The organism is Dictyobacter vulcani (assembly GCF_008974265.1).
In the GTDB taxonomy this organism is placed as follows: domain Bacteria; phylum Chloroflexota; class Ktedonobacteria; order Ktedonobacterales; family Ktedonobacteraceae; genus Dictyobacter; species Dictyobacter vulcani.
On record NZ_BKZW01000001.1, the window covers coordinates 2,941,251 to 2,998,921 of the forward strand.

Annotated in this window: 45 protein-coding genes and 2 rRNA genes (3 of these 47 running past the window's edge); 27 read left to right on the forward strand and 20 right to left on the reverse strand. The window is 49.1% G+C overall.

Going from position 1 to position 57,671, the window contains the following annotated elements; translation table 11 throughout:
- Positions 1-8, forward strand: partial view of a hypothetical protein gene (locus KDW_RS12360; protein ID WP_151756238.1) — the end only. The gene continues 1,114 nt to the left of window position 1, outside the view; the window shows 8 of its 1,122 coding nt (coding positions 1,115-1,122); the start codon falls outside the window, past its left edge; it ends in the stop codon at positions 6-8.
- Positions 1-121, forward strand: partial view of a hypothetical protein gene (locus KDW_RS34915; protein WP_269822442.1) — the 3' portion only. 11 nt of this gene lie to the left of the window's left edge; 121 of the gene's 132 nt are visible here — the last part of the coding sequence; the start codon falls outside the window, past its left edge; its stop codon occupies positions 119-121. The genes KDW_RS12360 and KDW_RS34915 overlap by 19 nt, the downstream gene beginning before the upstream one ends.
- 669 nt (positions 122-790) lie before the next feature.
- Positions 791-2,267 (forward strand): 16S ribosomal RNA (locus KDW_RS12365).
- 305 nt (positions 2,268-2,572) lie between these two features.
- Positions 2,573-5,533 (forward strand): 23S ribosomal RNA (locus KDW_RS12370).
- The 16S and 23S rRNA genes sit together here, the layout of an rRNA operon.
- 171 nt (positions 5,534-5,704) lie before the next feature.
- Entirely contained in the window at positions 5,705-6,580 is an 876-nt protein-coding gene (locus KDW_RS12375; protein ID WP_151756239.1) for an amidohydrolase family protein, read from the forward strand.
- 43 nt (positions 6,581-6,623) lie between these two features.
- Positions 6,624-7,586 (forward strand): MBL fold metallo-hydrolase, encoded by a 963-nt coding sequence (locus tag KDW_RS12380; RefSeq protein ID WP_151756240.1) that lies wholly within the window; start codon positions 6,624-6,626, stop codon positions 7,584-7,586.
- 13 nt (positions 7,587-7,599) lie between these two features.
- Here KDW_RS12380 and KDW_RS12385 read toward each other — a convergent pair whose 3' ends face one another.
- On the reverse strand, positions 7,600-11,658 hold the full coding sequence (locus KDW_RS12385; RefSeq protein ID WP_151756241.1) for an adenylate/guanylate cyclase domain-containing protein: 4,059 nt from the start codon (positions 11,656-11,658) through the stop codon (positions 7,600-7,602).
- A gap of 320 nt (positions 11,659-11,978) precedes the next feature.
- On the opposite strand from KDW_RS12385, the gene KDW_RS12390 reads away from it, so the two are divergent.
- From KDW_RS12390 to KDW_RS12415, 6 genes are all read left to right on the forward strand, one after another.
- Positions 11,979-12,536: a ribonuclease FAU-1 family protein gene (locus tag KDW_RS12390; protein ID WP_162005170.1), complete on the forward strand. Its 558-nt coding sequence runs from the start codon at positions 11,979-11,981 to the stop codon at positions 12,534-12,536.
- A gap of 113 nt (positions 12,537-12,649) precedes the next feature.
- Positions 12,650-13,060, forward strand: a complete 411-nt coding sequence (mce, locus tag KDW_RS12395) for a methylmalonyl-CoA epimerase (protein ID WP_151756243.1) — start codon at positions 12,650-12,652, stop codon at positions 13,058-13,060.
- Between the two features lie 204 nt (positions 13,061-13,264).
- Entirely contained in the window at positions 13,265-14,002 is a 738-nt protein-coding gene (locus tag KDW_RS12400) for a YggS family pyridoxal phosphate-dependent enzyme (protein ID WP_198925253.1), read from the forward strand.
- 80 nt (positions 14,003-14,082) lie between these two features.
- Positions 14,083-14,577, forward strand: coding sequence for a DUF6391 domain-containing protein (locus KDW_RS12405; RefSeq protein WP_151756244.1), 495 nt, complete (start codon positions 14,083-14,085; stop codon positions 14,575-14,577).
- 2 nt (positions 14,578-14,579) lie between these two features.
- Positions 14,580-14,867 carry a YggT family protein gene (locus tag KDW_RS12410; protein WP_151756245.1) on the forward strand — a complete coding sequence of 96 codons (288 nt, stop codon included), beginning with the start codon at positions 14,580-14,582 and terminating at the stop codon, positions 14,865-14,867.
- A 3-nt stretch (positions 14,868-14,870) separates the two neighbouring features.
- Positions 14,871-15,131 carry a DUF167 domain-containing protein gene (locus tag KDW_RS12415; RefSeq protein WP_151756246.1) on the forward strand — a complete coding sequence of 87 codons (261 nt, stop codon included), beginning with the start codon at positions 14,871-14,873 and terminating at the stop codon, positions 15,129-15,131.
- A 372-nt stretch (positions 15,132-15,503) separates the two neighbouring features.
- Here the strand turns inward: KDW_RS12415 and KDW_RS12420 are convergent, their stop codons facing one another.
- From KDW_RS12420 to KDW_RS12440, 5 genes are all read right to left on the reverse strand, one after another.
- A complete protein-coding gene (locus KDW_RS12420) occupies positions 15,504-16,379 on the reverse strand; it encodes a hypothetical protein (RefSeq protein WP_162005171.1) in 876 nt (291 codons plus the stop codon).
- Between the two features lie 38 nt (positions 16,380-16,417).
- The gene (locus tag KDW_RS12425; protein ID WP_151756248.1) at positions 16,418-16,906 is read right to left on the reverse strand and encodes a hypothetical protein; all 489 of its coding nucleotides are present in this window, start codon (positions 16,904-16,906) and stop codon (positions 16,418-16,420) included.
- A 115-nt stretch (positions 16,907-17,021) separates the two neighbouring features.
- On the reverse strand, positions 17,022-19,886 hold the full coding sequence (locus KDW_RS12430) for a protein kinase domain-containing protein (protein WP_151756249.1): 2,865 nt from the start codon (positions 19,884-19,886) through the stop codon (positions 17,022-17,024).
- A 98-nt stretch (positions 19,887-19,984) separates the two neighbouring features.
- Complete coding sequence (locus KDW_RS12435; protein WP_151756250.1) at positions 19,985-22,810, reverse strand: protein kinase domain-containing protein; 2,826 nt, start codon at positions 22,808-22,810, stop codon at positions 19,985-19,987.
- A 524-nt stretch (positions 22,811-23,334) separates the two neighbouring features.
- Positions 23,335-24,177: a sulfurtransferase gene (locus KDW_RS12440; protein ID WP_151756251.1), complete on the reverse strand. Its 843-nt coding sequence runs from the start codon at positions 24,175-24,177 to the stop codon at positions 23,335-23,337.
- A gap of 349 nt (positions 24,178-24,526) precedes the next feature.
- Between KDW_RS12440 and KDW_RS12445 the strand changes: the two genes are divergently transcribed.
- Positions 24,527-26,383 carry an ABC transporter ATP-binding protein gene (locus tag KDW_RS12445; protein ID WP_151756252.1) on the forward strand — a complete coding sequence of 619 codons (1,857 nt, stop codon included), beginning with the start codon at positions 24,527-24,529 and terminating at the stop codon, positions 26,381-26,383.
- A gap of 44 nt (positions 26,384-26,427) precedes the next feature.
- Here KDW_RS12445 and KDW_RS12450 read toward each other — a convergent pair whose 3' ends face one another.
- From KDW_RS12450 to KDW_RS12460, 3 genes are read right to left on the reverse strand one after another with little or no spacing between them, the layout of a single operon-like run.
- Positions 26,428-27,501, reverse strand: coding sequence for a dipeptide epimerase (locus KDW_RS12450; protein WP_151756253.1), 1,074 nt, complete (start codon positions 27,499-27,501; stop codon positions 26,428-26,430).
- 21 nt (positions 27,502-27,522) lie between these two features.
- Positions 27,523-28,644 carry a D-alanine--D-alanine ligase gene (locus tag KDW_RS12455; protein ID WP_151756254.1) on the reverse strand — a complete coding sequence of 374 codons (1,122 nt, stop codon included), beginning with the start codon at positions 28,642-28,644 and terminating at the stop codon, positions 27,523-27,525.
- A gap of 28 nt (positions 28,645-28,672) precedes the next feature.
- Positions 28,673-30,100 carry a UDP-N-acetylmuramoyl-tripeptide--D-alanyl-D-alanine ligase gene (locus KDW_RS12460; RefSeq protein ID WP_151756255.1) on the reverse strand — a complete coding sequence of 476 codons (1,428 nt, stop codon included), beginning with the start codon at positions 30,098-30,100 and terminating at the stop codon, positions 28,673-28,675.
- Positions 30,101-30,398: 298 nt separating this feature from the next.
- On the opposite strand from KDW_RS12460, the gene KDW_RS12465 reads away from it, so the two are divergent.
- The 4 genes from KDW_RS12465 to KDW_RS12480 all read left to right on the forward strand — a co-directional run bounded on the left by KDW_RS12465 (position 30,399) and on the right by KDW_RS12480 (position 32,862).
- Positions 30,399-30,749, forward strand: coding sequence for a zinc-ribbon domain containing protein (locus tag KDW_RS12465; protein ID WP_151756256.1), 351 nt, complete (start codon positions 30,399-30,401; stop codon positions 30,747-30,749).
- A gap of 3 nt (positions 30,750-30,752) precedes the next feature.
- Positions 30,753-30,938, forward strand: coding sequence for a 30S ribosomal protein S21 (gene rpsU, locus KDW_RS12470; protein WP_126551285.1), 186 nt, complete (start codon positions 30,753-30,755; stop codon positions 30,936-30,938).
- A 216-nt stretch (positions 30,939-31,154) separates the two neighbouring features.
- A complete protein-coding gene (locus KDW_RS12475; protein WP_162005173.1) occupies positions 31,155-31,679 on the forward strand; it encodes a YceI family protein in 525 nt (174 codons plus the stop codon).
- A 202-nt stretch (positions 31,680-31,881) separates the two neighbouring features.
- A complete protein-coding gene (locus KDW_RS12480) occupies positions 31,882-32,862 on the forward strand; it encodes an NAD(P)H-quinone oxidoreductase (protein WP_151756258.1) in 981 nt (326 codons plus the stop codon).
- Positions 32,863-32,978: 116 nt separating this feature from the next.
- Here the strand turns inward: KDW_RS12480 and KDW_RS12485 are convergent, their stop codons facing one another.
- The 6 genes from KDW_RS12485 to KDW_RS12510 form a co-directional block, all read right to left on the reverse strand.
- Entirely contained in the window at positions 32,979-33,515 is a 537-nt protein-coding gene (locus KDW_RS12485; protein WP_151756259.1) for a hypothetical protein, read from the reverse strand.
- Between the two features lie 69 nt (positions 33,516-33,584).
- Positions 33,585-34,310, reverse strand: a complete 726-nt coding sequence (locus tag KDW_RS12490; RefSeq protein ID WP_151756260.1) for a hypothetical protein — start codon at positions 34,308-34,310, stop codon at positions 33,585-33,587.
- 349 nt (positions 34,311-34,659) lie between these two features.
- Entirely contained in the window at positions 34,660-35,472 is an 813-nt protein-coding gene (locus tag KDW_RS12495) for a hypothetical protein (RefSeq protein WP_151756261.1), read from the reverse strand.
- Positions 35,473-35,608: 136 nt separating this feature from the next.
- Entirely contained in the window at positions 35,609-36,379 is a 771-nt protein-coding gene (locus KDW_RS12500; protein WP_151756262.1) for a 2-phosphosulfolactate phosphatase, read from the reverse strand.
- Between the two features lie 72 nt (positions 36,380-36,451).
- A complete protein-coding gene (locus KDW_RS12505) occupies positions 36,452-37,579 on the reverse strand; it encodes an FtsK/SpoIIIE domain-containing protein (protein ID WP_151756263.1) in 1,128 nt (375 codons plus the stop codon).
- A gap of 6 nt (positions 37,580-37,585) precedes the next feature.
- Positions 37,586-40,018 (reverse strand): FtsK/SpoIIIE domain-containing protein, encoded by a 2,433-nt coding sequence (locus KDW_RS12510; RefSeq protein WP_151756264.1) that lies wholly within the window; start codon positions 40,016-40,018, stop codon positions 37,586-37,588.
- 524 nt (positions 40,019-40,542) lie between these two features.
- Between KDW_RS12510 and KDW_RS12515 the strand changes: the two genes are divergently transcribed.
- Positions 40,543-41,517, forward strand: a complete 975-nt coding sequence (locus tag KDW_RS12515) for a lysylphosphatidylglycerol synthase transmembrane domain-containing protein (protein WP_162005174.1) — start codon at positions 40,543-40,545, stop codon at positions 41,515-41,517.
- Positions 41,518-41,556: 39 nt separating this feature from the next.
- Here the strand turns inward: KDW_RS12515 and KDW_RS12520 are convergent, their stop codons facing one another.
- Together KDW_RS12520 and KDW_RS12525 are read right to left on the reverse strand one after the other, a co-directional pair.
- Positions 41,557-42,951, reverse strand: coding sequence for a hemolysin family protein (locus KDW_RS12520; protein WP_162005175.1), 1,395 nt, complete (start codon positions 42,949-42,951; stop codon positions 41,557-41,559).
- A gap of 265 nt (positions 42,952-43,216) precedes the next feature.
- Positions 43,217-43,906, reverse strand: a complete 690-nt coding sequence (locus KDW_RS12525; protein ID WP_151756267.1) for a hypothetical protein — start codon at positions 43,904-43,906, stop codon at positions 43,217-43,219.
- A gap of 260 nt (positions 43,907-44,166) precedes the next feature.
- Here KDW_RS12525 and KDW_RS12530 point away from each other — a divergent pair, with 260 nt between their 5' ends.
- The 7 genes from KDW_RS12530 (at position 44,167) to KDW_RS12560 (ending at position 51,346) form a co-directional block, all read left to right on the forward strand.
- Positions 44,167-44,913: a response regulator transcription factor gene (locus tag KDW_RS12530; protein WP_151756268.1), complete on the forward strand. Its 747-nt coding sequence runs from the start codon at positions 44,167-44,169 to the stop codon at positions 44,911-44,913.
- 10 nt (positions 44,914-44,923) lie between these two features.
- On the forward strand, positions 44,924-46,576 hold the full coding sequence (locus KDW_RS12535) for a sensor histidine kinase (protein ID WP_151756269.1): 1,653 nt from the start codon (positions 44,924-44,926) through the stop codon (positions 46,574-46,576).
- 227 nt (positions 46,577-46,803) lie between these two features.
- Positions 46,804-48,279, forward strand: coding sequence for a GAF domain-containing sensor histidine kinase (locus KDW_RS12540; protein ID WP_151756270.1), 1,476 nt, complete (start codon positions 46,804-46,806; stop codon positions 48,277-48,279).
- Complete coding sequence (locus KDW_RS35865) at positions 48,200-48,439, forward strand: ATP-binding protein (RefSeq protein ID WP_162005176.1); 240 nt, start codon at positions 48,200-48,202, stop codon at positions 48,437-48,439. Before KDW_RS12540 ends, KDW_RS35865 begins: the two co-directional genes overlap by 80 nt.
- A 210-nt stretch (positions 48,440-48,649) precedes the next feature.
- On the forward strand, positions 48,650-48,889 hold the full coding sequence (locus KDW_RS12550; protein ID WP_233097786.1) for a hypothetical protein: 240 nt from the start codon (positions 48,650-48,652) through the stop codon (positions 48,887-48,889).
- 15 nt (positions 48,890-48,904) lie between these two features.
- The gene (locus KDW_RS12555; RefSeq protein WP_151756273.1) at positions 48,905-49,357 is read left to right on the forward strand and encodes a hypothetical protein; all 453 of its coding nucleotides are present in this window, start codon (positions 48,905-48,907) and stop codon (positions 49,355-49,357) included.
- A 396-nt stretch (positions 49,358-49,753) separates the two neighbouring features.
- The gene (locus tag KDW_RS12560; RefSeq protein ID WP_151756274.1) at positions 49,754-51,346 is read left to right on the forward strand and encodes an acyl-CoA carboxylase subunit beta; all 1,593 of its coding nucleotides are present in this window, start codon (positions 49,754-49,756) and stop codon (positions 51,344-51,346) included.
- Between the two features lie 213 nt (positions 51,347-51,559).
- Here the strand turns inward: KDW_RS12560 and pgeF are convergent, their stop codons facing one another.
- A complete protein-coding gene (gene pgeF / locus KDW_RS12565) occupies positions 51,560-52,474 on the reverse strand; it encodes a peptidoglycan editing factor PgeF (RefSeq protein WP_162005177.1) in 915 nt (304 codons plus the stop codon).
- 96 nt (positions 52,475-52,570) lie between these two features.
- A complete protein-coding gene (locus tag KDW_RS12570) occupies positions 52,571-53,812 on the reverse strand; it encodes an LCP family protein (protein WP_151756276.1) in 1,242 nt (413 codons plus the stop codon).
- A 179-nt stretch (positions 53,813-53,991) separates the two neighbouring features.
- On the opposite strand from KDW_RS12570, the gene KDW_RS12575 reads away from it, so the two are divergent.
- Both KDW_RS12575 and KDW_RS12580 read left to right on the forward strand, forming a co-directional pair.
- On the forward strand, positions 53,992-55,179 hold the full coding sequence (locus tag KDW_RS12575; protein WP_162005178.1) for a M24 family metallopeptidase: 1,188 nt from the start codon (positions 53,992-53,994) through the stop codon (positions 55,177-55,179).
- A gap of 189 nt (positions 55,180-55,368) precedes the next feature.
- Positions 55,369-56,913, forward strand: coding sequence for a DnaJ-like cysteine-rich domain-containing protein (locus KDW_RS12580; protein WP_151756278.1), 1,545 nt, complete (start codon positions 55,369-55,371; stop codon positions 56,911-56,913).
- An 83-nt stretch (positions 56,914-56,996) separates the two neighbouring features.
- On the opposite strand, the gene hisS is transcribed toward KDW_RS12580, so the two are convergent.
- A protein-coding gene (hisS, locus tag KDW_RS12585; protein WP_151756279.1) for a histidine--tRNA ligase crosses the window boundary here: on the reverse strand, positions 56,997-57,671 show its 3' portion. The gene runs 630 nt beyond the window's last position; only the last 675 of its 1,305 coding nucleotides appear in the window; its start codon lies off the right edge, out of view — the gene reads right to left on this strand; the stop codon is at positions 56,997-56,999.

Consider the following 57,671-nt stretch of genomic DNA (forward strand, 5'->3'; position numbering starts at 1 on the left):
TACATTAACACTTACCTGTGGTAATAAAGCTGTCAATGTCGCCGATCAGCTACAATTGTTATCCAGACTCTATAGTGGCTGCGCATTACCGGCTGATTATGTCAATACATTAAGCAGTTAGCTACAGACAAAAACGAAAATGGTCCGACACAGCACATTTGTTCCGTGTCGGACCATTTTTTATGGTTAAAAATCTGGTAGTGAGTTCAGTTGGATCGAGAAAAGAACGACCTCGGCTGAATGTAGAGGCGCAATAAATTTGGGAAACAAAAAAAACTCGCTAAAAAGCCTTGACAAAGCTATTTTGAAATGTTATAGTAATTGAGCTGTCGCAAAACAACATCTTGTAGTTACGCCACGCTAAAGTGGCTTCCTCAGGGATTCAAAATTCCCCGTAGTGAGAATGTTCAATTTATAAAGTTTTTATGACTTTGTGGTTGAATGCTTGAATCGTCTCTCATAAGAGAAAAAATGAGGCAAGAAAATCTCGTTGAGAAAGTACTTGACAAACAACTACAAGTATGCGATACTAACGAAGCTGAAGCGAGATCCACAGTGAGATCGCAAAGTACCTTGACAACTGAAGAGTGGAAAGCAGAACAGCAACTGGAACAACATAAATCGTTTCTAGTTTCCTGTCAATTCGATCCTAATGTATGCAAGTATATTAGTGATCAACAATAATCTGCGAACAATTACAGCCAATGTTGTAAAACTTTGGCCATGGTCGCAACTTCACATGCAATTGACATACCTCCGCGTGAGTGTATGTTTGTATAAACGCAACAATTGGATGGCGAGTTTGATCCTGGCTCAGGATAAACGCTGGCGGCGTGCCTAACACATGCAAGTCGAACGCTCTGCGCAAGCAGGGAGTGGCGGACGGGTGAGTAACACGTGGGCAATCTACCATCAGGTGAGGAATACCGGCGAGAAATCGCCGACAATACCGCATAGGCTCGCAAGAGCAAAGCTCGTAAGGGCGCCTGAGGATGAGCCTGCGCTCGATTAGTTAGTTGGTGAGGTAATGGCTTACCAAGACTGCGATCGATAGCTGGTCTGAGAGGACGATCAGCCACACTGGGATTGAGAACGGCCCAGACTCCTACGGGGGGCAGCAGTGAGGAATTTTCGTCAATGGGGGCAACCCTGAACGAGCAACGCCGCGTGCAGGATGAAGGTTTTCGGATCGTAAACTGCTTTTCTCTGGGACGAGAACGGACGGTACCAGAGGAATCAGCCCCGGCTAACTACGTGCCAGCAGCCGCGGTAATACGTAGGGGGCAAGCGTTGTCCGGATTTATTGGGCGTAAAGCGCACGCAGGCGGTCAGATTAGTCTGGAGTGACAGTCGTCAGCTCAACTGACGAAGTACTTCGGATACTGTCTGACTTGAGGGCTTCAGAGGGACACGGAATTCCGGGTGGAGTGGTGAAATGCGTAGATATCCGGAGGAACACCGATGGCGAAGGCAGTGTCCTGGGAAGCATCTGACGCTCAGGTGCGAAAGCTAGGGGAGCGAACAGGATTAGATACCCTGGTAGTCCTAGCCGTAAACGATGACCACTAGACGTTGGGGTATCGACCCCCTCAGTGTCGCAGTTAACACAAGAAGTGGTCCGCCTGGGGAGTACGGTCGCAAGATTAAAACTCAAAGGAATTGACGGGGACCCGCACAAGCAGCGGAGCGTGTGGTTTAATTCGATGCAACGCGAAGAACCTTACCAAGGCTTGACATGGATTTGCACCAACCGTAACTGGTTGTCCCTTCGGGGCGGATCCACAGGTGCTGCATGGCTGTCGTCAGCTCGTGTCGTGAGATGTTGGGTTAAGTCCCGCAACGAGCGCAACCCCTGTCGTTAGTTGAATTTCTCTAGCGAAACTGCCATTTTAAAATGGAGGAAGGCGGGGATGACGTCAAGTCAGCACGGCCCTTACGCTTTGGGCGACACACACGCTACAATGGTCAGGACAAAGAGTCGCGAACCCGCGAGGGGAGCCAATCTCGTCAAACCTGGCCTCAGTTCAGATTGGAGGCTGCAACCCGCCTCCATGAAGTTGGAGTTGCTAGTAACCGTAGGTCAGCACACTACGGTGAATACGTTCCCGGGTCTTGTACACACCGCCCGTCACACCACGAAAGTTGGCAACACTTGAAGCCGCTGGGCTAACTCGCAAGAGGGGCAAGCGTCGAGGGTGGGGTCAGTGATTGGGGTGAAGTCGTAACAAGGTAGCCGTACCGGAAGGTGCGGCTGGATCACCTCCTTTCTAGGGAGCTTTGACATCGGTCATGATCCATCATGGCCACCATGATGTCACACTTCCAGGTCGAACAGGACAAGAACGTATTTGTGCCAGCCGTTGGACTGGTTTCCACTCTCCAGATGTTGGGGTCAACAGACACATGCTCCGGTGTGTGGCCTGCCAGCATCGCACCTTGACAACTGAATACTGTTTATCTTCAATTTTGCTGAGCGATTTATGTCAGCCAGAGTTGAAGCAGAGGATCGCAATTTTTTGCGAAAAAAATCAAGAGATCAAGCATTCACAGACACACATGATGAAGAATCAGAGAACAAGCTACACAGAGTACGAGGTGGATGCCTTGGCGCTAAAGACCGAAGAAGGACGCGGAGACCGGCGAAACGTTCGGGGGGAGCTGCATGCAAGCGATGAACCCCGAGATTCCGAATGAGGCAACTCCTCCAGAGTGATGTCTGGAGACCGCCTGCTGAACACATAGGCAGTGACGGGGGGCAGCGGGTGAACTGAAACATCTCAGTAACTCGACGAAAAGAAATCAACCGAGATTCCCGTAGTAGTGGCGAGCGAACCGGGAGGAGCCCAAACCGATGATCTTTCGAGATGATCGGGGTTGTAGGACCGACAACAAACAATTTTTGCTTACTTGAAGGCGTTGGAAAGCGCAACCAGAGCGGGTGACAGTCCCGTAGAGGACGAGCGAGAAGCGTGGGTCGGTATCCTGAGTACCACGAGGCACGTGAAACCTTGTGGGAAGCTGGGGGACCACCCTCCAAGGCTACACATCTTTAGCGACCGATAGCGAACAAGTACCGTGAGGGAAAGGTGAAAAGCACCCCGAGAGGGGGATGAAAGAGACCCTGAAACCACGTACTCACCAGCAGTCAGAGGCCACTGTTCCATGAGGAACTAAGGGCTGATGGCGTGCCTTTTGTAGAATGATCCGGCGAGTGCATCGTCGTAGCCTGGTTAACCAGTGGTAAAGCTGGGGAGCCCCAGGGCAACCGAGTCTGAACAAGGCGAATGTTGCGGCGATGCGACCCGAAACCGTGTGAGCTATCCATGAGCAGAGTGAAGCGGATGTGACAGTCCGTCGAGGCTCGAACCCACCAGTGTTGCAAAACTGGGGGATGACTTGTGGATAGGGGAGAAATTCCAATCGAACACGGAGATAGCTGGTTCTCCCCGAAATGTATTGAGGTACAGCTGTATGAAACACTATCCTGGAGGTAGAGCACTGAATGAGCTAGGGGCCACGTGCTGGTTACCAAACTCAACCAAACTCCGAATGCCAGGACAGCATGCATGCAAGTGAGACGGCGGGGGCTAAGCTTCGTCGTCAAAAGGGAAACAGCCCAGACCATCGGCTAAGGTCTCAAAATTGATGCTTAGTGTAAAAGGGAGTCAGTACGCCCAAACAGCCAGGATGTTGGCTTAGAAGCAGCCATCATTTAAAGAGTGCGTAATAGCTCACTGGTCGAGTGTAGTGGCACCGACAACGTACCGAGGCTCAAGCATCATACCGAAGCCATGGAACTCTATCATTTGATAGGGTTGGTAGGGGAGCGTTCTCAAGCAGAGAAGCCAGACCGTGAGGACTGGTGGAGCGAAGAGAAGTGAGAATGCCGGAATGAGTAGCGTCATGTCTGTGATAACCAGACACACCGAATGCCTGAGGGTTCCTGGGCACCGTCAATCGTCCCAGGGTGAGTCGGGTCCTAAGCCGAGGACGTTATAGTCGTAGGCGATGGCAAGCAGGTTGGACATTCCTGCACCGGAGACATTTGTTATGAGCAATGGGGGGACGCGGTAAGGAAGGTGAGCCCATCGATTGGACAGGATGGGTCTGTACGGCGAAGTGCGAAACCGAGGAAAATCCCGGTTTCCTGTGCATGACACGTGCAGCGAGCGGACGTCAGTTCGCGGAAGTCATTGGCCCCTACGCCGCCGAGAAAAGCCTCTCGCCAGAATGCTTCTCCGCCCGTACCGCAAACCGACACTGGTAGGCAGGGGGAAATCTCCCCAGGTGATCGAGCGACCCTCTGTTAAGGAACTCGGCAAATTAACCCCGTACCTTCGGAAGAAGGGGTGCCCTAGTAGCGAGGCTCTTCGGAGTGGCGTGAGGGGGTTGCAAGAAATTGGCTCAACCGACTGTTTACCAAAAACACAGGTCTCTGCGAACGCGAAAGCGGAAGTATAGGGGCTGACTCCTGCCCAGTGCCGGAAGGTTACGAGGAGCGGTGATCGTAGCTGCGAATCTAAGCCCCGGTGAACGGCGGCCGTAACTATAACGGTCCTAAGGTAGCGAAATTCCTTGTCGGGTAAGTTCCGACCCGCACGAAAGGAGTAACGAGTTGAGCGCTGTCTCGACAGAGGACTCGGCGAAATTGAAGTACCCGTGAAGATACGGGTTACCCACGACAGGACAAAAAGACCCCGTGGAGCTTTACTACACCTTGACCTGGAAACGAGTTGAAGCGTGCGTAGCATAGGTGGGAGTCGGAGAACCTATCCCTGTGGGGGTAGGGGAGACAACAGTGAAATACCACTCTCGTTGCGGTTTGTTTCTCATACGTCACCGTGATCCGGGACGTAGACAAGATCAGGCGGGTAGTTTGACTGGGGCGGTCGCCTCCCAAAGAGTAACGGAGGCGCCCAAAGGTTCCCTCAGGGTGGATGGACATCACCCGTAAGAGTGCAAAGGCAGAAGGGAGCTTGACTGCAAGACGGACAGGTCGAGCAGGGACGAAAGTCGGGCTTAGTGATCCCACATTCCCGAGTGGAAGGAGTGTGGCTCAACGGATAAAAGCTACCCCGGGGATAACAGGCTTATCTTGCCCAAGAGTTCATATCGACGGCAAGGTTTGGCACCTCGATGTCGGCTCGTCGCATCCTGGGGCTGGAGTAGGTCCAAGGGTTGGGCTGTTCGCCCATGAAAGCGGCACGCGAGCTGGGTTCAGAACGTCGCGAGACAGTTCGGTCTCTATCCGTCGTGGGCGTAGGAAAATTGAGGGGCGTCATCTCCAGTACGAGAGGACCGAGATGGCTCGACCGCTGGTGTGCCAGTTGGCCTGCCCGGGCCAGAGCTGGATAGCTATGTCGAGAAAGGATAAGCGCTGAAGGCATCTAAGCGCGAAGCCGCACCCAAGACGAGTTTTCCCATCACTTCGTGTGATCAAGATCCCAGGAAGACGACCTGGTAGATAGACGACACGTGGACACCTGGTAACAGGCGTAGCGAAGTCGCCCTAATGATCGTACGGCTTGTTTCACATCAGTATCTTCATCGTGGACACTCGCGTGAGTGCACTCGGCTTCAGCTCATCGGCTGGCAGAGGCGCTCGGCAAAATTGAGGATAAACGGTATTGCAGTTGGATATAAGTGACAATTGGGGGTTTGCTATTCAGCAAATCCTTTTTTTGCGTTTTAAAGGAGCAGTGAAATGCTCATAGACTTTCATACACACATATTTCCTCCCGATGTTTGTAGGCATCGAGAGCGGTATTGTGAGCGCGATCCCTGGTTTAATGCGTTATATACTAATCCTCGTGCCAGTCTGGCCTCGGCTGAAGATCTGATCGCTGAAATGGATAGTTCTGGGGTGGACGCTGCTGTCACATTCTCCTTTGGTTGGACCGATCCGGTACTTATTGAAGAATCCAATAGTTATGTGCTTGATGCTATGCGTCGTTATCCTGGTCGCATTTATGGTATGGCTGTTTTACAGCCTACTGCTGGCCAGCGCGCTTTACGTGAGCTAGAGCGTTGCGCTCAGGCTGGTATGATTGGGCTTGGCGAACTCATGCCCCATGGGCAGGGCTACTCTCTGAGTGATATTCGTTTACTGACACCTGTGATGGATATCGTGCGTCACTATCAGTTGCTTGTTCTCTCTCATTGTAGCGAGCCCGTTGGTCATATCTATCCTGGCAAAGGTAACGTCTCTGTACAGGACATTGTGACTTTTTTGACAGCCTTTCCTGGAGTACGTTTTATCGCAGCCCACTGGGGTGGTGGCTTACCTTTTTATACATTAATGCCAGAAATCAAGCAAATAGCCTCTCATGTGTGGTATGATACTGCTGCAACACCATATTTATATCGGCCAGAGATCTTTCCAACGGTCGCACGCCTGGTCGGTGCTGAACGCATTCTTTTTGCCAGTGATTATGGACTTTTGCGGCAAAAGCGCGTGATCAGCCATATCCGACAATCCGGACTGGAGGCTGAAGAGCTAGCTATGGTTCTGGGAAATAATGCCCGGCAGTTGTTAAGTCTCTATGATCCTGTTCTACGTGATGCATCATCCCAATTGTAATCTGAGTTTATCGCTAGTCCTTTAAGGTTGAGGTATTTTCATTATGCGAGTAGTTTCTCTTGGTAGTGGCAGTAGTGGTAATGCGTTTCTCGTTGAGGCGGGTCCTCAAGGGCGCACAAAGCTGTTACTGGACGCAGGGCTGAGTACTCGCATGTTAACAACGCGTCTGGCTGCTGTAGGCGTCTCTCTGTCCCAGATTCAAGCTATCCTGGTGACACATGAACATAGCGATCACGTTCAGGGTATTCCCACCCTCCTCAAACTATACACTATGCCAGTTATCGCTGATATTAAAACCCTCACGGCGATTCAGGATGGTTTAAGAACCGGAGTATGGCGTACAGACTCCGGTAGAGTTGTCCGCGCAAAATTAGATCCAGATCCTGCTGAGCCAGTTGCTATTACAACGACTGAAGTACCAGATACTAGCAGGTTGGTTCGAGAGGCGGCCGGGCAAGTGATCGTTCCAAATACGCCAGCATCCATCAGGATACCGCATCAGGTATTGCCCGCGGGATCGCGTCTCAAGATTGGTGATATCGAGATAACCTCATTTGCTATTTCTCATGATGCTAGCGCCCCCTGTGGTTTTCTCCTGGAGGCTGGAGGTTGTCGTGTGTGTCTGGTCACGGATAGTGGCGAAGTTACCCCAACAATGTTAGAGCATATGCAGCATGCTGATCTCTTAATTCTAGAATCAAACCATGATCGTGAACGCCTCTGGCGTGGACCTTATCCCTGGCACCTGAAAAACCGTATCCTCAGTCCTACCGGGCATCTCTCCAACGATCAGGCTGGTGAAGCTATTGTACAAATCTGGCGTGAAAGTGGAATGCGCTGGCTCTGGCTGGCCCATTTAAGCCGCACCAACAACACGCCAACGCTGGCACTGGAAAGCATGCGCCTGTATCTACGTGCTGCACGGGTAAATATGGCTCATATTAAAATTGCTGCTCTTCCCCCCACATCAGGTCAAACCTGGGACTCAACCCAATTATGGCAATAATCTATTGGTTTCATTATCTTAGTGTGCTTGCTTTCTCCTGCAACGCCTGCTGTACACGCTCAATAGCTGGCCTGGCATCCAGAGACTCATAGAAGCCGAGGGCTTGTTCCAGATAGCAGCGTTTGAGACTGACGTCGCTATCGCGTTTTTCCTGGCTCGTCTGTGTCTCGGCTCGATATTGATAGAGCAAGCCTAAATTATATAATGTGTGGGCACGCTCCCAGGGAAGATCTAGTTTTTCGCAGTAATCATGAGAAAGACGCAAATCTTCCTCGGCTAAATCTAATTGGCCTTTAAACATATACATGCGACCGCGTGCACGTAGCGCTACCGCCAGACTCTTACGAGATCCAGATTCTATGCACAGCTGTATGGTGCGGTTGAGCAAATCTTCTTTGCCTTCAATGTTCCGGGTTGTCACAAGCAAATCTACCAACGTTGACATGATGGCTGGATCTGGAAATGGTTCGCTATGGATGAATTTATCCTGATAGTCTGCCAGAGCTCGTGTCCAATCTTCTTGTGCTAGATGGATGGCATGCATTTTTGTATCAATTGAAGTATTTTCATCCAGAGTAGCACGCTCATTTTGTTGAGTTAATAAGCGCTTGTATTGCTGTGTATATTTGTCACCCTCTTCCAGTTTTCCATGATGGTAAGCAATCGTTGCCAGCGTTTCCAGCGCCCATAATTGCCGCTTCTCATCCTGTTGATATTTTTCAATAAATTGCAGGATCTCTAGAGCTACCTGTCTGGCATTGTCCCAGCGATTCCAGCGTTGCCACACCCGCATACGTCCGACCATAGTCGTCAGTACCATGCCAGGACTCTCCATGGTCCGCGCATTGCTTCCAGCACGGCCATAGTAGTTTAACGCCGTAGCATACTCGGCAACCTGCTCATAAGAAATTCCCAGCGAGACATAAAGATCATAGAGTTCTTCTCGATCTGTAATCAGATGCTCAAGTTTAAGTCGCCGCTCCTGGAGCTCGATAGATTTGGTATAGCGGTGATATTCAAAGTTGATAAAGCCCATCGCATCCAGCGTAAGCGAGAGCGTCCGTGGGTTATTTAATTCTTCGGCCATGTGTAAGGCCTGATGCCCACTCTGCAAGGCTTGATCTGCCAGCTTATTTTTCTTGTCACTTGGAGCTTTACTTAGTTGACGAATATACCAGAAGGCCTGATAGGTCAGAAAGGCAATATATTGGCGGCTGGTGGGTGTCCCTTCCAGCAGTTTTAAGCCCGCGTTGATATATTTGCGCACCTCTTTAGGATCTGGTGGCACATCGAAGCGAGCCAGCCAGCGTGTTGCCAGCAGCGATAGGAGCTCATAGAGCTTTAGTAAATGACCATTGTCGGGTGGGACATCAGTATCAGTAGCCAATTGTAAGGCGCGGCGCAACTGATGCCAGGCTTCATCAAGATCACCACGCTGGGTATGGGCCTCTCCCACCTTGGCGAGCATCTTGCTGCGGTCCAGCGCATTGGCGTGACCATCGTTGAGGAGCTCAAAAGCATCTTTATAGGCCTGTAAGGCTCGTAGTCCATAGTAGCTATCCATGGCTTGATCGCCTGTCAACTCTAAGTACTTGACTGCTCGATCGCGTAAATCACGACGGGTCAGACGAACCGGAGGGGCAGTGGGCTGTTGCTGATTGTATATCTCGATATAATCGATTGCTGCATTGGGAGACCACGTTGCGAGTGCCCGTTGATAATGATAGGCGATCAATTCAACAAAATCAGCTTGTTGATTGCTGGTTTGCTCATGTAACCAGAGCGCGAGCCGCGCATGCTCACGCGAGCGTCTCTGTCGCGGCACGTTATTATAAACCACATCACGGATCAAGATATGTTTAAAGATAAATGCCCGGTCAGGTTTGGTGGGCGTGGCTGCCTTAATGCTTATTTCTGCGATAAAATCTCGCCGTATCAATGCGACCAGCGCCTCTACGACCTCTTCTGGCCGGAAGCCCTGAGCTAATTCCAGCAATGTTGACAACCAGAAGGTACGTCCAATAATTGAGCTATGCTGGAGTATTAACTTCTCGGTCGGATTGAGCAGATCGACACGAGCGGCCAGTACACCTTGAATCGTATCAGGCACATGTGGCAGCGGGATTAAATATGGATTACTGAGCATACCCTCTTCCAGTGCCTCACTGGCAACACTCTGCACGGGTTGACCTAAATCACTTAGCGTACTTTGTTTGGGAGACTCTACATGCCAGTAACTTTGTCCCCGGGCCTGATTTTCTCCCCGCACGAGAATACCTTGATCAATGAACATACGCACAATCTCTTCCACAAAGAAAGGATTGCCTTCAGAACGGGCCAGGATGGTGTAGCGCAACGCCTCCGGTAATTCACTGGTATTCAACAGTGCATCGACCAGATCACTGCTCTCCTCCCAATTAAGCGAGTCCAGTTCAATTGTAGTAAAGTTACGATGGCCACCACCCCAGTCGCGGCGGTGCTCTAGAAAATCAGGCCGGGCCGGACAGATAAAGAGCAGTGGTACGGATGTAATCCGGTCTGTCAGATATTCAAATAAGTCCAGGAGAGCTTCATCTGCCCATTGTAAATCATCGATCACGATAATCAGTGGCTGTAGTTCACCCAGGGCCTCTAATAAGACACGCCAGGCCCTTAGCAGCGCTCCCTGAGCACTACTCTGTTTGATTGTAGATGTGCGCATAGTTGTCTGCGCTTCAGGCTTAGGGCGTTCGTTATAGTCTGGCTCCTCAGAGGAACTTTCCTTCCCTAATAGTCCACGGCCAATACGGCGTAGCAATGTTTCAGCAATCTCTTCGGGTGATTTATTGCATCCTGCTCTGGCAAACGTTATCCGCAAGAATTCAATAAAGCGTTGCTGGACAATTTCACTGGTATCCCCATCCTGTACATGGAGAATGCTGCGCAGGATCTCAATTAAGGGCCAGTAGGTCAAACCCTCTCCATATGGAGGACAGCGACCTTTGAGGACCAATGGGGGCTGTAATTTGCCCATTGCGGATGCACTCTTGACGAGTTCTTGTTCACGTTTAATGAATTCACGCACCAGACGGGACTTGCCAATACCGGGTGTACCTAAAATTGTGATCAGGTGCGGCCTGCGCTCTGTCTGTACCCGGGCATAGCTGGCATGCATCAATGTCAATTCTAGATCGCGACCTACCAGCGGGGTATTATTACCTGTTAGCCCTCTTGGATGCTGTGTGATGATTGGCGTGGCTTGTCGCAGTCCCTGCACTACATAGCCCGAGATAGGTTCAGCTTTGCCTTTAAGATGCAGAGGTGCAATCGCTTTAAAGTCAAACACTTCTCGGCTTGAGTGGTAAGTGCGTTCGCCTACCAGGATGGTATCAGGCATGGCCATCTGCTGTAGTCGTGCCGCTATATTGACGGCATCCCCCGTGATCAGGAAATCCTGGTGCTGGGTGGCCGTTGATCCTGTGGCAGCTACCTCACCAGTATTGATACCAATGCGCATTTGTAAGCGCGTCGCCTCTGGATCGCGTCCCAGCCGTTGCTCATTGAAAATTGTCAGTGCTGCATGCATATCCAGAGCGGCTCGAATGGCACGATCAGGATCATCTTCATGCGTGACTGGTGTGCCAAAGACAGCCATGACGGCATCCCCGATATACTTTTCTACTGTACCATCGTGCTTGCGAATCTGAGCTGTCATCAGGTTGAAGTAGCCAGTTAAAATGGCGCGCATATCTTCTGGATCCAGGCGGTCTGCCAGTGGCGTTGAGCCGGTAATATCGGCAAACATTACTGTCACTATACGTCGTTCTTCAGATGAAACAAGCAATGAGGAGCTAGCCTGTGCCGGAATCGCTTCCAGCATAGGTTGTGTCTCGCCTGCATTCACCACTGGTCCAGATGAAATTAGGATGCTCGGATTATGATTGCTTGCGAGGGCCGTTCCGCATTCCATACAAAATTTGGCACCAGTTGGATTGACGGTGCCGCAGTTGGGACAACCGAGTAGACGAGTTCCACATTCCATACAAAATTTGGCATGAGAAGGATTAACTGTTTGGCAATTAGGGCAGCGCATACAAATCCAGTTTTTTCTGTTATTTCTTTGCTATGAATTGTTCTACTATATCGTTCTCTATTGTACAACACCTCAGTTAGGAATGAAAACTTTTGATTGAAGTCAATTGGAAGGTTTTGTTGAGGATTGGTGTTGTGAATTATGTATGTTAGTAAGGAGCTTATAATAAAACATATTATAAGCTGATAAATTGTCTGGTAATGATGCAACCTATAGAATTGAATGGCATCAAGTTTTATATAGGTGAAAGCTTGCGCACTTTCTACTTGACGTTTTTATCTTTGTTCCGTACTATGGATGTTGATGAAGGGAGATGCATTATGCAGCGAGATTTTTTCGTGGAGAGTCGTAGCTATGATAAATTGCTACGTGGGACGTGGCGAGCATATAAGTTAAATGGTGAGCTCCAAATTGGTAATGAGCAAGCCGCAACCGGACATGATGAGTGTATTCGACTCTGGTTACCTGCTGGCACTCCAATGAACTGGGCATCCGGGACACGTAAATTGCGCAATAATTGTGTACAATTTTTCTGGCCTGATCGCTGGTATATGTTAAGCGCTTTTTACAATGAAGATAGCTTAATTCATACTTACGCAAATATTATTCATCCTGCCCAGATTATGTTGGATCGGCTCTCTTACATAGATTTAGATCTAAGCACACTGGTCAAGCCGGATACGAGCTATGAAGTATTAACCCAGGCTGAATTTGATCATATGGCAGCGACTTTGCATTATGATGAGCAGACGCGCGTGAGCTCATTGATGGCCTTACAAACGATTACCAGCACTATCCAGCGGAGCATTGGCCTTTTTGCAGCCGTACCGCATCGTTTGAATCTTAGCCAGTTACATAGCACCTGCAATCCATCATGACATGTTATTGCAAAACAATCGTGGGCGTCGCCTGGTTGTTGCCAGCCGCGTGTATATGATTGAATAGTACTGGTATACCCGAATTTTCAATGAAGAAGAAGGAAAAAAAGACTATGCCCAGACGCATTGATCATGTAGCTATTATTGTACGTAACCTTGAGCAGGCACTGTCCTTTTATCGCGATACACTGGGAATCGTCCCTGGCGAGATCCAGGAAGTGCCGACCGAGCAGGTGCGTATCGCTTTTCTCCCTCTTGGGGGTCCAGAGGGAAGTCAGTTAGAGCTGATTGAGCCAACCCCCGCCAATGTCAGCCTGAATAAATTCCTGGATAAGCGTGGTGAAGGCCTCCATCATGTCTGTCTGGAGGTCGAAAATGTAGATGCGTCCCTGGAGAGTCTGAAAGAGAAAGGGGCTGCCGTCATGGATCAGCAGCCTCGTCTGGCAGCTGAAGGGCGAGCCATCTTCCTTCATCCTAAAAGCTCCAATGGTGTGCTGTTAGAGTTATTGGAAAAACCTGAATAGCTTTGACCCTTTCCACTTGTGCTATTGATCAGGTCACAACGCAGGCAGGTGCATAGACGTAGTAGTAGTAGTAGGAAAGGCGTTTGTGCCGATCATGTATGGTTGAAGATAAGGCAGAAAGTACATAAACTGTCTATTCTCTATCCTATCTGCTGTACAATATTGATATAATGAGCTAAAAAAGTAGCTAGTAGAGAAAGAATTGTGATAAATCAGCCCCCCATAGGTCAGGAAGCGATTATTGCAGCGAATCTTACCCGGGTACGTGCGCGCATCGCTGAAGCAGCGCAGCGCGCCGGACGCAATCCGGAAACTATCACGCTTGTTGCTGTCTCCAAAACCAAACCACTCGAAGTGATAAAGGTGGCATATAATTTAGGGATAAGGGATTTTGGCGAGAATCGCGTACAGGAAGCTCTGGAAAAGCAGGCGGCTTTTTCTCCATCAGATCTCCGCTGGCATATGATCGGGCACCTGCAGACCAATAAAGCACAGAAGGTCTGTGGTTCTTTTGCATATATTCATAGTGTTGATAGTCTGCATGTAGCCTTAGCTCTGCAAAGGGCTGCTGAAAAGAAACTTCATGTAGATGAAACCGAGGTGCAGCAAACTGTATTGTTGCAGGTGAATATTTCAGGGGAAACCACTAAAGAAGGCATGACCATTGAAGATGCGCCTGCTATTGCACGCCAACTGCTCCCTCTGTCACATCTAAAAGTGCAGGGTTTGATGACAGTTGCTCCTCTGGTGGATGATCCAGAGCAGGTGCGTTCGGTGTTTCGAGCACTGCGTCAGTTGCGTGATAAGCTGCGTCAGGAAGTCCCTGAACATTCCTGGGAACAGCTTTCAATGGGAATGACTGACGACTATCATATTGCTATTGAAGAGGGTGCAACTATTGTGCGTGTCGGGCGTGCAATCTTTGGTGAGCGTGTCAAATAATTATGAGGCGAGGATCATAGCAGGCCTTTGGATTGGCAGCTATGCAGTTGGCAACCGATGGCGTAAAAAGGAGATTCTGCATGAAAATTGATGACATCCTGTTTAGCCGCAGAACACGACAAAATCATGCCCTTGAGCATGCGACATTTACCATCATGGGAACTATGGACCCCTCTTTAAGCGCGAGTGCTCGCTCAAACGCGGATGGCTTTACGATCTTTGGAGATGTGGACCTGGGTCTCCTGAGGCGTGCTCTGGATGAGGCGCTTATGCGTTTACTGGCTGGTGAGGCTGAGTTGGCCATCCATCCTAATTGTGGGACCAATCTGGCTGTCGGTGTCTCCATGGTCACAATTGGCACATTACTGGGCATGGCCTCCAGTAACAATCGAACCCGGGTTGCGTCCGCGACGGCTTCTTCTGTGGCCGGTTGGATGGCTGCGCGACCGCTTGGTGAATATGTGCAAAAACATTTTACGACTTTGCCCGATCTGGCTGGTGTCCGTGTTACGGATATTACACGTCGTAAATTGTTTGGCTTTACCTTTATCGAAGTACGTACTATTCAGGAGTAATTATGTATACGCCACCACCTTTGCCTGTGCCCATTTTTTCGATCCTGATTAACTATGGCATCAGCTTCTTGATCCTGGCAATGCTGGTTCGTGCTATTGCCTCAATGTTTCGTATGGACGAGCGCTATGCCTTTATTCGTTTCCTGGCCCGCTTGACTGATCCTTTCATCGAGCCTGCGCGGCGCGTTATCCGCCAGACCTGGGTGTTAGATCTGTCATTTATGGTGACCTGGTTTATGCTCATGATTGTGCAGCATTTGCTGTTGCAAGCTCTTCCCATCGGATGGTAAAAAATGTTGATCTCGATCCGGGTGGTGCCACGCAGTGGAAAAAATACTTTGGAATGGGAAGGTGAGGGACTAAAGGCGCGTTTAACGGCTCCCCCGGTGGAGGGAGCGGCTAATCAAGCTTTAATTGCCCTACTCTCCAGTCAACTGTCGATTCCAAAGCGGGCTATCACGATTGTGCGCGGGATCACTGGCAGGCAGAAGGTGGTAGCTATTGAGCAACTCACTCCAGCAGAGATGGAGCAGAAGTTGCCGAAAAAAGAATGACCGGCCAGTTAAAAACATGAGTCATCCCAGATTTTAGGGATGAGCTTGTGAAAGAAGCGAGCATTTCTCCTCAAGAAGTGGAGAAATGCTCGCTTCAGTTCTCTCCAAGAAAAGCGGTTGATGAAGTGCTTCTTGCTGGTGATCTCCTTCTCCTAGAAAACCAACGGGAGAAAAGAGAACAGAACGAAGACGTGTTCACACCAAGAGCATCACCTCGGTTTCCAGCGAGAAAACAGGCATCCATGTTTTGTGTGCGATCGCTCCATATGCTGGTTGCGATCGTTGTGCTGGATGAACACCGGTCACACGCCCCCGCGGTCAGGCAGTCCTGGCCATGGAATGGTTCAGCGGTGGTGCAGGCTCAACGCCTCATCAGAGCATGGTCACCGAGACCGTTGGCTGGCCTCGGCCCGACAGGGACTCCCAGTGCGGAGGCACACTTTGCCACAGCCGGCTCAGCGCCATGCGCATCCGCGCAAAGGGAGCATGAGCCTGTCGGCAATGGCGACCCGTTCGATGACAGTAGCGGCGCAGCAGCCAGCGGCGCAAGAGCGTGTAAAACGGCGCCAGCAAGGTGAGCAGAAATGCGTACGCCAGTGCTGCCAGCAGCAAGAGTTTTTCCCGTGGTTCCCACTCCCACACACGGGGGCTTTGGAAGGCCAACTCACTTTTGTTCTCTTTCCAGGTTAATTCGATTTGCCAGCGACGGGCATACGCAAACATGATCCTCCAAGCATCGTCCGCATTGGCGATCGGCTCAGCGGTGAGCAGATACCAAGGGAGGCCACCTTTGCGTCGGGCTACCACCAACCACAATGGTTGTTCACGATGGTCTGGGTGCGTAACGGGCAAAGCGAGAATGCTGGCCATGACCCACTGGTGACGACGGCAATCCCAGACCAGACGTTGTTGCCATCCCCGTTTGCCACGTGCGATTTTCCAGGCAGCGCGCCGTTGGCCTTGTTCATCCACCAGCTGATAGTCTTTTTTCCAACGCAATACAAAACGAAGCGAGAAGGCCACGAGCAAACCAAGCCAGAAACTGCTGGCGAAGCCTTGGTCAAAGACATGCATCACCTCGCGCCCCCAGAGCAGAACTCCTTGCAGCAACAGCTTGGCTTGCTCATCGCGTTTGAAGGAGGCACGCGCCCCGCGGCTGGTCCACCAGCGCATGCAGGCCAACGCTGGAGGGTCAGCCGACTGGTCGCAGCCCACCAGGACTACCGCTAGCCAATGAAGGCCAGGCACAAAAATGGGGCCACGAGGCGGGGTGTAGTAGCCCTTCTTCACATGGGTAAGTCGAGCCGCGCCTTACTGGAGCGCACCGGACCAAGATCGTCAGAAGCGATACTTTCCGGCTTCTCCCAAGCGCTCTCATCCCAGAGCGCCAGCGCATCCATTCCAGCCTGTTTCCACGTCGCCAAACGTTGGGTGGCTCGATGCCAGAGATAGGATCGGATCAGCTCGGCAGACCATTTGGAACAATGCAACAGACGCGAAAGGCGCTTGGTGCCAGCTGGGGCTTTGTCTGGCGTGTCGAGATAGCCACCCATTTCTGAGAGGAGCAAGCCATTCACTCGATCACGGAAAGTCAAAATCACCACCACGGTTTGCAACAACGTTCGCACGAGCCGCTTATCAATGCGGGTATCGACTTCGATGAGCAAGGGTGCAAGAAACTGAGCAAGACTCCCATACAATCCCTGGGCCATCTTGTCTGGAGGATATGGTGGAACTTGTGGCTCCTCAAGCCGTGTGAGATACTGAGAAGACATGAAAAACACCTCCTGGATTGACTGAATATTCGTTACTTTCTTCAGTCTCTCTCGGAAGGTGTCTTTTTACAAGCCCGACCTTAAAATTCGGGATGACTCATGTTTTTAGTTGAACTTATTTGACCAGGAAAGTACCTGCACCAAGGGCGTTTTCCATGTGGACACGACCCATGTCATCAAAGTAGAGAACAATCACGGCCTTATCGACGGGATCGCCGTTTTGACCGAAGGTAATTTGTCCACTGACTCCTTGCAGTCCCGAGATTTTTGTCAGGGCTTGCTGTAGATCGGTACTTTTTAACGTGGTTCCCCCATTAAGCGCCTGTTTGGCGCTGGTGAGTAAGGCCAGCATGGCGTCATAAGAGAGGATAACGTTATTGGTTGGTCTGATATAGCCATAGACCGCAGCTGGCTTTGTTCCCTTATAGTCGGCGATATAATCCTGGAAGAAAGCCGGCTTTTTTGAGCTCTGATTGAGTATATCCCATTCATCGGGATAGGCAAAAGCGGTGAAGTGCATGCGATAAAGATCCTGATGGGCGCTGGCAGGATACCCTCCCAGTTCATAAAGTGCATCGCCACCCAGAATCTCTGTCTTTGCCAGTTGTGGATAATTGTGAATGTCAGCCAGTAAGGTACCCATGTCATTTGAATAACCAGCAAAATAGATCATACCTGGATCTGTGGTAAGCTTCTGGAGACCAGCAATGATTGATGCTTTGTTATCTTTATGATACTTAATCACATCAGTGACCTGGCCGCCAATATTGGTTGCCGCAAAGGCGTTCTGGAAATCGCTGCCAAGGCTCTGACTGTATGAATCTCCATCATCCATAAACACAACGGCTTTTTGCAACTTCAGTTTATTTTTTGCATAGGTTGCGGCTACGCTGGCTTCGGTCAGGTTAGATGGCGAGACGCGGAAAAAGTAGGGCGAGCGACCACTTAAGGTATCGCTAGAGGCGGTAGCCGAAACCATTGGTATATGGTTCGCAGTCAGTATATCGGCGGCATTCTCAGCATGTGAGCTGAAGGACCAGCCCATCACACCAGCAATAGTATGATCTTTGGCAGCCGCCTGTACAATCTGATTGGCAACCGTCGTGGCATTTCCTGAGTCGCTACCCGTGTTGGCGATAATCAGGCGTATTTGAACGCTGCCGAGCGTATTTTTACTGTTCCATTCGTGCTGGGCAACGTATGCACCTTGCAGATTATCATGACCCACGCCAGCATTTGTACCGGTGAGAATTGTGCCAACCACAAAGGTCACATAGGGATTGCCAGAAGACATTACACGCAGATTCTCCTGATAGATATGTGCTTCAGCATCGCTGGAATCGCTATTGATGGCACCATTCCAGTATGTTCCGGCCTGGCTTTTGTTGCCCTGTGCCATTGCCTGGATCGCCTTCGCTTTATAATCTGCATTTGTGCGCTGGGTATCAAAGGCATAGTTACCATCGCTTAAGCCAATCGCCTCGCCTTTGATAGTGGTAACACTGATCGGATTGCTATTATTTTGTCCACCACCTGCATTGGTCTTGCCAGTATTCCCGATTGGTTGGGCGCCACCTCCCGGTGGTGTGGGGGTACCCAGATGTGGAAGGACAAAGATGAGAGCACCGATAATAATGAGTACTACCACCAGGAGCAGGAAGCTCCAGAGAATATAGTTGTTGTCTTTCCTGGGTTGCATCCGGGCGGGAGGATACATTCCCCCCATTTGCTGTTGCTGCTGTTGCCGCAGTGGTCTGGGTTGCTGGACCTGATTGCTGGCCTGCGATCTTATTGAACTGTGGGCTGGCTGATTAGCTGCACTATAGCCAGTGGCATAAGCTGGACCAGCGTTGTTGGCCGGTGCTGGACTGGCCGGTGCCTTTGGTGGGGTTGCTAATGGACGCGATGAGCCTAGCAAGTAAGAACTGGTATCCCCATTGGCATGAAAGCGTTGCTGTAATAAGCTATCGACCTCCCGCTTCATTGCGCCTGCATTCTGAAAACGTTTATTGACATCAATCGTCAACGCCTTGTCCAGGATGCGCTCCAACTCAGGAGACAACTGGGGATTCAAGCTTCGCACCTTCGGATAATTAAAAGGTGGATAATTGCGTGGATCGCGATTCGTGACCAGATGATGTATCGTGGCAGCCAGCGCATAGAGATCCGAGCGTGGATCAGCGTTGCCTTGATATTGTTCTGGTGGTGCATACCCGGGTGTTCCCAGTGCCGTTGTCTGTTTGCGTTTGGCATGCTTGGCTTCATCTGCACGGGCAATACCGAAGTCTACCAGCCGGGCTCGTTTATCCCGATTGCTGATAATAATATTGGCTGGCTTAATATCACGGTGAACAATGGCTGGTTTCTGTTCTCCCAGGTATTCCAGGATATCGAGGACCTGTGCCATATAGGTCAGAGCCTCTTGTTCGGCCATCGGCTTATTTGTGCGTTCCATATAGTCTTCGAGATTTTCACCTGGTGCATATTCTTGCACCATATAATAGCGTGATCCTTCCTGAAAACTATCGGTAACGGTTGGAATCAGAGGATGATCCAGGCTGGCGAGCGTATCAACCTCACGTTCAAAGTTACGCTCATCCTCCCGGCGCTGTTCAGGATCATTTTCATCTGAAATCAGTTCTTTAATGACCACCCGCTTATTAGAAACGCGTGTATCGCGTGCCAGAACGGCTGCGCCCATGCCACCTTGTCCCAGTACCTGTTCAACCACATAACGGCCATTCTGGAGTTTGGCGTTAGGGGCCAGGGTGCTGGATACACCATGGCCTCCTCCTGTTGTCGTACCAGTACCGCCGCTATTGCTACCTGCTATCTGTGTTGGGGCGGTCATTGGCTGCTTGTTTGGTTTTGCCTGCGCAACTACCGTTTGATTGCCAGCTGTTGCGTCTAAATAACCACCACAATTGGCACAAAAGGTTTCATCTGCCTGATTATCTGTACCGCAAAAAGGACATTTCATAGTCGTGCCTATTATTCCAATCTCGTAGCTACAAAGAATGTTGTGATCATATTATACAATCTCAATCTCGATCTCGATCTCGATCTCGATTTTAATTTCTACTTCAAAAAGCGGCCAAGTGGCGTCGGATCCATATGGATGCGCCCCATAGAGTCAGTGTATAAGACTAGAATTGTCTTTTCCACTGGATCTCCATTTGGTCCAAGGTTGATTTGTCCGCTCACTCCTTGAATACTATTTGCGCCATTGATTTTTAGCAAGGCCTGCCGTAGATCTTGAGGTGTCGGTTGTTTTTTTCCTGTATTCAAGGCCATATTGTACGCAGTAAGCAAGGTAACGGTTGCATCATAGGAGAGAATAACATCATTGGCCGCGCGCGTATAGCCATAGGCGCCACCTGGATGTTGTCCATCAGGATTAAAGGCTGCTGAATATTCAGAAAAGAATATTGGCTTCTGTGCGCTTAACTTGAAGACATCCCATTCGTCAGGATAAGCAAATGATGTGAAGCGCAAACGATTGAAGTTTGCTCGTGCGCTACTCTGGTAGCCTCCTAACTGGTACAGCGCATCGCCACCCATAATTGGTAAATTACCAGGAGGGAGATTGCTGAGTACTGTACTGACATCAGTGGCGTAACCAGAGAAGTAGATCATATCAACTTTTTGCGTTAATGTATCCCGAATGGCTTTAGCAATACTGTTCTGGTTGCCAATGGTGTACTGCTCCTTGATTATCTTGTTTTTGTCTACACCCTCAAATTGCTGACGGAAATCCTCAGCCAGACTCTGGCTATAACTATCGCTGGGATCATAGAACATGGCGACGGTTTTGGCATGTAGATCCTTCTCGGCATAGAGCGCTCCCTGGATCCCCTGTTGTTTATTGTTAGGTGCGACCCGGAAAAAGTAAGGTGATGCATTGATGAGTGCATCGCTGGATGCGGTTTGAGAAACCATTGGGATCTGACCCTTACTTAAGGTCTGGATTGCGGCCTGAGTACGGCCACTGTATGGCCAGCCCATCACTCCTACAAAGGTAGGATCTGCTTGCTGCAAGCGTACGATTTGTTGTGTGACCTGGGGGACATAATCTGTCTTGCTACCAGAGTTAGCGATCAGCAGGCGGACCAATGTGCCATTGGCGAGCCGGGCCGAGTCATTGAATTCCTTTTGCGCGACATAAGCTCCCTGTAAATCTTCCCTGCCCGTACCAACCTGATCGCCACTAAGCATGGTTGCGACTACCAGTGTTACATAGGGGGTTCCTGAATTGATGACGCGAATATCCTCTTTATAGATGAGTGCCTCGGCATCATTAGAGGTCTGGCTTGTGGCCTCATTGAGGAAGGAGGTAGCCGCATTAGGATTATCTTTATGCTGTTTGAGTTGTTGGGCTGCCTGCGTTTTCAACGAACCGTCTGCCAGCGTTGTATCAATGGCAACCGTTCCATCACTAATCCCGATTGGCTCTCCATTCATCATCGTGACCCCGATACCATTATCTGCCGTTTTATTTGCGCCCAGATAGCTATAGGTTGCAAATAAGCCGGCCCCGATGAGCAAGAACACCAGTAGCAAGATCAAGAAGATTAATCCAGTACGGCGTTTTTTCGGGGGGCGCTGATAGTTTGGCTGTGGTTGGTATTGTCCCAACTGAGGTTGTGATGATGGATATGGCGTGACCGGATTTGGTACCGGCTGATAAGCATAGTTTGGCCCAGATTGATTGTTTATGTTTGGTAACGGCTGAACCGGCGTCATGAGCGGTCCACCTATGCCGACAAATGGCGTGACTGGTGGCGGTGGGGGCAGACCAGCCGATATCTGAGATTGTTGGGTTACTTGAGATGATGGATTTGGACCAGCTACTTGTGTCATCGTCTGGCCTGGATTAGATGTGGGATTTGGGTTTGTGAGCGCACGCATAGGACCCGAGGTACCCAGAGTATAACTATCGAGATTCCCTGAGATACCAAAACGTTGTCGTAGGAGCGTGTCAATTTCCTGCTTCATAGTAGTGGCACTTTGAAAGCGTTGATTAATATCATTATTAAGCGCTTTGGTCAGGATTCCCTCAATCTCGGGTGAGAGTTGGGGATTGAGTGAGCGTGCCGCTGAATAATAAAAAGGCGGGTAATTGCGTGGATCGCGGTTGGTTAATATATGGTGCAGTGTTGCCGCCAGTGCATAGAGATCCGAGCGTGGATCGGCATTGCCTTGATATTGCTCAGGTGGAGCATATCCTGGTGTTCCTAATGCTGAGGTCTGTTTGCGTTGCGCGTTTTTTATCTCTTCGGCCCTGGCAATGCCAAAGTCGACCAGGTGTGCCCGGCGATCTTTAGAGCCGATGATAATATTCGCGGGCTTGATATCTCGATGCACAATAGGTGGCATTTGCTGTGATAAATAATCAAGTACATCGAGTATTTCAGATGCACAGATCAACGCATCCCGTTCTGGCATGGGCTGTTGAAGACGATTCAGGCGTTCCTCAAGGTTTTCGCCATCCACATATTCTTGCACCATAAAGTAGCGCGTGCCCTCTTGGAAATGATCTGTGACATTCGGTACCAGTGGATGATCAATGTGCGCCAGCGTGGCTACTTCGCGCTTGAAATTGCGCACGTCTTCTAAGCGTCTATCTTGATCCACATTATCGGAAATTAATTCTTTAATAACTACAGGTTTACTGTCCAGGCGAATATCTGTCGCGAGTAGTGCTGCTCCCATACCGCCCTGGCCAAGAATCTTTTTTACTACGTAACGGCCACCCTGAAGGCGTGAGCCCGAGCTTAAAGAACTTGATACTACGGTCCCGCTATTTGAAGGCGTAGATGTTGATGGTGAAGTTACGTTGTTCCCGCAATTCCCGCAAAAACGCACACCATTCCGAAGTTCTGTGCCGCAGTAAGGACAATTCATCTTTCTGCCTGCCTTCTAAGACGAAAACAAGATGTTGCTTTCATCTTGCAATGGTAATAACTCTCCAATGCATAATTCACATATGTTACGGCATGTCAGCTCTTATCTGTCCAATTAACCTGATCATGTAGAATTGGATTCATCTAACATCTATGAAAGACGTTAAAAAGAGTCATCTACAAAATAAGACCAAAATAAATTCTTTAGATGGACAATTGATAGGCTGTCTTCTATTGACATGTCTCTGATTTTTCCAGGATTAAAAATAAGTATTGCTTCACTCTTGATCGTAAGGAGAACAGAAAAGATCTGTAGCTTCTTGTATACACGAGTAGAAAAATTATACTAGGTTTCTGGATAGAAGTCGAGCACCGCACGATGCAAACAGGCATGTTACTATTACATACGTAATCTTACCTGAAAAGTTAAAATGAGGGCTGGGAACAAAAAAAGACCCTGCTCGAACAATGTCGTTAGCAGGGTCAAAATGTACAGGGACAAAATATTCTATCCCTACAAAGGATTTAGCGCTCGATTGGTGAGCGGACAAGACTGCCCCATTCGGTCCAGGAACCATCATAGTTGCGGACATTTTTGAAGCCTAACAAGCGAGTCAACACAAACCATGTGTGAGCTGAACGCTCACCGATGCGGCAGTAAGAGACCACATTCTTATCTGGTGTGATGTCTTTGTTTTTGTAGATTTCGCTCAACTCTTCGGCTGATTTAAAGGTGCCGTCAGCATTGGCTGTCACTGCCCAGGGAATATTTTTAGCGCCTGGGATATGACCGGCACGCTGTGCACCCTCCTGGGGATAGTTGACCATGTGCAGTAATTCACCACTGTACTCCTGTGGCGAGCGCACATCAATCAGGCGAACATTGGTGTCGTTTAATCCGGCCAGAACCTGATCGCGGAATGCACGAATGCTCTCATCAGCAGGCTGGGCATGGTAGGTGGTAGCTGCGTAATGAGGTACCTCTTTTGTGTATGGGCGGCCCTCAGCCTCCCACTTTGTGCGGCCACCATTGAGGAGCTTCAGATTTTTATGGCCGTACTGGGTGAACAACCAGTATGAGTAAGCAGCGTACCAGTTGTTGCGATCACCATAGAGCACGATGGTTGTGTCGTTGGTAATACCCCATTTGCTGAAAAGCTTCTCAAGCCCTTCCTGGTCAACAAAGTCGCGACTCAGGGGATTCTGGACATCAACGTGCCAGTCGAGTTTAACTGCTCCTGGAATGTGGCCGATTTCGTACAGCAGTACGTCTTCATCGGCTTCAATCAAGCGAACATTGGAATCATTTAAATGGTCTGCAACCCAACTTGAATCGACAAGTGCCTCGGGATGTGCATACTCAGACATATGTCTGGCCTCCTTGTAATCAGCTTCTATTGTTGACATAGTTGATCAATATTCAAAACTTCTACTGTAGTATAGAAGCTGGACATGGCCCATGTCAAGGGAAAACTGTACAATTTTTACCCTTTTATATGGAATTCTTGACTGTGCCAGCGGTCCTTTAGCCTTAATCTTCTCATCTATTCTGTGGAGATGCAACAGTCAGCAGTGCGGATTGTCGCACCCTAAATGCTTATAAAAGCATCTTGTGTTGTGTATACTGTTACAGTGTCAGGCAAAAATCAGCATTTTCGCCTTCGTAGATTGTTCTTATCCGGGTGTGGGTAGTTGTTTGTTTTGATGGGAGTTGTGCATGGCTGCGACACGTTCTTCTAATTCTAAGCCAACCAAAACCTCTGAGGAAAAATTTAGTCTCGCCCAGGTCTTTGTTGCTTTTGCCAGTTTACCACGTGTCTTTCGCCTGGTCTGGTCGGCCAGTGCTCCGATGACGCTTATACTGGGGGGCCTGAGTATTTTACGCGGGTTAACTCCTGCGGTCAGTGTCTCAATTACTCAGGTTGTGATTGATAGCGTTATTCGTGGTATTCGTATTCACTCGATTGCCCCGATCTGGTTGCCTGTGGGTTTACAACTTGCAGTCAGTCTGGTCGATCGTGTGTTTGCTAACGCCAATAACATTGTGCAGCAGTTGCTACAGGACAAAGTATTAAATCATACGCAACTTATGATTCTACGTAAGACAAATACGTTGGACCTATCTTCATTTGAAAATGCTGAATTTTACGATAAGCTCCAGCAGGCGGCGACACAGACCAACTACAAGCCGGTCTCAATGATTTCGCAAACTTTTGAGTTAATGCGTACAACAATCACACTGGTTGCGATGCTCAGTTTATTGCTGCAGCTCTCCTGGTGGCTGGCGCTCGTGGCTTTCATACTGCCCATTCCGTCATTTATTGCCAGCAGCAAGTATAGCTGGTATGGCTATCGCTTGATGCGCCATGAAGCTCCTGAGCGACGTAAGATGCTATACATTAATAAAGTCATGACTGTGGATGACTACAATAAAGAGATCAAGCTGTTTAATCTGGGGAATTTCTTTATCGGCCGCTATATAGGCTTGATGACGAACTTCTATGAGGATGGCAAAAAGATTCTGGTGCCACGCCAGTTGAATAATCTCTTGTGGTCTTCGCTTACAGTTATTGCCAACTCTGGTATCTATCTCTATGTCGCTCTTCAGGCGGTTCTGGGCCGCATCTCGTTGGGGGCCTTGAGTAAGTATACCCAGGCTTCTATCCAGGCAGGAACAAGCTTTCAGGGCATTCTGGATGGTGTCTCAAATGTGTATGAGAATGCCTTATTTGTCAACACATTGTTTGAGTTTCTGCAATACGTACCTACGATTGTGCCTCCTGAAAAGCCAGTCAAAGTACCGATACAAGAGGATAGTAATGGATTGGATTTAGAGTTTCGGGACGTGAGCTTTACCTATCCTGGCAAAACGGAACCTACCTTGCGCCATGTGAGCTTTACAGTGCGGGCAGGTGAGTCGATCGCGCTGGTTGGTCGTAACGGTGCCGGTAAAACCACGCTGGTCAAGCTATTAACGCGCCTGTATGATCCAGATGAAGGCGAGATTCTGATTGGGGGCCTCAATATTCGCAACTACGATTTTGCTGATTTGCGTCAGTATGTAGGCGTTATTTTTCAGGATTTTGCGAAATATCAGATGACAGCTCGGGAAAATATTGGGATTGGACGTGTGGTTGATATTGATAATCTGGAAGATGTTAAGGCTTCTGCCAGTAAAAGTGGGGCTGATGAAGTGATTGAGGGGCTGGATGAAGGCTATGAGTCGATGCTGGGCCATTGGTTTAAGGATGGAACACAGCTCAGTGGTGGCGAATGGCAAAAAGTTGCGTTGGCGCGAGCTTTTATGCGTGATGCGCGTATTTTGATCCTGGATGAACCCACCAGTGCGCTGGATCCACAGGCCGAATATGATGTGTTTACGCGCTTTCGCCATCTGACTTCCGGGAAAACGGCTATTTTTATCAGTCATCGCTTCAGTACTGTGCGTCTGGCTGATCGCATTTTTGTGATTGAACATGGGGATATCATTGAGAGTGGTTCACATCAGGAATTGATGCAGCGCGATGGCCGTTATGCCGAACTATTTAATTTACAGGCCCAGGCGTATCGATAGCCTGTAAATTAATAGTCCGGATAAGATGTGTTGGAGAAAGAAGTTTACTTAAGGATCACTCCCAGGCCGTTTTTGATCTTTGAAAGATCATAGATGCCTCCAGTTTGCTCATAGCCACTGAGAAAAGGATCATCGGCTATGAGCATGGGGGTATCCAGATCGATGAAGCGAAAGCCTCCCAGACCCGCAGCAAAATGAGCCGCGGCACTGATGGCCAGGCGGGACTCAATCATGGCTCCGATCATGAGTTGCATATGGGCCGCCCGGCAAAGGGCGGCGATGTCTAATGCCTCGACAATACCTGTTTTCATCAGCTTGATATTGATGACATTGGCAGCCGCGCTGTTAATGATATGTGAGACTGCGCCCAGGCTACTCGCACTCTCATCTGCCGCGATGGGAACGCTGGTATGCTGCATGATATAGCGCATGCCGGCCAGATCATCCTTTGGGACTGGTTGCTCGAATAACAGTGGGCGAATGTCCCGGTCTTCCAGCGCTTCCAGGCAGAGCAGGGCTTCATTAGGTGTATAGCCCTGATTGGCATCCAGGGTGATACCCAGATGTGGGGCACCACTACGAATGGCTTCGACACGACTGACATCTTCACGCAGGTCATCACCAACTTTAACTTTAATCGTGGTGATACCCCGTTTGACGATCTCTTCTGCTAACTGGTAGCCCCGTTCGGCCGAGACCAGTGGAATACTCATATCGGTTTCGACCTGTGAGCTTGCCCCACCAAAAAATGCATAGAGGGGCATGCTACTGGAACGAGTTAGAGCATCGAGAATAGCCATCTCGATACCAGCACAGGCCGTCATCTGACTGAAATACAGGCTGCGAACTAATCTGGACAATGTGCGCCAGTGCGCAACATCCAGTCCGGTCAGAAGGTCAATACAACCTCTGGCAGTTGCGAGTACCGTTTCCTGTGATTCGCCAGTACTGGGTGGAAAAGGGGCACACTCGCCGTAGCCCACACTTCCATCCTGCAAGGTAATCGTAATCAGGACGTTGCGTGCCTCTGTGATGCTGCCAGTTGCAATCGCGAACGGCTCAAGTAACGGCAGGTTTAAGGGTTCTACCGTCATTGAACGAATAGTGGTGCGGGCCATATGCGCTCCTTTGGTGACACTTTAAAAACTCGTGCGGTTCCTCTGACGATCCTCATAGCGTTCCAGCGCCAACTCGATCAAGCGATCTAAGAGTTCTGTATAAGGCAGGCCGCTGGCCTCCCATAATTTGGGATACATACTGACCTCGGTAAAACCTGGAAATGTGTTGACCTCGTTAATATAGACTTTTTCGGTATCCTTATCAATAAAAAAGTCTACGCGCGAGAGGCCATTCAGATCCAGGGCCTGGAAGGCTTTAACCGCATAGCGGCGCATCTCTTCAGATGTCTGTTGAGTGAGATTGGCAGGAATCGTGACGGTGGATTTGTTGTCGATATATTTGGCATTGTAGTCATAGAAATCATTGCTGGCCTCCACTTCTCCGACTACCGAAGCCAGGGGCTCATCGTTTCCTAGTACCGCACACTCGAACTCACGGCAGTTGATGTTTTGCTCGATAATGATCTTACGATCATATTCTGCCGCTACACGCATGGCATGTTCCAGCTCCTGACGATTGCGCGCTTTGTTGATGCCTACGCTGGAACCCAGATTGACGGGTTTGACAAAATTGGGATAACCGAGCTGCTCTTCGATCTCGTCCATGATCTCTTCTGGAGAGCGTTCCCACTGATTGCGGCGATAGACCAGATACTTCACATTGGGCAAGCCCGCGGTTTCAAAGATCATTTTCATCTTCTCTTTGTCCATGCCCACGGCGGCTCCGAGTACACCACAACCGACATAAGGAACATTGGCCATCTCCAGCAGACCTTGTAGCGTACCATCTTCACCATAGGTACCATGCAGGACCGGGAAGATGACGTCCAGTTTTCCATTGTCGCCGAGCTGTGCTCCTTGCTTGAGGGGGATGAGACGACCAAGGGTGGGATCACCAGTAAAGGTGACGCTGGTCACGTTAGCGTTCTGATTGTCTGTCTCTACAGTTTGTCCGGCTGCCAGAAGTTGTGCTGGTTCGGTACCCAGGAGCCATTGGCCTGCTTTGGTAATGCCAATGGGCACAACTTCATATTTTTCTGGATTGAGATTGTCCATGATTGCTTTGGCCGAGGACAGTGATACCTCGTGCTCACCTGAACGACCCCCAAATACAATCCCCACACGGATCTTTTTTTGCGACATTGTATATCCTTTCTATCTGGATAGATAGTTATGCTTGTAGTAAGGCAAGTAACGTATCCATACCCAGTCCCAGTGACGCTTTGAGTAATACCAGATCACTGCTTTTAACTTGATCTTTTAAAAGATCTGCTACAGCTCGTTTGGCTGCTTCTAATTCCGCTGGATTTTCCAGTCTGGCGGAGTAGTAGTAGGCGTTATTTTCTGGCATGCCTGCGGCGATGGCACCTTCGACGTAGAAGCGCGCTTGCTCACCAATGGCTACCACATAATCAACCAGTTCGGCGAGCTCTTTACCCGTTTCGTAGTGTTCTTCACGGGCATAGGAACCTAATTCTAAAATATCTCCCAGCACGGCCCAACGTTTTCCTGTGCTGTCCATGTGGGCTTCGTGCATGGTTTTCGCGATCGCCACAATTGATTGGCGATTAGCGTTATAGCTATCGTCGATCAGTGTGCTGCCATTAGGACCTGCTTTGAGCTCTCCGCGCCGTTTAAAGGCTCGTAGTTCCTCTAATGCTGATTTGATCTGCTCCATTGGCATACCGGCGGCCAGACCAACGGCAGCGGCTGCCAGGGCAATAGTGATGCCATGTTCGCCGGGAATGTGCAATTGGATGCGCGTCTGGTTCCCCTGATATGTTAACGTAAAGCTGCGGCCAAGTAGTGTATCGCCACCAATCTCACTGGCGCGCACCATGGCATCTTCAGCGGTCCCATAAGAAAGAATCCGGGCCTGTGTCTTCGTACTCATCGCACGTACTCTGTGATCATCATAATTCAGAATGGCGATACCGTCAGGTGTCAAGGCCTGGACCAATTCGCTCTTGGCCTGGGCGATACGTTCTCGACTGCCGAAATATTCTATATGGGATGTGCCTACATTAGTGATGAGTGACCAATCAGGTCTGGTGATCGTGCAGAGCCAGGCTAACTCTCCTACCCATTGGGCTCCCATTTCTAGCACAGCATAGCGATGCTGTTCTTCCAACCGGAGCAGGGTCAGGGGAAAACCAATCTCTGTATTATAAGAGGCCTGCGTCTTAAGCGTTGGGGCCAGGCGTTCCAATACGGTCGCGACTGCCTCTTTAGTGCTCGTCTTGCCATTGCTACCAGTGATACCAATATAGGTGGTTTCTGGTTGACGTTGCGTTCTGGTGCGTGCGGTTGCATGCAGGGCCTCAACAACATCGGGCACAATGATCTGGATGAAATCCTCGGGAACATCGGCTACTTCTTCTGTGCAGAGCGCGCCAATGGCGCCTGCTCTGGCGGCAGCAGCAATAAAACGATGTCCATCTACTCGCTGCCCTTTGAGCGCAATAAAAAGATCTCCGGGCACGATTTGACGATTATCATGGTGGGCTGAATGAAAGACGAGATGTGGATCGGGCGCTGCATGACTGACGATGCGAGCCTTTCCAGCAGTACCTTGCAGTATGTCATTGAGGGTGAACATGCTGTTGTATCCTTTGCAATTCTACTGTACTTTGAGCTGATTATATCATGGTTGGCTAATCGCGTCGCTGTCGAGCATCTGATGATAGATTGAGGTAACAGAATTGGTTGAGAGTGAATGAATTTTTTTGGGCGACTCAAAAAAAGATTGCAAAAACGTAGCATTTCTAAATAAGGTATGGTATAATCCCAAGATACTGTATAGCACTTAGTTGCTTTCAATGGCTGATCCGTGAAAGCTGTGCGTTACAGAGATAGACCTTTAATGGGATTTTAGACCCAAGAATTGAGAAGCATTTATGTCATTCACAGATCAGACGTTGGTTTGCCGAGACTGCAATCAGGAATTCACCTTTACCGCTGGCGAGCAAGAATTTTATGCTAGCCGTGGGCTAACAAACAATCCATCACGCTGCCCATCATGCCGCGCCGCTCGTAAGAGCAGCATGGGTGATCGCTCCCGTCCATCCCGCGGTGGCAACGACGGTGGCTACCGTGAACCCCGCCAGATGTATACCGCGATCTGCGCAAGTTGTGGTAATGAGGCTCAGGTTCCTTTCCAGCCCCGTGAAGATCGCCCGGTTTATTGTAGCGATTGCTACCAGCCTCGCACCGCAAGCCGCGGTGGTGATCGCCGATCGCGCTGGTAAGCTATGAGTGAAATTGTCATTCAAGCCGGTGAGTCGTTTGAACTTGCGCTGAAACGATTCAACCGTAAAGTGCAGAACGCGGGTATCCTTGCTGAGGCCCGTCGTCGCAGATATTATGAGAGCCCACAGTCTCGTCGTAAACGGAAGGCAGAAGCCGCTCGTCGCAAACAGCGTCGTTCTCGTTTCTAAATTCTTGCAGGCAGTATCTTTGCAGTCAACGTAACACAACGTCAATAAAAGGCGCGCACATAGAAAAAGTCTATGGTGTGCGCTTTTTATTTTATGTTTTTTTGCTAATTAAATATTAGTCACTTGACAAAAGGAAGCGTTTGTGATAATCTGTCACTAACGTAAATGAAGTCGCTAACATTTGGTTAGCAAAAAACCTGGAGGTTTATTTTTATCATGGCATGGACAATTGATGCTTCGCATTCACATATTGGTTTTGCTGTACGCCACATGGTGGTGAGCACCGTTCGTGGACAGTTCAACGCTGTTCGTGGTACCTTGAACCTGGATGAGGCAAATCCTGCTGCTTCCTCGGTTGAGGCTGAAGTTGATGCCGCCAGCATCGACACCCATGATGGCAACCGTGATGGTCACCTGCGCTCAGCTGATTTCTTCGATGTTGAGAAGTTCCCAACCATCACTTTCAAAAGCACCAAAGTTGAAAACAGCGATGGCGACTACAAAGTAACCGGTGATTTTACCATGCATGGTGTTACTAAATCAGTCACCTTCGATGTTGAGTACTCCGGTTTCGTCCGCGATCCTTATGGTCTGGACCGCGCTGGTTTCTCCGCTCAGACCAAAATCAATCGTAAAGACTTCGGCCTGACCTGGGGCGCACTGCTGGAGACCGGCGGCGCTGTCCTTAGCGATGAAGTAAAACTCAATCTGGAGTTTGAGGCCACACAGCAGCCTGCATAACTCAGCAAATTTTCTATAGAAGCCAGGGGTCGAGCGTACTCGTATCAAGGAGTACGCTCGACCCCTGGCTTTTTGCTGGGATAGCACCTGCGCCATTGTGGATATGCTATCAGGAAGGCAATGTTGTGGCATACAATAGGGATGAACAAAAAAGTCAGACCTGCCATAGATTCAGAATATGTGCTAAAGGAGTATGTGTACTATGCGAGCTGTTATTATTACCAGGTCCGGTGGACCAGAAGTATTAGAGGTACAATCGGTTGAGACGCCTGAGCCATTTGGAGATTGGGTGCGCGTGCGGATACGCGCGGCTGGCTTAAATCGAGCGGACCTTGCGCAGCGGGCGGGTTTTTATCCAGCCCCTCCGGGCTATCCAGAGAATATTCCCGGTTTGGAGTTTGCTGGTGAGGTGGATGCGGTTGGACCTATGGTACGACGTTGGAAGCCTGGTCAGCGCGTGATGGGTATTACTGGTGGTGGTGGACAGGCAGAATATATCCTGTCCCATCAAGATATGTTGATTGAGATTCCTGAGAACCTGGATTTCGTGCAGGCGGCGGCTGTTCCTGAAGTGTTTATGACGGCACATGATGCCTTGTTTACTCAGGCTGGCCTGAAAATGGGCGAGCGTTTACTGGTGCATGCCGTTGGAAGTGGTGTGGGTACGGCAGCTGTGCAACTGGCTCATGCTGCCGGTGCAACCGTTTATGGTACTTCTCGTACCAGCTCTAAACTGGAGCGTGCAAAGGCCCTGGGATTAGAAGTAGGCTTATCCGATCAGAATTTTGCGGCCGAGATCAAGCAGTTGACAAAGGATGAAGGGGTGCATGTGGTGTTAGATTTTATTGGCGCTGCCTATATGGAGCAGAATCTGACAGCGCTGGCTCCCTGGGGACGGCTGGTATTTCTGGCGACACTGGGTGGAACTCAGGCAGATGTCAATCTGGGATTGGTGATGGCGAAGCGACTACAGATTCGAGGCTGCACCTTGCGTTCACGTACCCTGGAGGAGAAACTGGCCGTGACACGGCATTTTGCTACTCAGGTGATGCCTCTCCTTGCCAGTGGCAGTGTCTTTCCTATTGTGGAGGAGGTTTTCCCGTTACACGAGATTGGCCGAGCTCATGGTGTCATGGCTGAAAATCGCAATTTCGGCAAACTGATTGTGCGCCTCGACGATTAAGAAGGTGTCTGACTTTCATTCCAGTGGCGTAGTGAGCCTCAAACCTGCATCGGGATGCTGACGCCCTTGATCTCTGTTGTGTGGTGTTGCATCAGGAGCGCAATGCGCTCCTTTTGCTATCTACCTGATCGTTTGGATGCAGATTTGCGATAAGACATTCTTGGTGTTGTGAGCGGTACTGGTAATTCGTATGGCTTATGCATCAGGGCATCTGTGATTGTGCGTGCAATTAAATTATTGCGCTCCTCTCCTTCCGGTAATGAGGATGAGATAACACGGATGATTTCGTAAACATTGAGTTCATTGGCTTCTCGCCGTAATTCTTTGGCATAGTGGTCAGCACGTTTATTAGCGGTACGGGCTTGAGTGATGATCAGTTGTTGGGTAACCCCGGTAACGATATTCGCGATGGTGAGAGCCCATTTTTCACTGCTGTTTACAAATAGCGTGTTGGTATAGAGGAGAAAAAGTAAGATGGTTCCTAAAATGAACAATGTACCGGTGATAGCAATAATAAGACTGGTAAAGAACCAGCATTGTGCCTCGAAACGGCTTTGCTGATACATTTGCTCAAGAGCCATACCCTCATCTGGGAGGTATGACTCTTGTGTGCGTCGAGAAGAAGATGGTCTGGCGTTATTGCTTTTTTCCATTGTATTCCCATACCCCTCCTGGCCCATCCTGGACATCTGCAATCCTCATCGCGTTATACAGGCGAGAATTCACCCTTCTGGAAACGGTTCCTTGTGGAATTCTGCTGTCTCCAGATCTGTCTGCTGCTTTGGGAGACCTAATGAGGTAGAAATTAAAGTCTTTTGCAGCAGTTGTTTGTGTGTATCATCAATTTTGAGTTGGGCAATAAATTGTGTAATCATTGAAAAATTGCGTACATCATTGAAACCTTTAAGATAAAGGTCCACCTGTTCATTCGCCTGTTGGGTTTGACGAAAGAACCAGGCAGTGATAATGATATTCAAAACATTGGCAAGAATAATAGCGCAAATAATTGGCTGCATATGTATATTGAGTGGTAGGGAATATAAAACAACAGGTAGAAAGACTGAAAGAAGTAAGATACCGGCTCCGATAGTAGCGGTTAGAAAACTACGATGAAACCATTGACTGGCTTCCTGCTGACGTTCGGTATACAGTTTTTCCAGTAAGGTTGTTTTTCGTTGGGCTGCTCCGACAATGCGTTGATAGGCTTTTTCATGTGGAATGTGCATCACGCGTTTATGGCATTTTCCTTTATTTTCAGCTTCAGTGTCAGCTTCCAGAGCATTGACAATAACTGTTCCTGCCTCATCAACCTCAATATTGAGATCTACTGGAGCTACGATCTCATCATCCACTACTGCATTACGAGCGATATCATTTAAGATGGCTTTTCTGACTGGAGGTTGTTCCGCCGTTATTGATTGAGTAGTGTGATACGAGTGGATGGTCATGCCTTAGTCTCCTTTCATACACCCCCTACAATGTCCACATTGCCCTGTGCGCAGTCTATTCGGCTAAACTCCATACAGAACACCCTGTTTTGGAAAAGGACTAATGACCCGAGTATCAATAATATGTAGCAAGCGTGTGAGCAGCGTTCATAATTGTGCTATTTGCTTTATTTTCCTGATTGCTGCTCGATAAAATGATCAAATGATTTATTGTTTAGTTTATAGCATTTTAAATTCTATTTGTCAAATTGTTGCATTTGCATGTGTATTTTGTTTGTAGAATGGATTGGAGTTTGGATTGAGGGAGTGACTAATGCAGATCGAAGAGGAATGCTGAAGATGAGCGTATTTACTCATCTTCAGCATTATAGAATGTTTCAAGTGATTGCTGATAGCTTTGTTCTAGTTGGGTCATACATTTGTGCCATTGATTATCTAGCAAGAGCGTGGGACGCGGTATTGATGGTTGGCGGTTGAGTGTATTCAGTATTTCTGGAGGGGAGTGGATTCCGAAGGCAGCTAGATTGTACGTGGCGATCTGCCGGGCATTGTCATGCCAGATTGTGGTGACAACCTCACTTACTTCATGACTGGTAAAAATACTCTGATTGGGAAGTTGTTGCTTGAATTTATGCCATAGCAGGTTGACGCGTGATGCACTCATGAGCACATCGGTGTGTAGATGGGTACAGAGCATAAGGTGGCGCCAGATCGCCTGACGCTGTAACTTGGCAAAGGTGCGTGCATCCTGGAAGATTTCACTTTGTGCATCAAGATAGGTCGCGTCAAGGGTGTTTTTTGCGGCCTGGTAGCGTGCATAGGAGAGGTGCAGATTATGCAAGGCGGAATAAAGATAAAGGAGGTGCCTGGTCAGATCCTGCAGGACAATATCAAAATCAATTTCGGTGCGTGCCAGGTGTATATGGAGCGGTTCTGTAATCGAGACATTATACATGTCCTCTTGAGGCAGATTTTCGAGTAAGGCCAGATGGGCCTGGCCTATTTGTGCCGTTACGGTTGCATCTACGATCAGGCTAACGCCAGTGTGTATTCTACTTGAGCCTCCATACACACAGAGTGCTCCTGCGGTTGCGAGTATCTTTGCCACCTCAATATTGGCAGATGCGCACTGTTCTATGCTATGTTCATCCTGTATCCTCATGGATTGAACTCCTGTAGTGTTCTGAGGCATATTACTGCTGCTGGTTTCTTTGCGCTAGAAGAATCTTTCTTCCAGGCAAGCATAGCATGGCAGATTGAAATGAACGTTCCTCCGAAGGATGGAATAAGTAGATCGACTATGAATTAGCTGGTATGAATTTGCTATCGACTGGTTCCAATATCAGAAGTCCCGTGCGTGGTTCTGTTCCCGTTACACGTGCCACACTGAAACTACCGTTTTGCCGCAGACAAAAGTCGATATCCTCGCTAAGTCCATGCGCAATGACCTGGGCGGCTGAATGACAATATGCAGCCAGTTTGGAAGGCGGATAGAGTTGATATAATCCACTGGCGGCTGTAACACTTTCATGACAGGTGATATCTGGCTCTTGCCGCTGTATTTCTTGTGCGAGATAACCGGCACAAATTGTATCGTCGAGGGCGAAATAATTATTTTCGGCGGCACAGACAATGGCGATATTACTGTGTTGACGGCGTGCGCAGTCCAGTGCATATGCTGTTACTGCCCGGGCATTATAAAAGCAACCGGCCAGGCGTAAACTTTGTGCAGGGCAGGCATAGAAGGCGCGGGTACCATTGGTGGTGGTCAGAATCAATTCTCGCTGGCTGAGGTTGGCCCGTGAGAATTGTACCGGTGAGTTGCCATAGTCAAAGCCGGGTAACGGCTGGACATTACGTTCTCCACAGAGCAGACGGCCCGGAAGCAATCGGGCCGCCTCACGAGCCTGTTCGACCGTGTTGGCGGCCAGTATACGTTGCGCCCCCTGATCAAAGATCGCGGTGATCGCGGTGGTTGCGCGTATCAGATCAACGACAATGTAGATATCCTCAACCGCAGGATCAGTGGCCTGGATATCCGCCGGGCTCATATGAATGGTTAAGTTCACTATCACATCCTGAATAATGCTGTTTATTTTACTATGTATCCTCAGCTTATTTTATCATTACTGGATGTATGTTTATGGTAGAGAATTCTGGACTAATGCTAGTTTTAGCTGTGTATCGCGTATACTTTCCGTAGAGCCACTGAGTGGTAAGGCCAGTTGAACCTGCTGTATATGACGTTCCGGTGTCTGAATCCAGCCACGTCCTGGAACTGTTTCAGCTGGCAGGATGGTAGCTCCGAATAGTTCATGATTTTGTCGATTGCTTAAGCCAAGTCCAATTCTGGTCGGACATTTGCTGATAAGTTCCTGGGGAAGCTGGCGCGGGCCAGTCTCGGTGGAGGTGATGATCAGATAAACTCCCAATGCACGTGCCTCCATTACGGTTTGAGCCAGTTTTTTTATCAGTAGAGCGGTAGTTGTTCGTTCTGCAAAAAGCTGATAATTACTGATAATGACTAAAAGTTGTGGTATGCTCAGACCTTGCGACCATACCTGCGAGAGTGTTTGTGGATGCTGCTGTTGGCTGGCAAACAGATCATGCCGTTGTTGGATTTCAGCGTAAATCCTATTCGTAAAGTGTTGTAACTGTTCCTCTGAAGCTTCTGCACTCCAATACATATCTCCATTGGCTTTAGAGAGGTGTGGCAAGGTTCGGAAATGAGTCAGTTCGGCGAATGGATCCAGGATTGCGTAACGGAGTTGTTCAGGTAGAAAACGTGTTGTGAGCCAGAATAATATGGTTTGCAAGGCCGTTGCTTTTCCGCTGTGCTGCGCGCCTGCAATCAGTAGTGGACCACCTGTGGCTGTTCCGCCTGCTCCATGTAGATCTACCAGAAAGGTTTCGCGTAACTGTTCCGCTGGTTTATCGATCAGGCCCAATGGTATCTGCATAGAAGGCTTGATATTTTCGCGGCTGCGGCGTTCCAGAACTTCGCGGCGCGTCATTGGGATAACGGCCTGACGTTCCCGCTGATCTAATCCTGATTGATTGGTATCCAGGTCTTCGGGATAAAAGAGCACCAGTGGATCTGGTAACTGATGGCTTGGAGTCGGTAGTGGTTCCGGCCAATAGTGAATACCTTCTTTACGGGCGCTAGCCGGTTTGTAAACAGAGCTGATGCGCTCAATGGCGATCTCAAAGAAAGGCTTTGACCTGCCCGGATCGGTTGGCTGAGAGTGTGGAACTATGGGTGTCTGCACTATCTCTTACTTTCCTTTGAATGGTAACGATAATAATGAGTTTAATTGTGACTGATTTGCAGGGATATATTCCTGATAAACAGGAGTGGTGACGCGTGCTGCCTGGAAAAGATCAAGCTGGTTATCTCCGTGGAGAAGATATCCGCGACCGGGAATGCTGGCTGGCAGATCAGCTGCATCGGGACGACGGAGCACTTCGCGGCTCTCCTGTGGGGTGGCGCAGCGCAGGCAGATGCGATATTGGACAGCGTCTCGAATGTTGTTATAACTCAATCCTTCTGGTCGCTGGGCGGCCAGCAAAAAGTGCAGTCCAATTTCATCTCCCATGCCCATAATTCCCAGCAATTCATCGAATATGGCCTCTGTATACTGGCTAATATCGGTGAAGCCATCGATGATGATAAACAGGTGTGGAGTGGGCTTCCCCTCGTTCAGGCCTGCTTTACGTTTATTGACTTCGGCTCGAAGCATGATGATAAAGCGTTGCCAGGCAGCTGCAGATGACATATTTGTGAGGAAGCCAAGGGTATGAGGTAGCCGGGCAAATGGTTTTAAGGCCAGGCCAGCTTTGTGATCCAGGAGTAAGAAGTTGATTTCGGTTGGTTTATAGAGAAAGGCCAGGGTCAGCAGAATGGTTTCTAACAATTCGCTTTTGCCCGAGCCCGTCTGACCGATCAGTAAGCCATGGGGTCCATCACGGAGCAGATCCAGATATTGTACTTCATCGCCAAAGGTGAGACCAAGTGGAATACGCAAAAGTGGCTGTGGGGTTCGAAAGAGCGGATCACCCCAGAACACGAAAGGATCGTAGTTCTGGATATCAATGGGGGTATCAAAGATGTTCCTGATATCGACCTGGGTGCGTAGTTCCAGTGGTTGACTGACATTGTACTGCAGGGATTGTAAGCGTAGAGATAAAGAACGCAAATCATCAAAACTGATGCCATCAAGCTCTATGCATTGTTGCGCTGGCTGTGGTTGGGTCAAATGGCGTACTCTGGCCTGTACGGTCGGTATGGTAATAGTTTCTTCTGCTATCTCTTTTTCTTGTCGTTTCTTTTTGATTTTACCCTGTGGTAGTAACGAGGTAGTTTCTGCCAGTAAGATCTTTGGTGGCTCCGCTTGTTGCAGATCAATCAGCAACTGGTTGTTCTGGGGAAATTGGGATTGTTTGGTGCAGACACTGAGGATAGAAACGCCTAAACTGGTTCCATGGTCCAGGGCCAAGGCTAGCTCTGGTCTTCTGAGAGGCGATACCGCTAGATGTGCTCGCCGATATTGCGTTGGATGCGAAGGGGGGATAATCATAGTCGGAAGAGCCTGGGCTGGTTGGTCCAGATCTCCAGGCGCGTCAAAATCATCGATAACAATCAACAAATGTGGTTGTGGGATACTTTTTTGTTGTGGTTGCAGATCATTGAGGAGTACTTCACGTCGCCTGAGTTCGCGCGAGATCAGCGGTAACTGATCCATGATGGCGGCCGTGCCAATGGCGCAGGTATGAGCCTGAAATGCCTCTTCCATTTGAGCACTGGAATGGCGGGCATCATAGCGAATCGTGTGTGGCAAAATCTCGGCCCACTGCCAGGCTCTTTCCTGTGAGCGTGGGGCGAGAATAATAATGCGTACATCCTCGGGCGAGTGGTGATACACTACCTGACTCAGGATGGCATGGAGTGTCTCTCTTGCCATAGAGCGTTTTAAGGCTGGTCCATAAATAGTTACTGGACTCTGATGGCGGAGGTCTATCTGCAAGGGCACATGGACCGTTGCATAGGTAGTCACCAGTGCCCTGGCATACTCATTGTAGAGCTGTAAACTTCTCCTCGTCGTAGCTTGCCCATAGTCTGGTGCCTGTATCTTATAGGTGGCGGGACGTTGTTGTAATCCGATACGGACTTGTAGGAAGTCACGATCGGAGCGTTGGCGCGCCCAGAGACTACTATTTTGCTCATTATAGGTGTGCTGGAGTAGTGGGATGATCTCGAGATGTTCATAGATAACGGATTTGAACTCATAGCGCGACAATGGCGGATCCAGGTTCATATATGCCTGTCGTTCCTGCCAGTTCAGGGTTTTTAAGCGGCTCTCAGCATCCTGTAGCTGTTGCAAGTACTCTTGTAATAGTTGTCTATTGCGTCGTAGCTTGCGCATAGTCCTTCGCGTGGCGATGATCAGCATACCAATTGCCACCATGCCGCCTCCAGCGATGCAGGATAGAAGAAAAACTCTGGCATTATCTACTATAGTAGTAAGATAAGTGAACACGCACCCATAGATAGCCAGGCAAACCAGACCGGAAAAGATAAAGACCAGGATAGAAGATAGCGACGGATTTAGGAGTGTCGGTGGCGCTGGCAGGAGAATTGTTTCCTCTGAAATTTCAGGCCACACCCGAGTTTTGCGCGTAATAATTGATGATGGCTGTTGGTAAGACATTGCAACCCCTTCTCAACTTATCCATTCCCATGTGCAAATGCATCTTATTTTTGGAGTAATCTCCAGTTTTATATGAATAAAAACAGCTTGCATTATCCTAGCATACAATAATGATCAAGGCAAATACATAGTGATTTTGTCTTAGATTGCTGTAATTGGACACATGGAATAATAAGCAAGAGGTTATTTAAAGAGTAGAATAAACCCAGCAATGTTTTAATTTATTCTTTTCATGCGTCGATTATGGAGTCTGAGGATAGGAATTCTTCTCATCACAATCTGTCATATCAATAAATGTTGATGAGGTTCTTAAATCTCAAAGTATGTCATCTTTTGCACATACTTTCAGCGAGCTTTCGGATGAGAATAAGAGGTGCCTCGTGCTGAATGATCATTCCCCTCTAGATGTTCAATCGCCTGGTATGAAAGATTCTGAGGTTGTTCGCGTGCCAGAGGAATTAACTCAAACAGTGTTGTCATCAGCTAGGGATAGAAGGGGGCCAAAAACGTGGCTGAAGAGCCATGTGAAATTTTTGCTGCGTTTATTCTGTAGCATTAGCCTGGTAATCGTCTTATTAAAGTCGATCTCCTGGCCAGAACTTTTGCAGCAATTACCTCATCTGGATAGCGGAGTGCTTCTCATAGGAATCGCTCTCGGTTTCTATGGCATTATTATCAGTTCCTATCAATGGCAGTGTTTACTTGCCGCTGAACATATTCACATTGATCTCAGGCGTTTGATTAATTTGTATCAGGTAGGGATTGCGTTTAATCACTTTTTGCCGACAGGGATGGGGGGAGATGTGGTGAAGGCGTACTATATTGGCAAAGAAGGAAAGAATACCGTCGGTTCGGCCAGCGCGGTCGTAATGACACGCATCAGTGGTTTTTTTGCCATGATGCTGGTTTCGCTGCCTACCATGCTTCTCTGGCCTGCCCTGCTGACGAGCCAGATTGGTATGAGCTATGCGCTGGTTTGTCTGGCCTTAATAGGTGCCCTGACACTCATTTTTCTGGCCGTCAAATATATTCCCCACTGGCTACAACCCGTCTGGATGCAGAAGCGCATGGTTCAGTCCTTGCTCGCGATTGGTACGACCCTGCGTCACAGTATTGCGCGTCCACGGACGATGTGTAATGCCACCATCTTTGGTGTACTGTATCATATTGGCTACGCCTTAAACTTTTATCTGTATGGTCGGTTACTGAATGTACACGTCCCATTTGCTTTCTACCTGGTGGCTATTCCCTTTGTGTCACTGGTGGCCTTTGTGCCTTTTTCCATCAATGGCTTTGGACTACGTGAGGGAGCCTTTGTCCTCATTTTCGCCTCAGTCCATGTTGCCATGCCGACCGCCATGTTGCTGGTACTCTTGATGGATGTGCAGGTGCTCCTCTTTGGAATTATCGGGGGGATTATCTATCTTTGCTCATGTGGCAAGAAAAAAGAGGTGAGTACCCCGCTATCCATTCATACCTCTTCACACCTATCAGGTTAGAGGGATAAACCCCATTTCTGCACAGGCGAGGTGGCCATTTTATGATTGGCTGCCTCGCTTGTTGGGATATTCTTTAACGAGGGTGAGGCGGGATGTTATGGATTCTGTCCGGGCGGGTATAACTTTGACGCGCGAGATGCGTAGGCCGTCCATCTCTTCAACACGCAATTTATAGGTAGCAAAAGGCACGGTATCTCCCAGTGTTGGCAAGCGATCTAATTTTTCAAAGATATAGCCAGCCAGGGTATTGGCATGTATCTCCTCAAGCTTATTTTCTTTATCCCCAAATTGATCGGCGAAACTGGAGATAGCCATCAGGCCATCGACTGAGAGCGAGCCATCAGGAAGTTTTTCGACCTCAGGGCGTACACCACGGTCTCTGGTATCAAATTCATCCTGTACCTCACCGACCAGTTCCTCGATGATATCTTCCAATGTAATGATGCCTGCGGTTGAGCCATATTCATTGATCACGACCGCCATGTGGATACGCCGATTGCGCATCTGGGTCAATATTACATCCAATGAGGTCATTTCAGTCACATACAGGACGGGTCGCAACCTGTTGAGCAATATAAAGGGTTGTTGCAACTGGCTGGATTGGGCCTGGAAGACATCTTTAATATGAGCCAATCCGATGATATTATCCAGGGAAACTTCATAGACTGGTAAGCGTGTATAGTTTTCGCGGGCAAAGGTCTGGGCCAGGTCCTCACGGGATATAGTAATGGGGACTCCGACGATCTCGGTATGTGGCACCATGACCTGCTGGGCTGTTTTATCACTGAAGTCAAAGACATGTCGTAGCAGAAACTCTTCTTGCTGCTGTAAGAAGCCTGCCTCCCGACTTTGCGCGACCAGCATCTCCAACTCTTCAACTGAGTGCACCGCTGCATGCTCGCTATTTGCCTGCATGCCTAACAGACGGACCACAAACGTACCGATACCATTCATCAGCGCGATAAAAGGATTCAGGACGCGCGAAAAAATATAGAGTGGCCGAGCCACAAATAAGGCTGTACCCTCGCTGCGTTGTAGCGCAATGGATTTTGGAACCAGTTCTCCCAGGACAATATGAAAGGTTGTGATTAAAATGAAGCTGATCGTGACCGCAACGGTATGGCTGATCGCCACGGCGTTCTGGCCGCCAATGCTGGCAAAGAGTGGTTCAATCAAATGGGCCAGTGAAGGTTCACCAATCCAACCCAAAGCTAGACTGGCCAGGGTAATGCCCAGTTGGGTGGCTGCGATAAAGGTGTCGAGGTGCTGAACCTGCGTTTGGACCACTTTCGCCGTCGCATTTCCTTCTTCCACCAGTTGTGCAATCCGTGTCGCACGCACTTTTACCAGGGCAAATTCTCCGGCGACAAAAAATCCGTTAGCTGCAACCAGAGCAAAGACGGCTAGCAGACCGATGAGCGAACTGACATCCACTGAATAAGTTCCCTTTCCTGTGAATAGAGCCATGAAAAGTGAACGCGAAAATAGAGCGAAGCGCTAACTTAGCTAAACGACTGATCGAGCAGTTTGCCATATATACTACACAATTTAAACTTTGTCTACAAGGTATAGGGGTTTATCTGAAGAGTATAAAGCACAAAGAAAACGACACTCGTTCCGACCAGCGGAATGAGTGTCGTTTTTGCTTGAGACAGAAATGGTCTACTCTTTGCAGGCTACAGTTCAGCCTCTGACAGTTTTACTTCTGCTTTTTGCTGACGCGGTTCATCAGTTTCTCTACAAACTGTGGATGGTTCTTGAGCATGGTGGTGATGGCATCTGCACGTTTCTGGGTCAGATCACCAGCATTGACCGCATTCTTCAGCACAGTTGTGATGGTATTCTGGACCAGGGTCTTCAAATCGCTACTGGAAACATGCTGAGCTGTAGCAATAGCGGTCAGGCTTTTGCCACTTTTCAACTGTGTGGTCAACTGAGCGCTGGTCATATGCAGTCCCTGTGACAGCTGCTGTAGCGCGGCAGGAGTGTATTTCTTGAACAATTTGGCCATAGGACCTTTTTTAGCTTGCAGCATGTTTGGGCAGGCCTGACCTTTGCCTTTGGCGATGTTCTGTTTGATTTTATTGGCGCGATCCTGCTTTAGTTTGCCATCTTTCACCATCTGGTCGATGACATCGGTGGCAGCACCTTTACGGTCCTGCTGCAAAGCATCCACAGATATATTCAGGCGTTTGGCCAGATCCTGGTTATATTGCTGGCAGTAGGCGGCACCTTTTTTCGCTTTTGCTGGCGTTGGTGTGTTCTGGCTACTGTTGGCCGAGGCCATCATTGGTGCCAGGAAGAGGGCACCTGCGAGCACTGCCAGCATGAGCAGCGCGCCAGTCGCACCGGCTATCATCAACGCTTTTCTTTTAACGAGATTCTTCATTCGAATTGGCTCCTTTATTTCTAATAAACTTTTATACAGCATAGGTATTCATGCCCTTTAGTTTTAGAACTAGATTTAGAACTATTTTTCTCTGTACCTATTGGTATGTTTCTATTATAGAACGCATAAATTTAGAAAAACTCTGTTAATATTCAAGAATTGCTCAAGATTTGCAGGCAGCCAGAAAAGGACCTGTTTTTCGCTGTTAGATATGCTACTATGAATATAAGGATGAGCCAGACTACCCAGGAGTGAGATGAATGCCCCAAAAAATTTTGGTGATTGAAGATGAGGAAGGTATTATTCACCTCATCAATTTATATCTGAAGGACGCCGGTTATGATGTGGTTATCGCAAGGGATGGAGCCGATGGACTGGCTCTGCATGCTCGCGAACATCCAGACCTGGTGGTTTTAGATATTATGTTGCCGGCCATTGATGGCTTTGAAGTGTGTCGACGTATCCGCTCCTGGTCTAAAACCCCTATTTTGATGTTGACGGCTCGTGGTGATGAGGACGATCGCATCGCTGGTTTAGAGATTGGTGCTGATGACTATCTGGTCAAGCCATTTAGCCCTCGTGAACTGGTGAGTCGTGTGCGTGCCATTTTACGGCGCGTTGGAGTCCATGATCAGTCTGAAGAGAAGGTAGCTAAAGAGTCGTTAGTATCCAAGCGTGAGAATGACTCGATGCTCTCTTTTCCCGGTCTGACCGTTGATCTACTGGCTCGTCGCGTGACGGTGCAGGGACAGGAAGTGGCTCTGACGCCCACCGAGTTCGATTTGTTGGCGTTGCTGGCCCGCTCACCGGACCGTGTGTTTACGCGTGAAGTGTTGATGAACAAGGTCTGGGGTTATGATTACCTGGGTGATGGACATACTATCGATGTGCATATTAGTTCGCTACGCAAGAAAATAGAAGTAGACCCGCAGCAGCGCTACATCAAGACGGTCTGGCGTGTTGGCTATCGTTTTGAGGCCAAAGCTCGTTCGGTCGCCAGTTCATAGAGGAAGAAATATGCGTCTACGTTGGTGGGAAAATATTCGCTGGCGTCTGGCTTTAGGCTCAGTAATCGTGGCATTACTCTCGGCAAGCCTGCTGGCCCTGACCGCGATCGTGGTTATTGGTTACTACTACAATGTGGATCAACAAGCGCGTATCAGTGCCCTGGCCAGTGAGCGAGCCCAGAGTGTAGGTATTGTTTATGAGCACAACAAAAGTATCCAGGATGGCAATGGTTCAGCGAATGCTCAGGCTCGCTTAAAAAAGCTGCTGGTGGGTCAGCAGGGTCTGTTATTTTTGTCGATTCGCGAAGTCTCCAATAGCCCTGCTGCACAATATAATCCAGGTTCCGATCATCTCTATCTTTTTTGTAATGAGCAGGGCAAGCTGATTTATCCACAGGGATTTTCACGTGGTAATGCTCTGACCGTTATTCGTTCACTGCTAAATGTGTCAGGTACTGCGCGTCCTGGTTCTGATCAAAGCAAACTGCAAACAGCCATTAACCATGCTTTGCAGGGACATGGAGAAGGGGGAGTCTTTGGTCGCCAGACCCCGGTTGATGCGTCAATGCCTTTTTTTGTTGAGCCAATCTATACAAATGGACATGATGGCAGTCCTCGCACCGTTATCGGCGCGGTAATTGTTACGCCGCTTTCCAACGCTATTCCTGGCTTTGTCAGTACTGTTGGGATCTCGGTGCTGGTAGCCACCCCGATTATTGCCATCCTGGTTGCGGCCGTGGCTATCTTTTATTCCCGTACCATAACGCGTCCACTGGCGAAATTAACTGCCGCCTCGCGCATACTGGCTTCCGGGGATTATGATGCTCAGGTGAGCGTAGATGGTCCTGGTGAACTGGGTGAACTGGCTCATACCTTTAATGATATGGCGGTTCAGCTCAAAAAAGATGTGGATGAGTTACGGCGGCAGGAGATCTGGCGTCGTGAACTGATTATGAATATAACGCATGATCTGGCCACACCATTGACCGCGATCGCGGGCCTGGGAGAGGCCCTGGTGGACGGTATTAATCAAAGCCATGAAGATTATGAGGCCACAGGTCGAATTATCGTGCGGGAAACGTTGCGCCTGCGCCGCCTGGTACAGGATCTACATGTGATGGCTAAAGTTGAAGCGGGTGCCCTGCAACCAAAGTTGAAGCCGCTGCGCCTGGCAGTGCTGGTAGATGAAATTCTGGCTGCTCTGGTGACAGAGTTTGAACGGCAGCAGGTTGAGCCCATTAACGCCATTTCTTATAGTTTTAAATCAGTGCAGGCTGATCCCGATATGTTAACCCGCATCTTTGCTAACCTCTGTAATAATGCTCTCAACTACACACCGGCAGGTGGCGCGGTGACGATTGAGGCCAGACAACACGAGGACATGGCGGTGATATCGGTGACAGATACAGGTGGAGGAATTCCCCCAGAGGCGCTACCACGCATCTTCGACCGCTTTTACCGAGCCGACAATGCCCGGCAGTCAAAAACTGGTGGAAGTGGGCTTGGTCTGGCTATTGTACAGGCCATCGTGGCGGTTCATGGTGGAACTGTCTGGGCTGAAAATGTACCTGGAGCCGGAGCCCGTATCTCTTTTACCTTACCTCTTCAGCAAAGCACTATCCATTCAGCAACCACGCATCCCTTAGCGCAAATTCAGCGCTAAGGGCCATTGCGCATGGCTTTGATGATGGCCTCATTCTATCCCTTTAGTCGCTAAGATGAGTCTACAAAGGTTTCAATTGTCGTGATATACTTTGCTTTAGAGCACTCAAACTATGCAAAAGTATCATACGGTGCTGACCTTGAAGGGAAAAGATGATGTGTAGGGCGGGATTGCATGCTGATGTGCGTTTTATGCTGTTATCAACAACGAAGTAAAAGAGAGCGTTAATGACATCACCCAGGCCTTCTATCTATGATCGTAAATTTTTGCAGCATGCCCCTTCCTTTGATGCTGACAGTCAGGATCTGTTACGCATCCTGCGTACCAGCGTGCTTAATGTGAGCAGTATTTTTCCCTCTATGCAGTGCACGATTGCTCTTTTACATCCTTCCTCCTCTTCCTTGATGACGTGTTCCAGTAACCAGGCCGCTGAGGATGGCATGCTCTGTATTCCCTTTTATCCTGAGTCTGGTGTGGCTGGCCGGGTGATCGAACAGCGTACGTTACTCTGTATTCCTGATACGCGTCAGGATAGTCGGACGCAGGATAGTGCATGGGCATCCGTGGCGAGTTTATGCTCTGTACCACTGATGCATGAAGATATTTGTATTGGTACATTGACGGTTACCAGTGCAGAGCCCGCTGTCTTTTCTGTGCAGGATCTGCATATCATCTCGACTTTTGCTAATCAGGCTACCCTTGCGATCTGGAATGTACAGCAGACAAGGACGATCCAGCAGTTGGGCAGCCAGTTAGAGCGTGATCGGCATTATCTGCGCACTATTTTAGCTGCAAGCTCTGATGGGATCGCTATGATCAGTGAGGAGCAGCGTTTTATTGAGGTCAATCCAGCATTTGGCCAGATGTTTCGTTTGCAGCCCGCTCAACTGGTGGGTCGTGCTTGCGCGGATGTCTTTGGCTGTAATGATGAGCAGAAGCCGTTGTGCTGCCATCATGGCTGTATGATTGAGCATGCCATAGCGCATGAGGAATCTCTGGATTATACCGAAGTAGATATTCGTACTGCTAGCACTGTGCGTTTACTTGGTATCAGCGTGACTCCTGTCGCGCTGAAAAATGCGCCTGTGTGCCTGGTAATTGCACGTGATATGACGGCTGTGCGCGATGCCGCTCGCAGTAAGGCCAAATTCTTATCCATGATTACCCATGAATTGCGTTCACCCCTGAATGCCATCAATGGTTATCTGGATCTCCTGTTGACCGGGGTTGGTGGGGAACTCACCAATGAGCAGCGCGAATTTGCCCAGAGAGCGCGTGCTGGCAGTGAAAATCTCTATGCGCTCCTGGAAGATTTGCTCTTGATTTCCCGTGCAGACTCGGGGCAGATGCGGTTGAACCGTGAACTGATTCACTTACCAGAAGTGATTGAGAATGCTGTCGAAGAGTTAGAACTGACTGCGGTGGATAATGGCATTCAAATGCATGTGGATATCGCACCTGATTTGCCTCGTCTGTATGCTGATGCGGTCCGCTTGCAACAAGTATTACGCAACTTGATTAATAATGCCCTGCGCTTTACCCCCTTCGGCGGTAGGGTCTCCATTTCTGTTAGCCGGGTTGATGCGGGGCATGAAATGTCCGGTTCTATTGTTGAAACAGAAGATGAGCAGAGCATGGCTGCAACTACGAGTACAAGATACAGGATGTGGAATCGAGCCCCAGTTTCATCAACGTATCTTTGAGCGCTTCTTCCAGGCTCCTGATGGGCGCGCTGGAGGCCAGGGATTAGGGCTGGCGATTGTGAAGATGTTGATTGAATTACATCACGGAACCGTAATCCTGGAAAGCGCTCCTGGACAAGGAAGCACCTTCACCTGTATTTTACCCTGCCTGTTAAGTTAGCAAAAAACGCTACTACCTCCTGGCTTTATGTTCATAGAGCCATACATTTACTCAGCTATATTTATGTCTGCTTAATGCATTACCCTTGACGCGTTTATGATTGCATGCTATGCTCAAATTATTCCAATATGTTCCTTGCTGCTGAGAAGCCAGGAATATGGCTCGGTAATGTGTCGGCTTTTGTACAGAAGAAGGAGACAGACTGTGGGTATGCTACGAGTCATGTCCCGTCGCGGCGACGATCGAATTATCTGGGATACCCAGCAGGTAGAAGCCCAGAATCCAGATGCTGTGGCGGCCATTCGAGAGGCTGAGCGCATCTTTACTGATGAGCGCAAAAAAGGAGCCACCGCCTTCAAAGTAGAGCCAGGTAAAACTGTAGAGCGTATCGACAAATTTGATCGTACTGCCGAGCAAATTGTCCTCGTACCTCGTGTTGTGGGTGGGTGAGGAGTGTAATTCGCTATGTTGGAGACGCTAAGTTTATTCCTCGGTATCTGGTTGCTGTTTCTCCTGCTCGCGATTTATTACCTATCCCAATCTCCCGATGGGAGCGTGGGCCGTTTACGTGAGTCGGTGAGTGAGCACCTCTCAGCCGAGAGTCGGGCTAAAGCACTTATGCGTGAGATGCTCTCTGAAAATCAGTATCAGCAATTGATCAAGTTTGGTTACCTTGAAGTGCCGAGCCCCACAATTGATAACCGGATGTATCGTATTCCTGGCGGCGGTGGTCTGGTAAAGGTGTATGAACGTGGCTGTGCTGTGATGGAGTTATGCTTACAGCCAGCCGAGCCGCTACCCGATGGTGACGTTGTGGTCATGCATAAGCTGATGATCGAGGCAAATGAACAGGAATATCTGCAGAAGGCGAATCACTTTGCGCCCGGCATAATTTCTTTGCGTTGCCAGCATCTTTAGTGTCCTTTTATGTAGACCTGACGTTTAAGCTTTGCATACATAGTAATGGAAGAATCATACACGGTCGATTGTTCGATCATGACTGCGTATAATTCTTCCATATTTTTTTGTTCAGGAATCGCTGCTCCCTCGTTCTAATTAGTAGCACATTATTTTGCCGCCTGCGGCGGCGAGAGGGGAGAGGGTAATTACGGGGGACACCCCGAGCCCCCGGCAGGAGGACTAGCCGTCCTCCTGCACCTCCTGCTTAAACAGTGGCGTGAGAGGGTGATTACGAGGGACACCCCCGTCCCCCGCAAAACCCTATCCCCCTCTCTCCCCCGCCATAGGCAGGAAGTGTTATACTTTAAGCTACGTTAAAAACCACTACATATAATCAATGGAGATAATTTAACCATGACTACTGGAGAGCGAAGTTCACAGGAAACGGCTGTATTGAAAAGCACTCAAGAAAAGATTGCTGAACTACAGACCTTGCAAGAAGATGCTTTGCGTGGAGGTGGTGAGAAGCGCATTGCCGCGCAACATAAAAAAGGAAAATTGACTGCACGCGAACGCCTCGACCTGTTATTGGATCCAGGAAGCTTCAACGAACTGGATATGTTTGTGACTCACCGTACCAGCGACTTCGGCCTGGATGATCAAAAGATTCCTGGCGATGGCGTGGTAACCGGCTATGGTAAGGTTGATGGTCGCCTCGTCTATGTTTTTTCACAGGATTTCACCGTCTTTGGTGGCTCGCTCTCGGAAGCACATGCCGAAAAGATCTGTAAGGTGATGGATCTGGCGACCCGTAATGGTGCCCCGGTCATTGGCTTAAATGATTCCGGCGGTGCCCGTATCCAGGAGGGTGTTGTCAGTCTGGGAGCTTATGCCGATATTTTCTTGCGCAATACGATGGCTTCCGGGGTTGTGCCGCAGATCTCAGCGATTATGGGACCTTGCGCCGGTGGCGCGGTCTACTCGCCTGCGATTACCGATTTTATTTTTATGGTTGAAGAGAGCAGCTATATGTTTGTGACCGGCCCCAATGTCTTGAAAGCCGTGACACACGAAGATGTCAGCTTTGAAGACCTGGGAGGAGCCCGGGTCCATAATAGCACGAGTGGCGTGGCTCATTTTTCCAGTCCGGGCGAACCTGAATGTCTGGGTATGATTCGCCGCCTGATAAGCTATCTTCCCTCCAATAACGTGGATGATCCTCCAATCTACACACCTAAAGACACGGCTGATCGCGTGGTTGATGTTCTGAACGAGATTATTCCCGACCATCCCGGTAAACCATATGATATGAAAGAGGTTATTCATAATATTGTGGATGATGGGGATTTCTTTGAAGTACAGGAGCTGTTCGCACAGAATATATTGGTTGGCTTTGCGCGCTTAAATGGCCGATCGGTGGGCATTATTGCTCAGCAGCCAAAAGTTCTGGCCGGTGTGCTTGATATTAATGCCTCGGATAAAGCGGCGCGTTTTGTGCGCTTCTGCGATTGCTTTAATATTCCCATTATTACGCTGGAGGATGTGCCAGGCTTCTTGCCAGGCGTGGGTCAGGAACACAGTGGTATTATTCGCCATGGTGCGAAACTGCTCTATGCGTATTGTGAGGCAACCGTGCCCAAGATTACGGTGATTACCCGTAAGGCTTATGGTGGTGCCTATGATGTGATGAGCAGCAAGCACATCCGTGGTGATATCAATTATGCCTGGCCAACTGCTGAGATTGCGGTCATGGGAGCCGAGGGCGCGGTAAATATCCTCTTTAAAGATGAGCTTGATAAAGCTGCTGATCCAGAGCAGCGCCGTAAAGAACTCATCGCTGAGTATAATGCCAAATTTGCCAATCCCTATATTGCGGCCAGCCGTGGATATATTGATGAGGTGATTGAACCCCGTTATACGCGCGTAAAATTGATCAGCGCTCTAGAGATGCTGAAGAATAAGCGTGATACCAATCCTCCCAAAAAACACGGCAATATTCCTCTTTAATCAATAAAGCAGCCCGGTATTTCTGCCGGGCTGCTTTATTGTCGTCTGGCGTTGCTTGATGGCGATGATAGTGCTCGTTTGGTTTTGCTAGCCGTGTATGATGTAATTGGGATCACTCGTACCCAGAATACCTATCATGAGATGCCAGCCAGGTTTGTGACCACCTGGGCTGGCATCTTTTTATGCCCGTCAGATCGTTAGCTGTGTCGCTATTTAATCCTGCCTGGACAAGGATTTCAGAGCCATAATTACCACAAAGCGTCCTGTTTTACCATGCTCTTTACGATGTGAGAAAAAGAGGTTGGTATGGCAGCCGGTGCAGATACGCATCACTTCAATATGTTCGGGACTGACTCCGGCCAGAAGCAGTTGCTGGCGATTTGTCTCCTGGAGGTCCAGTCGTAAACTGGGTCCAGTCTCAAGCTCCACCGTGGAGAAGGTCGCTGAGGCATTGATGCGTTCACGATAGATCGCTTCTGTGGGCTTGTCGGTAAACTCCTTACGGCCCAGGAAAAGATCCTGTACTTCCTGTGATACCTCATAGCAGCAGGGTCCGATAGCGGGTGCAATGCCGGAATAAATATTTTGTGGCTGGCAGCCAAACCTGTCTTGCATGGCCGCAACCGTCGCCATTACTATTCCGCGCGCGGTTCCTCGCCAACCGCCATGCGCAATACCCATGACCTGCTTGACTGGATCATAGAAGGTGATGGGAACACAGTCGGCGAATGAGAGTGCCATTGCCACGCCATGCTCCTGACTGATCATGGCATCTCCTTGCCGAATCGTAGTGGGAGTCCAGGCATACTCATAATAGGACATATTGGCCCAGTCGGTGCGCCAGTGATCCTGAAGGTCTAATGTTAATACATCGGCTCCATGTACCTGCCAGAGAGTTGCGCTGGGCATATCGGATAATTGTAAGGCCTGTAATGCTAACTGGCGGTTACGCACGACATTGGGAAATGTATCACCACCTCCTCTAGGAGGAGCAGAGGTATTTAAACTTTGATAGGGAACGTCGCTATAACCACCGAGACGCGTAAATACGCCATGTTGAAGTTCTGAAAAAGGGCGATAGTGACTAAACTGGAGATAGCGAACATTTTCATACTGGTACTCGATCAAAATGGCTCCTTTTTGCTGTGGCAATGCTAATGCTGTGCCTATTGTATCACAGCCATTTTTATCGCTCGTACCAGCGCTGCCGGTACTTTCTTAAGTTTAACCATTGACGCGACAGCTCTGGGTATCTCCTAATTGAAAGATACGGTTAATTGTCGGTTGAATGGTTTCGCAATGGGGAATAACGACATCCTGGTTGCTCCCTACCGATGGATCATAGATAGTGGCAAGATCTCCATAATCTGCTGCCCCTTCACCGGTACCGAGTGTGATGTGATCGATAGGATTATTCAGTAAGGTGCGTCCATAGTTGGCAAAGGCGAGCATCTCTTCTTCGCTGAAATCGGTGTAGAGGCTGCCTGAAACGTCATTGAGCAATTGCGAGAAGTTTTGCAAAATGGTTGAGACACTCAGTTTGAGTTTTAATGCCTCGAGTACCTGTTGCTGGCGCTGGGTACGGCCTATGTCTCCCACCAGATCTGAGTGGCGTGAGCGGACATACTCTAACGCCTCATGACCATCTAAGTGTTGGGGACCGGGTGCAAGATACAGTCGCTTGTATGCATTCTGGTCTTTGGCATTACTGCCTGCACCTACATCATTGGGGTATGTGTCATCGACCACGGGATGTTCGACATTGATATCGACACCGTGTAATGTATCGATGACTTTAGCAAAGCCATCCAGGCCAACCCAGGCATAGCGATCGATATGGATACCATAGTCTGCTTCGACTGTCTGCCGTGCCAGACGGACTCCATCCTCAAATTTACCGCTTTGTTGGACTCCCAACGAAAAGGCCTGATCGATCTTATGCATACCCATGCCATCTGGTATGGCGACCCAGGAGTCGCGTGGAATAGAGACCATGGTAACGGTATTGTGGATCGTATCTACGCGTACGACCATCATTACCTGTGTTAAGACATTGGGGAAGACATATTTTTGATCATTGTCACTCCCTAACAAGAGAATATTCCAGGTTTTACCTTGAACCACGCCACTGGATACATCCTCCGTAGCCGTTGGCTGGCCCGCCTGTTCCTGGGTTGAACGTGCCACCGGACGAATAATTTGCTTGAGCGGTTTTTGAATAGTATTCTGGAAATAATAGTATGCCGCGCTGGCGCTGCCACCGCCCAGGATCAATAATATCGCACATACAGATAAAAGAATTTTTAGCGGTTTACGTCGCACCTTCTTTTTTATTGTTTGTCCGGCAACCAGGGGACTGGTCAATATTCTTTGCCGCAATGTTTGATCCGCTGGTTGGGAAGAGGTCGAAATTCCCTCATCTATGTTTTCAGCATGATTCTCTTCTTGAGATGAAGGCGTCGGCATTCTTTTTTATCCCTTTATATTTTATTTATAAGTAGTGCGTGAACATATTGTGTTAATACAAATGCACTACCACTCACAATCGTCGCACTGATCCTGGTGGATTATTCAAAGCTGTTTGGATGTAGTGATATAGTGGTATGGTAAATGAATCGAAATGTATTTTGTTGGGAGGTCGTCTGATGAATATTGAAGATATTCAGCACGTTTTGCAAGAAGCGCAGTTGGATGGCTGGCTTTTCTATGATTTCCGAAAATCTAATCCGATCGCGTATCAGATCTTACAGTTGTCAACGGATGCTATGTATACCCGGCGCTGGTTCTATTATGTGCCTGCTCAGGGTGTGCCTACAGCCTTGATCAGTGCCGTTGAGCCCCATATTTTGCGCTCTCTGCCTGGCGAACGCGTACTTTTTAGAACCTGGCAGGAGATGCATACCCATTTACGTGAAATTTTGCCAGCGCGAGCGCACCTGGCGATGGAATACTCGCCGATGAACGCTATTCCTTATGTTTCGCGCGTGGATGCTGGCACAGTTGAATTGCTGCGTTCATTCGGCCTGGAGATTGTCTCCTCGGCTAATCTGGCCCAGCGTTTCATTGCCCAACTTACTCAGGAGCAGATCTATACTCAGCGTGAAGCAGGACGTCTCTTGATGGCGGCCAAGGATATACTGTTTGCGCAATTAGGTGATGATCTGCGCGCTGGCAAAGAGTTGGATGAATACACTGTCCAGCAGCGTTTTGTCGCCCTGATCGAGCAGGCTGGACTTGAGTTGCCGGAGGATGAATTACCAATAGTGGCTGTGAATGCTAACAGCGGCAATCCTCACTATGAGCCAACCGCTTTGCAGCATAGTCCGATTCGGCGTGGTGATCTGGTACTCTTTGATTTCTGGGCCAAACTACCCCGTCCGGATGCAGTCTTTGGTGATTATACCTGGGTAGCTTTTGCCGGCACGCGTGATGAGATTCCTGCCCGGCAGCGTGAGGTGTTTGAGGTTGTGCGCAATGCCCGTGATAGCGGTATCGCCTATGTGCGTGAGCGTCTGGCCGCCGGCCATCCGGTTGAAGGTCGAGAAGTCGATGATGCGACGCGTAACGTAATTGTAAAAGCAGGCTATGGCGATTATTTTGTGCATCGTACCGGCCACAGTATTGGTACTGTACTACACGGTAATAGTGCCAATATCGATAATTTCGAGAGCCAGGACGAGCGCACCCTGCTTCCCTATACCTGCAATTCTATTGAGCCAGGCATCTACCTGCCGGAATTTGGCATTCGCAGCGAGGTCGACCTCTTGATCCTCGAAGATGATGCCGAAGTGACAGGTGTCCCCATACAGGAAGAGATCTTCCCCCTCCTCTAAAGCCAGGACTCTTCAGCTTACAAACAGGCTGAAGAGTCATCCCATTGGCAGAAATATGTAGCTCTTACAACTCTCATATTCGTTTCACGTACATAATAGTGAAATAATCATTGATGACGGCCTTGTAATGGTGCAGGACCTCTTCTTCATTGTACGGTTTTCTCTTGAGAGTAAGGGAGGTAATCTCACATGGGTGATCAATGGGATCAAGATCCACATACTACAAATAATAATAATAATAATACCGGTCGACCTACCCAGGATGATATAGATAAGCAATTAAAAGAGATACGACGTGTTGTGGCCCAGGGGGCAAATGAAGCTCAGGTACGCATTAAGCGGGTGGTGGATAAGGCTGGAGATTACTGGCAGCAAGTGCAGGCACCCCCGACTACTCCACGCCAGGCTTCCAGTGTGGAAGAGCAGCGTCTGCGTCAGTTGATCAATGCCTGGAGCAATGAGAATTGGCGCGTGGCGCGCGAGCTGGGTACCTATATGGATATCCTCTCAACACGTGTCGATGAGATCTGGGAGATCTCGCTGGAAACACGCTGGGAGACACGGGCGATGGAGATCATTAGCGAACCATATGCTGGTCATGCCACCAGTCGTCCGCGCCCCGTCCTGCCAGTCTGGGATTATGAGCTTCCCGAGGTCACTGGTTTGAAGGCTCCCCCGAGCCGTACGCGCCTGGATAGCATGAATGAGATTGTTTCCTGTACCTCATGTAACAGTACCGGACATGTCTTATGTTCAGGTTGTAATGGGCGCGGCTGGATTGTTTGTCCTGAATGTAAAGGCCGCACCAGGAAGCGCTGTAACACCTGTCGTGGTCGGGGCTATGTTTCTGATTGGACGCCAGGAGAGAAAAAGCCGTTCCTCAAAAAGCAGGTTGAAGGTGTAGCCAATAACTTCAGCAATAAATTCTCAGATGTCTTTGATAGCATTCGCCAACAGGGTGTCCCCATTCCTAATCCTGTCGATACCGATCCAGCTGGTAAAGGACCAACGGTTCCCTGTCCGGATTGTGTGAATGGTGAGGTCAATTGTTCCTGTGGCAATGGCAAACGTGTCTGTACGACCTGTCAGGGTGCGAAGATGTCCTTGTGCTCTAATTGTAGCGGTACCGGAAAAGTGGTACGCCATCGTGAGGTTACGCGCCACTTTGATCTGCGTTCACAGAACCGTTTTATTGGCGAGAACGTGATTCCGGCTCAACTGCTCACGAAGTCCGAGGGGGATCTGGTCTATAGCGCTGAGGTCAATGAAACGCTACATATGGACGCACCGCCAGACCTCGTGCCGTCTGATGTCTGGCGTACGACGGTTGAACTGGTTGAGTCTGAGCGTAAAACGGCGGATAGGCCAGGGTTTGACCCACAGACCTTCCCGCGTCCGACCCTGCAAGTGGTTGAGTTGGTACGCATACCCTATACCACGGTACGCTATCGCTATTCGGAGCAAGAATATGTGCTCTACATCTATGATACTGAGGGTCATGAACAGTTCTATTCAGATCGTTTCCCGGCTCGCTGGGATCGTGTGGAGCGTTTGATGAAGGCTATTACCACTGACTTACGTGCCCCAGTACAGATAGATCAGCAAGAGCAGCCGGATACCCCTGTCACAAATAGCTATAGCGGTGGCTATCGTGTGCCCATCGAGGTACCTCCATATAACGTGGACGAAGAGGATGACGATCAGACCGATCCGCGACCGCCTACAACTCATTAGATTGATCATATGGTGATAAAAAAAATGTGCCGCACGTGTGCGGCACATTTTTTATCACCATACAATAGAAGACTCCTGGAAGCTTATTGCTGATGCTCTCTGAGATAGGATAGTAGTTCAGACTGTTTGATCGAAACCTGCTTATTCTCGCTGCTCTCAGGGCCAATATGCATGTTTTTAACGACAACGGTGCCGTTAGCCAGTTCGTCATCACCAATAATAATTGAGAAGGTCGCCCCGGATGCATTAGCCTGCTTCATTTGTGCTTTTGTGCTGCGCCCACCATAGGTTGTCAGGGCTTTAAGTCCTGCCTTCCGCAGTTCAGCGGTAAGTCTGGCGGCCGTATCTGTCATTTCCTGACTCTTACCAAAGTAGACCACAAAGGCTGTTGGTTTTGCTTCGGCGGGAGGCACAATGCCCTGGCGTTTCATTTCCAGGATCACACGCTCAATACCGACCCCAAAGCCAATGCCAGGTGTATGTGGACCACCGAAGATCTCAGCCATACCATCATAACGGCCACCACCATTGAGGGCAACATTGTCGACTGTCGAGGTAAACTCAAAAACAGTGCGGGTATAGTAATCCAATCCACGCACAATCAGTGTATCGACCTCAAAAGGGACATCATAAAACTTCAGGTAGCGCTGCACGGTTGCAAAGTGTTCCTGGCAGGGTTCACAAAGATTATGTGTAATACGCGGTGCCTCAGCGATCTTCTTTTGATCCTGTGGATTTTTACAGTCCAGCAGGCGCAA

What these genes read in the sequence shown, in the direction of transcription:
- KDW_RS12375 (WP_151756239.1), top strand. Translation starts at nt 5,705, where the DNA reads ATGCTCATAGACTTTCATACACACATATTTCCTCCCGATGTTTGTAGG.
- KDW_RS12380 (WP_151756240.1), top strand. Translation starts at nt 6,624, where the DNA reads ATGCGAGTAGTTTCTCTTGGTAGTGGCAGTAGTGGTAATGCGTTTCTC.
- KDW_RS12385 (WP_151756241.1), bottom strand. Translation starts at nt 11,658, where the DNA reads ATGCGCTGCCCTAATTGCCAAACAGTTAATCCTTCTCATGCCAAATTT.
- KDW_RS12390 (WP_162005170.1), top strand. Translation starts at nt 11,979, where the DNA reads ATGCAGCGAGATTTTTTCGTGGAGAGTCGTAGCTATGATAAATTGCTA.
- mce (WP_151756243.1), top strand. Translation starts at nt 12,650, where the DNA reads ATGCCCAGACGCATTGATCATGTAGCTATTATTGTACGTAACCTTGAG.
- KDW_RS12405 (WP_151756244.1), top strand. Translation starts at nt 14,083, where the DNA reads ATGAAAATTGATGACATCCTGTTTAGCCGCAGAACACGACAAAATCAT.
- KDW_RS12410 (WP_151756245.1), top strand. Translation starts at nt 14,580, where the DNA reads ATGTATACGCCACCACCTTTGCCTGTGCCCATTTTTTCGATCCTGATT.
- KDW_RS12415 (WP_151756246.1), top strand. Translation starts at nt 14,871, where the DNA reads ATGTTGATCTCGATCCGGGTGGTGCCACGCAGTGGAAAAAATACTTTG.
- KDW_RS12425 (WP_151756248.1), bottom strand. Translation starts at nt 16,906, where the DNA reads ATGTCTTCTCAGTATCTCACACGGCTTGAGGAGCCACAAGTTCCACCA.
- KDW_RS12430 (WP_151756249.1), bottom strand. Translation starts at nt 19,886, where the DNA reads ATGAAATGTCCTTTTTGCGGTACAGATAATCAGGCAGATGAAACCTTT.
- KDW_RS12435 (WP_151756250.1), bottom strand. Translation starts at nt 22,810, where the DNA reads ATGAATTGTCCTTACTGCGGCACAGAACTTCGGAATGGTGTGCGTTTT.
- KDW_RS12440 (WP_151756251.1), bottom strand. Translation starts at nt 24,177, where the DNA reads ATGTCTGAGTATGCACATCCCGAGGCACTTGTCGATTCAAGTTGGGTT.
- KDW_RS12445 (WP_151756252.1), top strand. Translation starts at nt 24,527, where the DNA reads ATGGCTGCGACACGTTCTTCTAATTCTAAGCCAACCAAAACCTCTGAG.
- KDW_RS12450 (WP_151756253.1), bottom strand. Translation starts at nt 27,501, where the DNA reads ATGGCCCGCACCACTATTCGTTCAATGACGGTAGAACCCTTAAACCTG.
- KDW_RS12455 (WP_151756254.1), bottom strand. Translation starts at nt 28,644, where the DNA reads ATGTCGCAAAAAAAGATCCGTGTGGGGATTGTATTTGGGGGTCGTTCA.
- KDW_RS12460 (WP_151756255.1), bottom strand. Translation starts at nt 30,100, where the DNA reads ATGTTCACCCTCAATGACATACTGCAAGGTACTGCTGGAAAGGCTCGC.
- KDW_RS12465 (WP_151756256.1), top strand. Translation starts at nt 30,399, where the DNA reads ATGTCATTCACAGATCAGACGTTGGTTTGCCGAGACTGCAATCAGGAA.
- rpsU (WP_126551285.1), top strand. Translation starts at nt 30,753, where the DNA reads ATGAGTGAAATTGTCATTCAAGCCGGTGAGTCGTTTGAACTTGCGCTG.
- KDW_RS12475 (WP_162005173.1), top strand. Translation starts at nt 31,155, where the DNA reads ATGGCATGGACAATTGATGCTTCGCATTCACATATTGGTTTTGCTGTA.
- KDW_RS12480 (WP_151756258.1), top strand. Translation starts at nt 31,882, where the DNA reads ATGCGAGCTGTTATTATTACCAGGTCCGGTGGACCAGAAGTATTAGAG.
- KDW_RS12485 (WP_151756259.1), bottom strand. Translation starts at nt 33,515, where the DNA reads ATGGAAAAAAGCAATAACGCCAGACCATCTTCTTCTCGACGCACACAA.
- KDW_RS12490 (WP_151756260.1), bottom strand. Translation starts at nt 34,310, where the DNA reads ATGACCATCCACTCGTATCACACTACTCAATCAATAACGGCGGAACAA.
- KDW_RS12495 (WP_151756261.1), bottom strand. Translation starts at nt 35,472, where the DNA reads ATGAGGATACAGGATGAACATAGCATAGAACAGTGCGCATCTGCCAAT.
- KDW_RS12510 (WP_151756264.1), bottom strand. Translation starts at nt 40,018, where the DNA reads ATGTCTTACCAACAGCCATCATCAATTATTACGCGCAAAACTCGGGTG.
- KDW_RS12525 (WP_151756267.1), bottom strand. Translation starts at nt 43,906, where the DNA reads ATGAAGAATCTCGTTAAAAGAAAAGCGTTGATGATAGCCGGTGCGACT.
- KDW_RS12530 (WP_151756268.1), top strand. Translation starts at nt 44,167, where the DNA reads ATGCCCCAAAAAATTTTGGTGATTGAAGATGAGGAAGGTATTATTCAC.
- KDW_RS12535 (WP_151756269.1), top strand. Translation starts at nt 44,924, where the DNA reads ATGCGTCTACGTTGGTGGGAAAATATTCGCTGGCGTCTGGCTTTAGGC.
- KDW_RS12540 (WP_151756270.1), top strand. Translation starts at nt 46,804, where the DNA reads ATGACATCACCCAGGCCTTCTATCTATGATCGTAAATTTTTGCAGCAT.
- KDW_RS35865 (WP_162005176.1), top strand. Translation starts at nt 48,200, where the DNA reads ATGAGCAGAGCATGGCTGCAACTACGAGTACAAGATACAGGATGTGGA.
- KDW_RS12550 (WP_233097786.1), top strand. Translation starts at nt 48,650, where the DNA reads ATGCTACGAGTCATGTCCCGTCGCGGCGACGATCGAATTATCTGGGAT.
- KDW_RS12555 (WP_151756273.1), top strand. Translation starts at nt 48,905, where the DNA reads ATGTTGGAGACGCTAAGTTTATTCCTCGGTATCTGGTTGCTGTTTCTC.
- KDW_RS12560 (WP_151756274.1), top strand. Translation starts at nt 49,754, where the DNA reads ATGACTACTGGAGAGCGAAGTTCACAGGAAACGGCTGTATTGAAAAGC.
- KDW_RS12570 (WP_151756276.1), bottom strand. Translation starts at nt 53,812, where the DNA reads ATGCCGACGCCTTCATCTCAAGAAGAGAATCATGCTGAAAACATAGAT.
- KDW_RS12575 (WP_162005178.1), top strand. Translation starts at nt 53,992, where the DNA reads ATGAATATTGAAGATATTCAGCACGTTTTGCAAGAAGCGCAGTTGGAT.
- KDW_RS12580 (WP_151756278.1), top strand. Translation starts at nt 55,369, where the DNA reads ATGGGTGATCAATGGGATCAAGATCCACATACTACAAATAATAATAAT.